We start from the raw sequence: 57671 nt of genomic DNA on the forward strand, positions 1-57671 counted from the left end.
AGGTCGGGACGCTTCTCGGTTATCGTTCGCGCAACCAGCTCGACGATCTTCTTCGTGCGTACACCATAGTTTCCGTCGGCGATCTTTCCCTCGAAGTCCTGACGCGTCGCACGCTTGATGGCCTGCGACGAAATGCGCATACGCTGGACTCCACCGAAAGTCGCACTCTTGGGCGCGCCGGTGTCGTCCCTATTCGGGTTCGAGGGAGGGAGGGTCTGCAGGACGTGGATATCAACGAAGACGGACATTGTCTTTCCTTTCACAAATGAAGCGATTGATTGTGGTGTCCGACGTCAGTCGTCGGAATCGGTTTCGGTGTGGATGGTTTCAGCGGGGCGAGCGAACTGACGCCCCCAGTTGCGCATGACGGACGTGCGGTCACGCGGATCCTGCCACGTGAAGAGGTCGGCTGCCAGCTGCGCGTAATCACAGGGAATTTCGGCGGCTTCGAGCTGAGAGATGAGCGAACGCAGATGCACAAGAAGTCCCTCGAACGTCGGCGCTTGAACGGCCGCTGAAAAACGCCGATAAATCGGAGTCTCCTCAGCCCGCTTGTCGCCGCTCTGTCCCTCGGCCACAACTCGGACTGCGGACGCGAAGCTGCGCGGACGGTCCGACGTGTCGTGCATGGGTCTCGAATTTGAGCCCTGATGGAGGGCCCAGAGAGTGAGAGCTCCGTGAACGGCCTTCTCGCCTCTGGTCGGCTCATCGCCCAGATAACCAGGGCGGTCATCGAGCGTCAGGTCCCATAGCTCGGGCACTGATCCCGCTTCCTGTGAAAGCGCTCCCCTCAGCTGCGCGCGAAGGGCACGGGCCGAAGGAGTCTTGTTCCAGAGCCGAGTCACAATCAGCCCACCGACGCGTCCGTACACTGCACGCCGTGTTGACAAACCTTTCGCACCGCCATCCGGAGGGGTCTCCGGAGCAGCATCATTGCTGGTCATTTCGTTCCTTCCTGATTGGTGTTCTGTACCGGGAGACGCTTGTTGAGCGCCGACCGGAAGTAGTTCTCGGCAATACCGACGTTCATGTATCCCCTGCCGGTATCCCGACCGACAATTGCCGACGATGACGCACTCCTGACGAGTTCGGTCTGGATTCCCAAAGCGTGCTGCCTCAAGGTACACTCCCACCGACACCCAACATCCCGTGCGCTTTCGTGCCCATCGACCTGGGTCAGCCATGCCCTAAAATCGTTGTCGACAGCGGAGAAGAAGAGTTCCTTAGCACGGTCTCGAGCCCCATCACCGGCACCGTCACCGCTCTCGCCTGCGGCACGCGCGAGGTTCGCCGCAAGAGTTCCCACATCCCTGGCAACCTCTTCTGTCAGACGAACCTCCCGGTCGATCTGGGCAGACAGGTCCTCGCGTTCGACTCGCATGACGGCAACCGACAACGTCAGCTCGTCCGAGTAGATATCCTCGAACGTCGCTTCCTGCGGACCGTACGTAACACCAACAGCCTGAATCCTCATCACCTTGGGATAGCTGGTCTGGATCGAGGAATTGTCGAGCTGGTAGTGAAAGGACAGCGTCGCGGAGGGGAGGAACTCACGCTTGGGCTGCTTATCCACACCCTGCACGGTTGTCACGGTGGGCAGGGTGCCGGGAAGGTTACGCCACAGCGCGCGGCCCGCCTCGAATTTACGAGGCATGTAGACGTCGGTCTTAAACTTCTTCGATTGCGGGGTTGAGTACCTCCACAGGCTCTGAGGCTCATAGAGTCGCATCTCCTGGGGGGCGAGTTTATCACCCTGTGCCAAAACAACGCCCGTCACGCCGGACGAGTCGCCAACCAACCTGATGCGGCGAGAGTGCCAGGTGAGAAGTCGAGGGATGCTCAGCTCCTTCGGAGTACCCGCGGGGTCGAGGAGGGAGTAGTCACCGCGAACGGAGGTTTCCGGTTCGGGATCCTCCCAGCTGCATGCTCCCCAGTCGGTCGAGCTGTCGACGCCACGCAACTCCGCGGTGGTCGCAGGGATCAGGTTGAGGACGAGCGTCTCGTCGAGGTCCTTTCCTTTGAGCCACACGAGTCCGAGGTGTCCGCACCACGCTGGGCCAATGGGATAGCCTTTCCCTCCCTTAACCTGGGAATCACCGACTGCTCCCGAACGGATGCCCGAGGGGTCATACGCCTGCGCGTGAACTAACCAGCGCGCAGCTTCGGAGGCTGGTATGCACGCCAGCGCGCGACCGTGACGGGTCGTGAAAAACTGCTCACCGTTAGGAACATCGGCAATCAGCTTCTCCAGTCCAGACACAGCATCCTTCGCTGTGCGCAGATTAGCCACCTGCATGAACGGGAAGCGGCCGCCGAAGAGGTAGAAACGATCCCTCCATCGTTCGAGGTACTCGATCATCTGCTCCGTGGGCGCACCCTCGTCCCACTGCCTGACCCAGTCACGCGTATCGCGCGGAGTGGCGACGCGATACATGATTGCCAGGATCAGTCGCTGAATCGCGATGCTCTGCGTGGGTAGCTCGCACGCTAGGTCCGCGATGTCGGTTGTGCGCCGGAGTAGCTCCAGCAGGCCGACATCGGTGATGGTCCCATCGACGAGCCGCACGGGTATCCACGGCTCATCGAGTAGGTTGTACTCAGGGTTCTTCATTGGCCCTGCACCTCCATTCCTCTTTCGAGAGAGTATGTGAATGTGTGTCCGCACAGGTCGCGCGTGAGGCGCTCCCCGTCGGGAGTTTTGTACATCGCGAGGATCAGTTCCCCCGCCAGGAACGGATGCTCGCGACACGACCATTCCGTCGTGATGGGATCATCCCAGATAGCACCTGCAACTGCGTCCACCGCCTCGTCGATGCTCTGCCCGCGAGCGCGCAATGCCCACGGCGGCAGTGAGATACTCCACGAGCAGATGTCGGCGATACGCCCTCGTGCGTTGTATTCACCGACTGCGAGAGGCGTGTCGCCTTCTGGCGCCCCGCTGATGGGAGGAGCCATTGGTACGTTGCCCAGCTCGGGGTCGAGGGCGACAACGAGGACGGGGATCTGGTCTTCTCCATCGCGCACGGCAGCGCGGGCAGCTGCGACTCCTGGCCCCTTTGATTCGTCACCGGTCGCGGCATTGCCGAGGAATTTTTCTTCGAGTTCGGGGGCTTGCCACGAGGGCGTATTTGCTTCACCGAGGCACCAGGTTGTCGCTTTCGCTTGTGCTTGGGCGCGTGCTTTATTGCGTTCTTCCAACGCGGCGTCGAGGGCCTCGTGCCACTGCGCGGGACCGACCGGTACATCATCGGCATACGCCTGAGTCGTCAATTCCTCGTACTCCAAGGGTTCACGGACGAGTATTTCTTCGCGATCAGCAATGATCGCCAGGGTCCGCAGGACGGCGTAGCGCGCGTACACGTAGTCGGTGCCGCGAGAGTATGTCCAGGGAGAGGAAGTCGTATCATCGATGATCACAAGGCACCTTGCGTCATGAAGACCGCTCGGCCGCCCGTCTCTCTCGTGCCGATGGAGCCGCCCGATACGCTGCAGCACGAGGTCCATGGGCGCGGGGTCTGTGAGCATGAGGTCGAAGTCGACGTCGAGGCTTTGCTCGATCACCTGCGTTGCCACGACGACGTGCCTGAAGGGACGCTGCTGACTATCTTTTCCGAAAAGTTCAAGCATCCGGCGATCGCGGGCGGCACGTTCGACGGCCAGGAAACGCGAGTGCAACAGTGTCGACTGCTCACGACCAAACACTGACCTCACGGCCTCGTATGTTTCCTGGGCATCGCGAACCGTATTGCGGATGACGACAGCGCACCCACCGTCGGCGAGCTCACGGTCCAGGAGCTCCGCGATTTCCTGCGGGGAGCCGAGCGATGTCGGGATGATCCGCTTGGGGACCTCAGCCTCACCGACAACTTCATGAACGCGCACGCCTGCGGCGGAGACCGTTGAAATAGCCGGATAGCCGATCATGACATCGACCGACTCAGCGCTCACGCCCGACGAACCACAGCCGCGGCGATACGCGTTCAGGAGAGCAAGACGCCGCGCGGGCGGCAGGGTAGCCGACAGCAGCACGACGGGGATCCCGTACATACCGAGCCATGTGAGGGCGGCTTCCAGGTACGTCTCCATGTATTCGTCGGCGGCGTGCACCTCGTCGATGACGACGACCTTGCCCATGAGCCCGATGTGACGCACCAGCACGTGGCGCGACTTCAGGGCTGCGAGCAACACCTGGTCGATCGTGCCAACCACAACCGGCGACAGCGTCGAGCGCCACCGCTGACCCATCCATCGGCTCGCATATAGACCGAGGTCTTCCTCATCATCATGCACCTCGAGGGGGCTCTTGCCGCGCGCGAGGAGCTTCACGAACGACTCATTGAGGCTGTTTCTTCCGTGCGCGAGCTGGATGCCAAGCTTCTGCGGTTCATCGCCCAGAATGCTCGTCAGCCAGGCGGTGACGCGCTCAAACATCGCGTTCGTCGTGGCCTGCGTGGGCAGCGCAACAAACACCCCCTGCAGCCCCCGAGCACGCATCAGAACCTCAGCGGCAGCGAAGGCCAGCTCAGTCTTCCCGGACCCCGGCGGCGCCTCGACGATCATGAGATCCGGGTCCTCGCCTGTTGCAATCTCAATGGCCGCACGCTGTGCCTCAGTCGGCCTGTACGTATCCGGCCACCCGAAACGGTGACGGTAGAAGTCTGTGACCTCATCGCTCGGCGTTGTAGAAATACGCAGAGGGGTTGGGAAGGCCGCTCGCTTCCATGCGCGCCGGACACGATCGCGCTGCTGATCCGCGGTGAGCTCGGGGTACCCATCGATCGACAGCTTTCCAGCCTCATCGACCGGTCGAGGCCGAAGCGGGAAGTAATCCTCGTTGGATGCAAGCCAGTCTGCAATCACGAGGGCCGAGGCGTAGGCGGATGCCACTGCGATGGGCAGCTCCGGCAGGGCAGTTCCGGGTGCAACGAGCGGGAAACCGCTGCGCGCAGCCATCCATCGAAGAATCTCCGAGCGAACCTGACCCCAACGGGGATCATCCTCACGCGAACCTTCTTGCGTCTTGTACTGCTGTCGTGCGACATACACGGCACCTGCGTCCGGGTATCGACCGTGGTGCACCCCAACGAGGATCGCCCATTGGAGAGCCCGGGATCCATCACCGCCACCCGCAGCGATTTCCTCCTGAAGCGCAAACTGACTGACGAGGCCATGGGGAAGGAAGGAACGTTCAGCGTAGTCGGCTTTGCGCATGACGACCAGCCCCTCGCTGCGGATCAGCTGAGCCAGATCTTGGCGCTGGCATGCGAACTGGGGACTCACTTTGCCCGCATCGTGCACCCCTGCGAGGAACACAAACGAGGCCCGAGCCTTGGCGCGATCTCCTCCCCATACTGAGGCCATCAGCCTGCGATGATGCTCGCTCAGGTAGTCGTCGAAGAGGAGCCCCGCAACGTCAGCGGCATCCATCAGGTGCTGGACGACGGACAGCCAGCTGCCGGAGTCTCCACTCTTCGCCCAGAAACTCCTGGCCATTTCGGAGAGATCAGCAGCGCCGAGGCCAGGCTGGGCGGCAGGGAAAACTGGGGGTTCCGCAGTTGCTGGCGTCGATAACGAAACTCTCTGCTTGTCTTTTCGGGCCATTTCCTCTTCCTTGAGTCGAAACCATCCTCTGAGCACGGCATGCGCACTAGCATGAGCTCATGCGGTTACTCTGAAAATGTTGAGCCCGACAGCACCAGCGGAGCTGTCACCACCCCCTCGGAGGTGATGGAGTAACCATAACAGAAGAAATTCTATTATGCAATACACGTTCTCGATATTGCAGACAGGATTTCATTCACCCGTCTTCAAATAGAAAAATCCCCGCTTTCGCGGGGAATACGTCCTTCCAAGACTCTTCCTAATGCACTACACGGGATCATCCCCTGCCGGGGAACACCGCGACCGCGGTCGCGTCGAGTACTAGCAGGACCTCACAAACGTATCACCCCACCCACTTCCGCGCGCCATTACGACACAATCGACACGATCCTGAAACAATGGGGGCATGTCGAATGACCCGCGTGAAAACCTGCATGGCTCGGACAGCCAGGAGCTGGCCGACGTGACGGCCGACGCCGCGCGCGCCGGCGCCGAGCGAGCCGCCTCGACCCCCGCCTACACCTCCGACGAGGCACCCGCCCCGCGCAGCGCCCTCTCGTCGTTCGAGGAGATCCTCAGCGGCACCACCCACGAGGTCGACGCCCCCACCACTGACACCGCAGAAACGCTCGCCGACGACGGCGCGCAGGACCTGCAGGAGACCCTCGTGTCCTCCACTCCCCTCGTCACAACCGACGAGGCCGAGGCCTCCCCCGCCACGCTCACGACCGACGCGGCGGCGGTAGCACAGACCACAGCGGAGACCGCCAGCGACATCGCGCCCGAGACCGCGACCCCGCAGGCCGCGCCGCAGCAGCCCGCCCAGGAGCTCACGCCCGCCAACAGCACCAGCACCACGGGCAACAGCGCGGCAACGAACGCCAACAACGCCGTCGCCGCCCCCGTGCACCTGCCGCCCGCCGAGCCTCGCCCCTGGTACCGCTCGCGTCGTTCTTTCTCCGCGAAGGGCCGCGGCGGCCGCGTCCAGGTCGCCGGCCTGGGCCTGACCTACACGGACCACGTGACCGGCGCGGTCCTCCTCGCCAACATCGACCTGGGCTTCCGCGCCCGCTCGCTGAGCGCGATCCTGGACCCGACGGGCCGCCGCGCCCGCGCCCTTTTCCTGATCCTCGCGGGCCTCGAGGAGCCGCAGGCCGGCCGCATCGTGGCCGCCCCCTCGCGCTCGCTAGCCGCGCGCCTCGCGGGCCGCATCGGCTCGGTCGCGCTGATCCGCGCGGACTCCCCGCTCGACGAGTCCCTGACGATCCGCCAGAACATCCTCGCGCCCCTATCCGCGACGGGCTCCGTCGCCGACTGGGATAACCTCGTGGGCGCCCTGCAGATCACGGGCCTCGCCCAGCGCGTCGACCTGCTCCCCTCTGAGCTCTCCGAATGGGAGCGCTTCAAGGCCCTCATCGCCCGCGCGATCGTGTCCGGCGCCGAGGTCTTCCTCATCGAAGACCCGGTCTCCCTACCCGCCGCTGCGCGCGAAGAACTCGGCCCCCTCCTGCGTTCCCTCGCGGACGCGGGCTGCGCGGTCGTTATCGCGACCCCGAACGCCGCGGTCGCGGCTGCCTCCGACCGCGCGATCCTCCTGACGAACGGCCGGGTCGCCCTCGACGCACCCACCCCCTCGGCCTCGATCATCGCCGCCTCCCTGGAGGCCAACCCCGAGGACCCGAAGGCCCTCCTCGGCCCGATCCCCTCGGCCCTGCCCGCCTCCTTCGACGAGGTCGTCTCCCCCACCGGGTCCGCCTCGGCCCCCGCGTGGCACCCGCTCGACACCTCCGACGAGGCCGGGGCACAGACCTCGGACGCTCAGCAGGCCTCCGAACCCGAGGAACCCGACCCGGCCGAGGCCGCCCTGGACGCTGCGACCACCCGCGTGGCGGCCGCCCCCGCCCAAGCAACCCAGTCGACCGAGGTCCCCCAGGCCTCGCCCGAGCCCCGCACCGAGACCGCGATGCGCGGCATCCCCGTCGTCGAAGCTGAGGACCCGGCCCTGGCCGAGCCCGAGGTCTCCGACCTGGTCGTGCGCGCCCGCAAGATCCTCTCCGACCTGCCCGGCTCGATCGCCCCGCAGGAGTAACGTAACGGTCACTGCGAGCCGCCATTCTTCGTGAGACACTAGGCGTATCAGGCGAGGCATCGCCTCGTTCACCCGTACGCGCAGGAGCATCCATGACTCAGCCCACCCCTCAGCCCGGGCAGTACCCGCCCGCTGCCCCCGCACCCGCCGCCGGCGAGGCGCGTCCCAGCATCGGCGCCCTCTTCGCGTCGGTCACCGGCCAGATCTCCAGCATCATCCGCGACGAGGTCGAGCTGAACAAGGCGAAGCTGCGCGCCTTCGCGTCCAAGAGCGGTAAGGGCATCGGCCTTCTCGTGGCCGCCGCGGTCTTCGCGCTCTACCTGCTGGGCTGGGTCTTCCACACGATCGAGGTCGCCCTCGAACTCGTCGTCCCCGCGTGGGCGGCGTCGCTGATCATCGTCGGCATCCTCCTCCTGATCGTGCTGATCCTGGCGCTCGTGGGCGTCAGCTCCCTGAAGAGCGCGCAGGCCCACCGCCCCGACCCGGCCGCGTCGGTCGCCGCCACCAAGGAAGCCATCGAGAAGGGACTGGGCAAGTGAGCACCAACCTCGATACTCGTAACGTGACCGTCGGCGAGGCTGCCCCCGCCGAGCCGCGCACAGAAGCCCAGATCACCGCCGACCTCGAGCGTCAGCGCGCCGAACTGGCCGCCACGATCGACCAGCTGTACGCGCGCGTGCAGCCCGCAGCCCTCGCCCAGGAGGCGAAGGAAGAGGCCAGCGCCCGCTTCGCGTCCTTCAAGAAGTCCGCGTCGCTGACCCTGCAGGACGCCGCCGACGGTAACGCCGAGGCCCTCAAGAAGGTCGGCGTCGTCGCCCTCTCCGCAGTCGGCGCTATCGGCGTGATCGTCCTGCTGGCGACCCGCTCATCGCGTCGTTCCCGTCGCGAGGCCCGTCGCGCTGCCCGTGAGGCCGCCGTGCAGACGCTTCAGGCTCTCAAGTCCGACGTGACCGAGGCCCTGTAAGCACCAACTGACGCGAACCGGCGTAACTCCGGCCACACTGGCCGAGGGTTACGCCGGTTCTATTTCCCCAGTTTCGTGGGCATCCGCGCCCCTTCACCCGCTCCGCTGAGCGCGCAAAACCCAATCCAAGGTGAGGTCAAGGCCCGTCATTAGCTATGATGGTCCCACGAAACATTTTGAACACCCAGGGAACCGCTTCACGCGGACCCGAACGACGCGGAGGGGGTCGACGCCATGGGGCGCGGCCGTCAAAAGGCTAAGCAGATGAAAGTCGCTCGGAAGCTGAAGTATTTCAGCCCCGACACCGACCTAAACGCACTTCAGCGCGAGCTGGCGGATGAGGACTCGTACCTGGCACACGTGCCGGCGGACGAGCCCGAAGAGGACGATGCGATCGACGACGACCTCTACTCGAAATACGCCGACTTCGCCGAGATGCCCGCGGAAGAAGACGACATCGATCCGGAACAGCTCGATGAGTCCTTCTGGACGGGTGGATCCTCCACTAAGTAACGGCTCAGCCACACGGCGGACCGAGAACCGGTCCGCCGCTTTGGCGTACCCGAAACACTATTTCTGACGCACGCGTACGCTCGGGCCCGCACGCGCCACCCAGCACACCCGCACCCACTCGCACGCCCGCACAAGGGCACCCGCACGACAAGGGGCCGAGGCCCGCAGGCCTCGACCCCTCTCACGCACTCAGAGCAGGCGCACCGCTCAGCGAAGCTCAGCTCAGCTCAGGCCACGTAACGCTCAGCCGACGCGGTACTCGCCGTGCAGTAGCACGGCGCCCGCCTGGACGCCCTTCGTACCGGAGATGAGGCGCACGCCGGAGGAATCCGCGCCGAGGTCCGAAACCGACCCGAAGCCAGCCACGGTTCCGTCGGCGCCGGCCGACGTGACGGAGCCCAGGACCCACGCGGCCACCCCGGCCTCATTGATCGCGGAGAGGACCTCGGAGGCCACGGAGGCCGAGACGACGGCGACCATGCCGACGCCCAGATTCAGGGAGTCCTCCATTCCGACCCAGGTGACATCGCCGCCGCGGCGCACCCAGTCGAACACGGCGGGGATGGTCCACGTGGAGCGGTCGACGGTGGCGATGGCGCCCTGGGGCAGGACGCGCGACAGGTTCGCGGCCAGGCCGCCGCCGGTCACGTGCGAGTAGGCGTGGATACCGCCGACGCCGAAGCGCTCGACCAGGTCGAGGCACAGGCGCGTGTACAGGCGCGTGGGCTCGAGGAGCTCCTCGCCGAGGGTGCGGCCGAACTCGGCCACGTGGGACTCCAGCGAGGCGCCGACGCGGGAGACGACGGAGCGCACCAGCGAGTAGCCGTTGGAGTGCAGGCCGGAGGAGGCCATGGCGAGGACGACGTCGCCATCGGCCACGCGCTCGGGGCCCAGCAGCTTGGAGGCGTCCACGACGCCGGTCGCGGCGCCCGCGATGTCGTAGTCGTCGGGTTCCATGACGCCCGGGTGCTCGGCGGTCTCACCGCCGATGAGGGGCGTGCCCGTGGCCTCGCAGGCGCGCGCGATGCCGGTGACGATGGAGGCGATGCGCTCGGGGACGACGTGCCCGCAGGCGATGTAGTCGGTCATGAGGACGGGGCGCGCGCCGATCACGACGATGTCGTCGACGACCATGCCGACCAGGTCCTGGCCGATCGTGTCGTGCACGTCCATGGCCTGCGCGATCGCTATCTTCGTGCCCACGCCGTCCGTGGAGGTCGCGAGCAGCGGCTTCTCCATGCCCAGCAGCGCCGACGCGTCAACCATGCCGGCAAATCCGCCGGTCGCGCCCAGGACGGTGGAGTCGTGGGTGGCGGCGACGGCGCTCTTCATCAGCTCGACGGCACGGTCGCCCGCAGCGGTGTCGACGCCAGCGGTCGCGTAGTCCAGGGGGATGTCGGTCATGGGTGGTGCCTTTCGCGGATGGCGCTCGACGAGGCCGTGTCTGGGTGGTCGGGTTGAGAACAACGCCCGCGGCGCCGGGTGGCGTCGCGGGCGTGGAGGTTAGCAGGGGGTGGCATCGGGGGTTCCGGGCACGGGGGTCCCGGCGGGGATCGTCTCAGGGTATTCGCCGGTGAAGCAGCCGATGCACAGGGACGTGCCCTGTCCGGTGGCACCAACCATGCCGTAGATCGACAGGTAGGCCAGCGAGTCGGCGCCGATGGATTCGCGGACCTGTTCGACGCTCATGGACGAGGCGATGAGCTCGGCGCGCGTCGGGAAATCGATACCGAAGAAGCACGGCCACAGCACCGGCGGGGACGAGATGCGGATGTGCACCTCGGCGGCCCCGGCCTCGCGCAGCATCTTGACGAGCGCGCGCTGCGTGTTGCCGCGAACGATCGAGTCGTCGATGACGACCAGGCGCTTGCCTTCGATGACCTCACGCAGGGGGTTGAGCTTGAGGCGGATGCCCAGCTGGCGCAGGGACTGCGTGGGCTGGATGAAAGTTCGGCCCACGTACGCGTTCTTCACGAGACCCTGGGCGAAGGGAATCCCGGACTCCTGCGCGTAGCCGATCGCGGCCGGCGTACCCGAGTCGGGCGTGGGGATCACCAGATCCGCCTCAATGGGGTTTTCGCGCGCCAGCGCGGCACCCATCTCGTGGCGCGCGGCGACGATCCGGCGCCCGCCGATCGTCGTGTCGGGGCGGGCCAGGTACACATACTCGAAGACGCAGGTGTTGGAGCGGCGCACGGCGAAGCGGCGCGAGTGCACGCCCGACGCGTCGATCGAGATGAGCTCGCCGGGCTCGACCTCGCGCACGAAGGTCGCGCCACACAGGTCCAGGGCAGCAGTCTCGGAGGCGACGACCCAGCCGGAGGCCAGGCGGCCCAGCACGAGCGGGCGGTAGCCGTGCGGGTCGCGCGCGGCGTACAGCGTGTTCTCGTCCATGAAGACCAGGGAGAACGCGCCCTTGATGCGCGGCAGGACCTTCAGGGCGGCGCCGACGAGGGGCGCGGGCTCAAGGTTGTCAGCAAGCGACGAGGCCGGGGCGGCCTCGTCCCCATCGGTCTCGGACGGAGTCACGGACGGGGACGCGATGAAGGGGGTCGGCCCCGGGATACGGTCGGCCATACCCAGCAGCGCGGTCACGAGAGAGGTGTCGGTGGAGGCGCCGCGTTCGAAGTCCTCGCCGTCATCGGCGATCTCAGAGGCCAGCTCGCGCAGCTCGACCGTATTGGTGAGGTTGCCGTTGTGGGCCAGGGCGAGCGTGCCCGTGGGGGTGGGGCCCAGCGTCGGCTGGGCGTTGCGCCACACGTCCGCGCCGGTCGTCGCGTAGCGGACGTGTCCCAGGGCGATGTGGCCGCGCAGGCCCTGGAGGGACTGCTCGGAGAACACCTGCGAGACGAGGCCCTGATCCTTGTACACGAGGATCTGCTTGCCATTCGACGTCGCAATACCCGCGCTCTGTTGGCCGCGGTGTTGCAATGCGTAGAGGGAGAAGTAGGTCAGGCGGGAAACGTCCTCGCCCGGGGCCCATACTCCGAAGACCCCGCAGTGATCGTGCGGGTGATCGTCTCCGAAGAGTTCCTGGTCGGACAGTGTCATGTCTGGCTGCGAGACGGGAAGCACGCTCTCACTCTCGCACATTTTTTTGCACTTCGTTGCACGTATCCACGTTATGGCGCGCACACGCATCGCCCGACGGACACGGCGCTCAGCGCGTAATTGCGCACGCTTTGCGGGGCAGAATCGGTCTCTCCAGTGTCGAGATGACACAATGGAGTGCAGCAATAATGAGGAGGAAACGTGGCCAATCCGACGCTGAGCGCCGTCATGTGGGGACTCGCCCTGCTGGTGAGCGCTGTGGCCGTCCTGTCATTCGCGCGAGGCCTAACGCACATGTGGCGCACGGTCTCGGCGGGCACGCCCGACCCGGGGCGCCTGACCCCCGTGGGCAAGCGCCTCTGGGGCGTCATCTCTGCAGCCCTCACGCACCGCGAATTCAAGGGCCGCCCCTGGATCAAGGCCGCCCACTGGCTCGTCATGGTGTCCTTCCCGATCCTCTTCCTCACCCTGGTGACGGGCTACGCCCAGCTGCGCGTCCAGACCTTCACGCTGCCCCTCCTCGGCAACTTCGCGCCGTGGGAGTGGCTCACCGAGGTCTTCGCCTGGGGCGGCCTGGCAGGCATCATCGCCCTGATGGTCGTGCGCCAGCGCGCCGGGCACGGCACGGCCGCCGAGGCGGCCCTCTCGAACGACGACCCCGACGCCGCTGCTGCCGCAGCCGACCCGGAAGGCACCCCGCCCTCGTCCCTGGCCAAGCCCCACCCGCGAGACTCCTCCCCGCGCGGCCTGGCCTCCCGATTCCTGGGCTCGACCCGCTGGCAGGCGCTCTTCGTCGAGTGGGTCATCCTCATCGTGTGCGCGTGCGTCGTGGCCCTGCGCGGCCTCGAATACGCGCTGTTCAGCGCCACCCCGGGCCTCGAGGCCCACGCGAGCGCCCTGCACTTCCCCCTCACCGGCTGGCTCGGCGCGCTCTTCGCGGCCGCTGCCTCCTCCTCGGCCGCCTCGCTGGCGAACGCGATCGTGCTGGTCAGCGCCCTCAAAGTCATCACCTCCATGACCTGGCTGATGGTTGTCGGCATCCAGACGGGCATGGGCGTCGCCTGGCACCGCTTCGTCGCGATCCTCAACCTGTACACGCGTCGCAACGCGGACGGCACGAAGTCCCTGGGACCAGCCGACCACATGCTCATTGACGGCAAGCCCGTCACCAGCGAGGACGACTTCGACGACCTGCCCGAGGACACGGTCCTCGGCGTGGGCACGATCGACGACTTCTCGTGGAAGGCCCGCCTGGACCTGTACTCGTGCACCGAGTGCGGCCGCTGCCAGGAGCTGTGCCCCGCGTGGAACACGCAGAAGCCTCTCTCCCCGAAGCTGCTCATCATGGGCCTGCGCGACCACATGGAGTCCGCCTCTAACGTGCAGATCGTCGAGCAGGAGGAGGGCCACCAGAAGCTCGAGGATGGGGAGGTCCTCCTCGACAAGGGCGTGCCGGCCTCGCCGCACTCTTTCGACCTGGTGTCCGCTCTGTCCCTGTCGGGCGCGACCGGTCCCGAGGGCGTCTCCGCGGTCACCGCTCCCCTGGTCCCCGAGGTCGTCTCCGAAGAGGTCCTGTGGGACTGCACGAACTGCGGCGCCTGCGTCGAGCAGTGCCCCGTCGACATCGAGCACATCGACCACATCCTTGACCTGCGCCGCCACCAGGTCCTCATGGAGGGCGCGTTCCCCCGCGAGCTGGGCCGCGCGTTCCGCGGCATGGAATCCAAGGCGAACCCCTACAACCAGCCGGCCCGCAAGCGCATGGACTGGGCGAAGAAGCTGGACTTCGACATCCCCGTCGTCGGCGAGGACATCAAGGACGCCTCCGAGGTTGACTACCTGTTCTGGGTGGGCTGCGCGGGCGCCTACGATGACACGGCGAAGAAGACCAGCGCGGCCGTCGCCGAGCTGCTGCACACGGCGGGCGTGTCCTTCGCGGTCCTCGGATCGGGCGAGTCCTGCACGGGCGACCCGGCCCGCCGCGCCGGAAACGAGGCGCTCTTCCAGATGCTGGCCGCCCAGGCGATCGACACGCTCAAGGAAGCCAAGCCCCAGAAGATCGTCGTGTCCTGCGCCCACTGCTTCAACACGATCGCCGGCGAGTACCCGGAGCTGGGCGGCTCCTTCGACGTCGTCCACCACACGCAGCTCCTCAACCGCCTGGTGCGCGACGGCCTCCTCACGCCGGTGGCGCCCACCGCCTCACCTGCCTCCGCGGGCACGGACTCCACGGACGAGGCCGGGGCACAGTCCGCGGACAGCGCTCCCTCGGTCGGCGCGCCCCTGAAGGTCACCTACCACGACGCGTGCTTCCTGGGACGCCACAACCGCGTCTATGAGCCGCCGCGCGAGCTCGTGGGCTCCCTGCCGAACGTGGAGCTCGTCGAGATGCCGCGCAACCGCGACCGCGCGATGTGCTGCGGCGCGGGCGGCGCGCACGCCTGGTTCGAGGAGACGCGCGGGATCCGGATCGCGGACGCCCGCATCGTCGAGGCCGCCTCCACGGGCGCTGACGTCGTCGCGACAGCCTGCCCCTTCTGCTCCCAGATGCTCGGCTCCGCCTCGGGCACGTCCGCCGGCTTCGTCTCCTCCGACGCCGACCAGGGCGGCGCGAACAACGACGCCGCCACGGCCTCGTCGGGTGGGAAGCTCCCAGAGGTGCGGGACGTGGCCGTCATGCTGCTTGACTCCGTCAAGCGCGGCCAGTAACGCACGCACACAGACGAGAGGGTGGCCCCGCAGGAAAACCTGCGGGGCCACTCTTTAACGAAAGAAAATCAGTCCTCGACGCCGACGATGACGTTGGAGGCCTTGATGACAGCGACAGCCTTGGAGCCGACGGTCAGGCCAAGATCTTCGATGGCGGCGTTCGTGATCGACGAAGAGATGACCAGGCCGGGGGCGACCTCGATCTTGACGATGCCGTTCACGGCGCCCTGAGAGACCTCAACGACGGTGCCGGGGAGCTGGTTGCGTGCAGAGAGCTTCATGGCATGTCCTTTCCTTCGTGTGGATATGAAAACACATTCACCTTAGCGGGTGACACCCCCACCGTCTACAGGTGGCCTATTCCCCGTCCTCAGGGGAGATTTCCTCGAGGCCGACGAGGAAGCCGTCCTCGTCGATGACGTTGCCGCCCACCAGGGTCGCGATCATGCCGGCGGCCTTCTCCACGTCCTGGGTCGAGCGCAGGCGCTCGAGGCGAGCGGTGCGGCTCATCGCGCCAACGCCGGGCGTCGGCGCGGAGGTGGGCAGCCAGCGGACCTGGTATTCGATGATGGCTCCGGCCGTCCACGGCTCCCAGCGCAAGACGCGCGGCGGCGTGGGCACGGCGTGGACCTCGATCATCATGTCCGAGCGGTGGCCGATCGGACTCATGAGGGCGTAGCCGTCGACGACCTGCGGCTTGTCGCGCTGTGCCTCGTGCTCCTCGCGGGCCTTGGCGATCTTGGAGGCGATGTCCTTGCGCACCGGGCCCAGCTCGGCCTTCAGCTTCTCGATCTGGGCGATCTGCGCGGGGGTCAGCGGGACGGGCTTGGGGGCCTCGGGCGTGATGTCGCGCGCGTCCTTCATCTGCTCGAAACCGGCGCGCTCACGCATCGCGGAGAGCAGATCCTCGGGGTTGATCCAGCGCGGCGAGTACACCGTCAGGTTCACTGCCGAGTCGGCGTCGGGGACCATGACGTAGCCGCTGCCCGCGATGCGCAGTCCGCCCGCGAGGCGGCGGGCCATGCGGCGCAGCGCCTCGAGCACGCGGTACTCCAGGCCCGTGGGCAGGCCGTCGGGGAACGCCTTGTCCCACTCGCCCATGACGCCGTTGTTTTGCTGGCGGGCGGGCGCCTGCGGGCAGCGCAGGACCCACGCGTTGGACAGCGAGGCCGGGGTGCCCAGCGCCGCGCGCGTCGGCTGGTCGAGGGTCCACGGGCCTTCCAGCTCGGCGTCGGAGGAGAGGCGCAGGCGTCCCGGGGCGATCCATCCGGCCTCGTCCCACATGGAAATCGCGAGGGCCTCGAGCTCGGCTGGATCAACCGCGTCGGAGACGAGGAACAGGTGATGCTCGCGCGCAACGTCCAAGTCGAGGACGCCGGCGGGTTCGCTCACCTCGATGGCGGCGGCGATCGGGATGGTGGCCTCAGCGCTCGTGACTTCACCGTCGGCCGCGATCTGGAAGGCAGCGTCCGTCGAGGTCATCGTCGTCAAGCCGACGTTCGTCTGGGTGAGCGGGCTGTCCGTCACGCTCATCGGCGTCGGGTCCGCGAACGAATGGGAGGCCGAGGCCATGCGCTCTTTGAGGGAACGCCTCACCGGCGCGGCTTGAGGGGCCTCGTCCCTGTTGGTGACCTGCTCGCGCGGCGTCATACCGGGCAGTGCAACGCCCTGAATGACGCCCGTGCGCGTCTGACTGGGAGCCACCGGGGGGATGCCGGCCTCGGCCTCGTGACCGGCGCTTCGCTGCGGCGCGATCTGCACCTGAGGAACACCCATGACGGGCGTCGGTTCGGGCGGCTCCGGCGGGGGCGGTGCCTGCAGGTCAGCCGGCTCGGGAGCGGGAGGCTCCGGCAGGTCGGCGGAATCCGGTGCTGGCGGATAGCTCGCCTCGCGGGCCGCACGCTCGGCACGCTCGGCGCGCATGCGTTCAAGCCGGGAGGGCGGTGGAGGAGGAAGAGCCGACATCGGGTATCACCGTTCGATGCGGGTGCGCGTAAAGCGCTCGTGGGTGCGCGAGGGAGTCGGCCCGCGCTGGCCCTGGTAATGAGAGCCGAGGCCGCTGGAACCGTAGGGGTGCTCAGCTGGGGAGGACAGGTCGAAGAAGCACAGCTGCCCGATCTTCATGCCGGGGTAGAGCAGGATCGGCATCGTCGCCGTGTTCGACAGCTCCAGAGTCACGTGGCCCGAGAAGCCGGGGTCAATGAAGCCCGCCGTCGAGTGGGTGAGCAGGCCGAGGCGGCCCAAGGAGGACTTGCCCTCGAGGCGCGCGGCAATGTCGTTGCCGAGGGTCACCAGCTCGTAGGTGGCGCCCAGGACGAACTCGCCGGGGTGCAGCACGAAGGGCTGATCGGGGCCCACGTCGACCTGGTGGGTGAGGTCCGACTGGTCCGCCGCCGGGTCGATCACCGGGTAGCGGTGGTTATCGAAGAGTCGGAACAGGCGATCCAGGCGCACGTCGATACTGGCCGGCTGGACCAGGTCCCGGTCGAGCGGGTCGAGCTGGATACGTCCAGAATCCAGAGAGGCCTTGATGTCGCGGTCACTGAGCAGCATGACTCGATTGTCGCATACTCGGCGCCGCGACAACAGCCTCAGGGGATCACTGCAGGGGCTGGCCCTGAGCGTCGTATGCGTACGAGCCCGAGCGAGCGATGATCATGATGAACTCAATGAACGCCCAGATGGCGGCGATAGGCGCACCAATCATGGTGATCGTCAGAATCAGCTGAATGATGCCCTTGGTGGTGTAACCAAGATAGAAGTTGTGGATACCCAGGGCACCCAGGAAGAGCGCCAGGAGCAGAGCGACGATCCACTGCTTGGGGGCGGTGCCGAAGACAGGCTGACCGTAAGCAGGCTGCGCGTAAGCCTGCTGACCGTAGGCCTGCTGACCGTAGGCCTGCTGGCCTGCAGCGTAGGCGGCCTGCTCGTAGCCGGGCTGACCGTAGGCATCCGCACCGTAAGCGCCCTGCGCGTTCGCGTCGGGGCCGGGGACGCCGTAGCCCTGCTCCGGCTGGGCGTAGGGGCTGGCCGCGGGGGCGTCATACGCAGTGCCGTAGGTCGTCGAGCCGGGCGTCGCCGTGGCCTCGTCGTAGACGGGGGCCGAGGCCTGGGGGAAGGCCGGGACCTCGGGGGCGTCCTCGGGCTGGAAGGGGGTGGCCTGCGGATCGGGCGTCGTCATGGGAAAGCCTTTCGATAATAGACGTGGGGGCCGAAATGGCCGTACCGGTACAGGGTAGCGTGGGGTCGGCACTTGGCGATACCCAGTCCATCCCCGATACCCCCCTGATCAATCCCGGAGAACACCACCCGGTCGGAGAAAAGGCGCGGGGCCCGGCGCAATGCCGGGCCCCGCGCTCGAGGTTACTCACGCGCACCCACTGTGCGCATGAACACAGCTCAGACGGTAGGAACGCCGCTGGCGTCCTTCTCGTAGATCCACTTGCCCATGAAGGTCAGGACGGCCATGGCGAGCAGAGCGACCCACCACACGTAGTTGAGCAGGCCGATAAGGGTCGAGATGAAGCCGAGATCCAGGAAGCCCAGCACGGTGAACGCGATGGAGATGACGAGCTTGTAGATGCCGTACTGGGTGTAGCCGAGGAAGAACTCACCGGCGCCGAGGGCGCCGAGGAACAGGTTGAGCAGGCCGGCGACGACACGGGACTTGCCCTGCGCAGGCTGATTGAAGACGGGCTGCTGAGGAGCGGACATAGTGCCTCCTATGTGTTGATGGGAGCCCATAAGGGCATTTTTGAAAACACGGTAAGATTAGCGGAACCTTCTGATTTTGTACAATACCCATCCGTTATTATGGAGCAGATCACAGCATAGTTCCTTTCGTTCATCACGATGAAGTTTTGTTCCATAGACTGACTGAGTGTTCATCAATCCATCGGCGGAGGCCACACGAGCACTCCACTGCGACCTGCCCCATTGGTTCGCGACGCACAAGCGCGACCTACCAATGCGCGCAGCCGACGTCTCTGACTGGGGGACCCTCGTCTTTGAGATCATGAGCCAGCAGACGCCCATCGCGCGCGTCCAGCCGATCTGGCTCGAATGGATGGAACGCTGGCCCACGCCGGCGGACGTGGCGGCCGCTTCCTCCGCCGACATCATCGTTGCCTGGGCAAACCTCGGATACCCTTCCCGCGCCCTGCGTGTCAAGGCCTGCGCGGCCGCGATCGTCGAGAAGCACGACGGAGAGGTCCCCCTCTCCCTCAAAGAGCTGACGCTCCTGCCGGGCGTCGGTACCTACACCGCATCCGCGCTGCTCGCGTTCCGCCACGGAATCCGCGTGCCGGTCCTAGACACGAACGTGCGTCGCGTGCTGGTCAGATTTCTGGACGGCCGGGAGTTTCCTCCCCACACCACCCCCTCGAAAGCGGAAACGATGCGGGCCGACGCAATTTTGCCCGAAGACGGGCACCACGCGGCCGAGGTCAGTTTGTCTCTCATGGAATTCGGGGCCTTGGTCTGCACGCAGCTCAACCCTTCCTGCGACGAGTGCACGATCCACGACAACTGCGCGTGGGCCGCCGCCGGATTCCCCAAGGACGAGAAGCGTCCCACGCCCCAGCCCTACGCGGGTACCGACCGCCAGGCGCGCGGACGCATCATGAAGGCACTGCGCACCGCCCACTTCGAGGGCACCGACGGCCTCACCAAACGCAAAGTCCTCGACGCCGCCCGCATCGATGGGGGCGACCGCTACCAGCCCACCCGCGTCTATCGGGCGCTCCTGAAGGACGGCATGATCGTCTACAACGAGGACACCAAGCGGGTCTCGCTCCCCCGCTAACACTCATAGGACGAGGCCGGGGCACCCCATGCCCGCCGCGCGCGGACCCGGGAGGCACCCACGGCCTCGTCAGTGAATCAGTAGCGGATCGCGTCGATCGGCTTGATGCGCACGGCCGCGAGTGCCGGGATGATGCCGCACAGGGCGCCAATGCTCGTGGAGATGGCGACGCCGGCGATGGCGGCACCGGCGGGGAAGGCCGGGGTGTCGCTCAGGGTGATGTTGAGCGCCTCCAGGGGCAGGAATCGGACGACGACGACCGCGATGCCCACACCGATGACGCCAGCGACGAAGGTTGCGACGACCGACTCCATGAAGACGGCGAAGAAGACACGCGCCGCGGAGGCACCGACGGCGCGGCGGATGCCGATCTCGCGCACGCGCTGGCGCACGGTCACGATCGCGACGTTGAGCAGGCCCAGGGCACCCAGGAACACAATGATGCCGCCGATCACCATGATGACGTTGGAGATCGTGCCGAGCTGCTCCTCGCCAATATCCTCGTGCTCGCCACCCGAGACGGACACCCGCCAGCCCTCACCGAGGATGGAGGCCAGTGCACGCGGCAGGTTCTCACGGGCCTGGTCGGCGTTCTCGGTGCCCACCCACGCGATCATGGCCTGGGAGGTCATCTGTGGGAAGGACACGCGCGCCGCGTCGTAGTGCGCGAACACGGTCGGCATGTCGTAGGAGCTCTTCGACTTGGTGACGCCGACGACGCGCATCGCCGTGCCCTCGCTCGTGTGCAGGACGATCGGCACCTGGTCGATGGGGGCGCGCCCCAGCTGATCCCAGAGGGACTGCGAGATGACGACGGGAATCAGGCGCTGGTCGGCATCACTGCTCTCGACCCAGCGTCCCGCGAGCATGCGGGTGCGGTAGATGACCGCATAGGAGGGGTCCACGCCCTGGAACGCGACGCCGTCAACCATGTCGGCGATCTTCGTCAGGGGGTATCCGCGGAATTGTCCGCTGGAGCGGGCCTGTCGCGTTTCGACGATATCCCCGCCGCCGCTGGAAAAGCGCGACCAGTAGTGAATGTCCGTGCGCTCGGCCAGGGTCCCCATGGCCTCACCGATCGTGTCCTTCTCGTCGGGGCGCTTCGCCGTCTGCGCGGCGGTGGCCGCGGCGGGATCGGACGCCTCCTGGTAGGGCCCGCCAGTCGCCGGTCCTTCCGAGGCGTTCGAGGAGCTTTCGGGGGTTAGGCGCAGGGTAACGGAGCGACCCTCGTACAGTTCCGCCAACTCGCGCGAGGACTGCAGGAGCAGGTCACCGAGCGCGATAACGATCGTCATGGCGGCCACAGCCGCGACCACACCCACGAGGGAGAGGACGACGCGCGCCTTCTGTACTTTGACCTCGCCCCAGGCCTCGATGAGAGCGCCCAGGATCTGACTGACAGCGTTCACTGCTCACCCTCCTGCCCAGCCACAGCCTCGTCACCCGAGTGCCCGGCCTCCGCGCGTTGGGTGAGCGCGGAGGGATCCTCGACCTCGTGCAGCGTGCCGTCGTAGAGCTCGTAGGCGCGCTGCGCCCGCGCTGCCACGGCCATGTCGTGCGTGATAACGATGAGGGCAGCGTTGGACTCGCGGGCGACCTCCTCGAGGAGGGCCATGACGACGCCGCCTGTGTCCGGGTCGAGGGCACCCGTCGGCTCGTCGGCGAGGATGACGCGCGGGCGGCGCACGAGGGCGCGCGCGATCGCGATGCGCTGCTGCTCGCCGCCACTCATCTCTCCCGGGTAGGAGTCTGCGCGCTCACCCAGGCCCACGCGCTCGAGCATGTCGACGGCGATCGAACGCCGACGCAGCAGCTGCGGGCCGGGCGCGTACAGGAGGGGAACCTCGACGTTTTCGGCGGCCGTGCGCGCCGAAAAGATGTTGAACTGCTGGAACACGAAGCCGAAGTCTTCCCCGCGCATGCGCGCACGACGCCCCTCGCCCAGGCGCGTCGTATCCACGCCGTCCAGCTCGTACGTGCCCGAAGTGGGGGCGTCCAGGAGACCGATGATGTTCAGCATCGTGGACTTCCCCGTGCCCGAGCGGCCCACGATGGAGACGTGCTCCCCCTGCGCAACGTCCAGGTTGACGCCGCGTAGAATGTGCAGATCCTCCCCATCGGGCAGGGTCACCGTGCGGCTGACATCCCGCAGGCATACGAGACTCATGGCGTGCCCGCCGAGTCGCCCGATCCCCCGGCCATGCCGGAGTCCATGCCACCGTAGGGGCCGGTCTGGCCGTCCTGATTGTCCTTGTTCGAGGTCGGGGTGAACTCGAGGATCTCCTCGCCCTCCGTGAGGCCCTCCTTGACCTCGACCATCTTGCCGTCCGTGATGCCCAGGGTAACGGCACGCTTCTCGGGCTTGGTCGGGTCGGAGGTCGGCAGGTAGACGGAGCCGGACTGGTAGCGGCCCTCGACCGCGGAGATCGGCACCGCGAGGACGCTCGTCGCCGATCCCGCCGTCATTTCAAGGGTCACCTGCAGGCCGGCGAACACCGTCTGGTCGGAGGGGATCGCGCAGCGGGCCTTCAGGTCCGTCGAGGACGAGGCGCCGTTGTCGGAGCCGGCGTTCGCCTTGGGGTCCTGGGCTTTGCCGGTCGGGCTCACCAACTTGACACCCGTGCACTCGAAGGGAGCAGGCCCGTTCTTAATGGTGACGGTCGCGGTCGACGGTGCGTCCTGCAGGCGGTACATCTGGTCCGCGCTGAGGGAGGCGACCGCAGAGAAGGTCGCGGGGGCGACGGTCGCAACCGTGTCGCCAATAGCGAACTGCTGGCCGACCAGCACGCCCGTCGAGACCGTGCCATCGCCGGGGGACACGATGGTTTCGTACTTGTAGGTCGGCTCGGAGGTCTCGACGCTCACGTTGCCTTCCTCGTCGGTGACCTGGCGGGTCTCGCCGGGGAACTCCTTGCGGATCTGGACGATGGCGTCACCCTTGGCAATCTTGTCGCCGTCGTTGACGAATGTGCGCACGACGTTGCCGTCCAAGGTCGCGCGCGCCACTACCGGCTCGTCGGCCTGGATCGTCCCCGTCACGCTCACTGTATTCGTGATGTCCGCGCGGCCAACCTCGATCGTCATCTGCCCGAAGTTACCGCCCGGGTCCATCCCGTCGCTGCCCTCATCCTCTTGAACGGCGGGGAAGAAGGCGAACTTCACCAAAGCCACCGCGATGACTACCCAGGCAAGGACCTTGACAATATCGAGCACCTGGGCGGTGCGGGTCTTGTGTGCCACGTGCGTCTCCTTCGATGAACGGCGTTGCCCAATTGTAAGGTGCGCCTCATTCACGCAGCAACGCTATCCCCGTCTTTTCAGGGATTTCTCAGGGACCGTCCCGCCGGCTGGGCGTCCCACATCCTCGCCCCTACGATGGGTGATGAACCGACGAAAGGCAGCCATGATCCGCCGCGCCACCCCCGCAGACGCCGAGGCGCTCTCCACCCTCTCGCGCACCTGCTTCACGCAGACCTTCGGGCACCTCTACGATCCCGGTGACCTGGAGGCCTTCCTCGACGAGGCCTACGCTCCCGACGTCCTGCGCGGCGAACTCGCGGACCCGGAACGGGCAACATGGCTCCTCTTCGAGGACGTGGCCTGCGAGGCCGAGGCAGCGTCCGGGACGCCCTCCCCCGACGACCACCCGCGCGCGCCAGAACCGGGTGACGAGGCCCCGGCCTCGTCGACATCCCAGGCCCCAATCGGTTACGTGACCGCATGCCCCGCGCACCTGCCCCACCCCGACGTCGCACCCGACGATGGGGAAATCCAGCGCCTCTACATCCTGCAGGGCCACCAAGGTGGCGGCCGCGGGACCGCTCTGCTCACTACGGCGCTCGACTGGCTCGAGCGCGACGGACCCCGCACCCTGTGGATCGGCGTCTGGAGCGAAAACTACGGGGCGCAACGCTTCTACGCGCGCCACGGCTTCGAAATCGTCGGCGACTACTCGTTCATGGTGGGCGACCACGCCGACTACGAACTCATCACCCGCCGGTCGGCGCGGCTGCCGAGCGAGTGACCCGCCACCACATACGAAAGGCCCCGAGGCAACGCGCCTCGGGGCCTTGTCACGAGCTCATCACTCGGCAGATTCCTTCGCCTCCATCTCGGCGATCTGCTTGCGCACCTCATCCATGTCGAGGTTCTGGACCTGAGAGATCAGATCCTCGAGAGCGGACAGCGGCAGCGCACCGGACTGACGGAACACGACGATGCCGTCGCGGAAGACCATGAGGGTCGGGATCGAGGTGATCTGAGCGGCCATCGCCAGCTGCTGCTGGTCGTCCGTGTCGATCTTGCCGAACACGATGTCCGGGTACTTCTCGGAGGCCTCTTCAAAGATGGGGCCGAACTGACGGCACGGGCCGCACCAGGTCGCCCAGAAATCCACCAGGACGATTCCGCCGGCGGACACGGTCTGCTCGAAGTTCTCCTGCGTGAGGGTAACGGTAGCCATGTTTCTCCTATTATCGCCGGCTCATCCGACGGTCGTTGGGGCGGGCCCGTGGGGCCTCGCGTGAACTGTCTTATTCAACGGGCACGATGCGCCCTCTATTCCCCCGAAGCGACAGAGGAAGCGGTGACCTGGCGCACATTCTCCTCTGAAGCGCCCAAGCCTCGCAAGATGAAGGTCTCCACCAGGGCGAGCGCCGACTCCCGATGCTCTGGATTCTTGGGGAGGCGCTGGCCCTGCAGGGTTGCGTGGATCAAGTGAACCGCGCCGAGGGTATTCTGCTCGGCGATCAGCCCGCGTTCCATGGCCTCGTCAAGGATGCCAATCAGGACCTCACCCACAAGGCCCGCATGATCATGCAGATGCGAGGCACCCTGGCCGGACATCTGGCGGCGCAGGCCCATGCCGGCCTTCACGTGGTAGCGGCCAATCATCTGCAGGTGGGAGCGAATATAGATGCGCAGGCGCATGAGCGGGTCCGGCTCGGCTTCAAGGCGCTGCGTCAGGACACGCGCAAACTCGCTGGTCACCTCGCGCATGTAGGCGAGCAGAAGCACCTCTTTGTCCGCGAAGTGGTTGTAGACCGCCGTGCGTCCGACCCCCGCGCGTTCGGCGATCTGACTCATGGTGATCGACTCGAAGGACTGCTCCCCCATCAGCGACCCCAGCGCCTCAAACAGGCGCGCACGGGTCAGCTCGCGATGAGAGGCGAGGGACTCCCCAATGATCTTCGGCATGCGCTTATTCTGACATCTTGCCCCTATGTGTCGTCAAATGGGGCAGTGTTCAGACGTCAGCGAGTGGCGCGGGTGACCACGGCCTCGACAATCGGCAGGTCAGCGGCAATCCACGGAAGCGCAGCGAGGTCCGCGAGGGGCACCCACTTGGCCTCAAGGTGCGACGCGCCTGCGCGCGGCTCTTGCGAGTTCGATGCAACCTCGGCGAGCCATACGCCCATGACGCGCCCGCCCAGGATCGGCCACCACTGACCACCCTCGGGGCACACGCGTTCGCCGATCGTCAGGCGGGCGCCAAGCTCCTCGGCGATCTCGCGCGTGAGGGCGGCTGTTGGGTCCTCACCTTCCTCAATCTTGCCGCCGGGCAGCTCGAACTGGCCGCGCAGCTCCTGCGGGTAGGCGCGTGAGCAGGCGAGCAGCATCGTGGGGTCGCTCAGGGAATCAACGATCGCGGCCGCCACCACGGGACGAGGCATGGGAACTCCAATCAGTCAGGCAAGCCCAGTGTATCGGGCCTGGTAGCGTGCGGATGGGACAGAGGCTGAGTGCCGGGCGACGCCGCCACCCACACCCTCCCGACGCCGCCACCACGACTCGTCATCGCACCCTCCGCCCAGCACTCCCACACCATGCCCAAGCAACGCAGGTTGCACTGTTATCCGGCGTGACGATATGATCGACAGGTCGATTCCTTCGGGACGATGAGTTGCGGGCGTAGTTCATCGGTAGAATGGAAGCTTCCCAAGCTTCAGAGGCGGGTTCGATTCCCGTCGCCCGCTCCACCCCGCCCAGCCGCGCGCCGGGCGGTTTTGTTATGCCTGTGCTGGGGATTTGCACTACATGAGGGTCCGACACTGGCCTGGTCTGGTTTTGTGGGCCGGGTGTTTTGAGGGTTGTTGGTTGTTATTGGTGGTGTTGTGCCCATTGGTGCACGTATTGGTTGGGTGAGAGCCAGCCCAGCGCACTGTGGGGGTGTTCTTCATTGTAGCGGTGGGACCAGGCGCCGATGAGGGCGCGCGCGTGGTTGAGGTCTTCGAACATGTTGTCTTCCAGGAGTTCATCGCGCATGCGGTTGTGTAAGGACTCTACGAACCCGTTATGCCACGGCTGGCCCGGTGGGATGAATGCTTGGAGCGTGTCGTGCTCGCTGGCCCAGCGCCCCATGGCTGCGGCGATGAATTCAGGCCCGTTATCGGCGCGCAGCACCTGGGGTGCTCCATGGGTTAGGGCAGCCAGGTCAAGCATTTCGATCACGTCGGCCGCTCCCATGCGCCGCTCGACGCGGAAAGCCAGGTGCTGGCGCGTGAACTCATCGATGAGGTTACAGACCTTGAACACGCGTCCCTTCCAGTCCGAATCGAACTGGAAATCAATGGCCCACACCTGCCCAGGGGCGCTGGCCTTGACCAGGCGCTGTAGGCGCGGCGCAGTGCGGGGCTTGTGGGCTTTGCGCGGGCGCACGCGCAGCCCTTCGGCGCGCCACAAGCGCCGGAACGTATCACGCCCCACGATGATGCCCTCGCTCTTGGCCCGCGCCCAGGCGCGTTTATAGCCCCAGCGTCGATGCGTGGTGGCAAAATCGTTCATCCACTGGCGCACAGGCCCATGATCACGCAGCGTTTTCGCCCCGCCCGCCGCGCGGGTCCGGCAATACGCTGACCGCGACAGCCCGGCAACGCGGCATGCAAGACGCTGAGAAAACCCCTGACCAACCAGGTGGCTGACAGCGTCGTGCCTGCGCGCCGGGCTTAGAAGTTTCCCTCCGCCAACTCTCGCAGTGCTGCCTTCTCCAGCTCTGCTTGGCCCAGCAACTGTTTGAGGCGCGCGTTTTGCTCGCGCAACTCACGCAGTTCCTTGGCCTCACTACGATTCATTGACCCATAACGCTGGCGCCACCGGCACAACGTCGCCTCGCTGATACCCAGCACGCGGCAGGCCTGGGCCGTACTCATGCCCTCACCTCGCAATGCTTCGGCCTTCTCCAGCTTCACGACAATCTGCTCAGGCGTGTGCTTCGAGAACTTCCTCATGGTCATCCATTCTGCCCGGCCACAAGCAGCCGGGACTACTCAGAACAACCCTCTCAAAACAAACGGTCCGAAAAACCCAGACCCCTCCAACACACCGTGCGACGGCTTCGTGTTGTGCCCCCCTGCCGGCATGAAGGGCGCACGTCACCTACAAAACCTGGACGCGCCGGTTGGCGCGAAAAACTTCGCGCACAGGACGTACAAACATGGCGAGATTGAAACCAACAACACCACTGCTCGCTTCCCCGAGCTCACCAATGAAACCGCCAGCACCTTTGCAAGCCCTCAACACCCGGAAAACCAGCATTTTCCCCACACAAAGGCGTCACCGGTTTCAAGCCAGCGCTCACACAAGGTCGCAAAGGCGTCACCAGTTTCACCACAGCGAAGCGATGCACTAGATACAGAACCAATGCACCAGATAGCGCAGCAGTGCACTGGCAACTAAGCAGTGCATCGCCCGCGCATGTAGTGCAATACCCCTGAGCAACAAGCTCAACCACGGAAAAGAGACCTCCCCAATTCCGCATGCAATTCCAATAATCAAGCCTCACACTATGAAACACCCGTGAAGGAATTGCATGCGAACTTACTGGGGCGGCGGGGCCAGACCCCCAGATAGTCGCACGTAATTCGATTGCCTGAGCTTTCAACAAAGCACCGAAACATTGGAATTCCAACAACATGAATTCATAGTTTGAAACAGTCGCAGGCAAATTACGTGCGAAATCAATGAGGCCGCGCCGGGGCCTGGCCGGGCGCGGGCGCATGTTCAGGCCTGTGAGGCCCAGGCGGCGCATCGACTGGGCGACCGCCCGCACACCCACATCCACACCGCCGCGCATGAGAGCATGGCGGATGCGAGGAGCCCCATACGTGCCACCCGACACCTCGTGTTCCCAGGCCACCGCCTCATCCACACGCCTGCGCACCAGCGCACGCTCACCCCGTGTGGGACGCTCGGTATTTCCACGCGTCATAGCCTGCGCGCGTGCCCCCTCAAACCTGAGCCATCACAGCGATCGAGGAGGAAGCCTTCTGCAAGTTCAGCAGTTCAAACCGCTGGTGTTGTGGTGATGCGAAGAAGGCGCTGGCTTTCCCACAAACTCATTCTCCTTCTCCAGCTCGCGCACCCGCCAACGCACAGCAGTGATCTCAGCTTCCATCTCGCGTGGATCAGGACGGCCCTCACGCACAGCCTGGCGCCGCACGCGTTCGAGTGTGACCCACCGGCCCACCACCGACTCACCCAGTCCTCAATCCCGAGCCACAGACGCAATCTGTAGACCCCGTATCCACCACCACAGCCGGGGCATCGCGACGATACTCCGGCGTCAAACGACGACGAGTTCCCATAACAGGCACCCCACTGGCCGCAGACACACACCCGCTTCACGAAGAGTCAACAACGCCAGCCTAAGCCCAGCCCGAGGTCCTTGAAGACAGTGGGGGTACAAGTCCGCTCATCATCAAGGACCTCGACCTCAACCCCCGACCAACACCCACTCACCCACACTCAACTCAGAAGAGCCAGTTTTCTGGCTCCTCATAATTGAGGGTGTAGTTCGGGTTTGAATCCGCCGACACAACGTCGCCTCGCTGATACCCAGCACGCGGCAGGCCTGGGCCATACTCATGCCCTCACCTCCCAACGCCTCGGCCTTCTCCAGCTTCACGACAATCTACTCAGGCGTGTGCTTCGAGAACTTCCTCATGGTCATCCATTCTGCCCGGCAACAAGCAGCCGGGACTACTCAGAACAACCCTCTCACAACAAACGGACCAAAAAACCCAGACCCCTCCACCGAGATGGGCGTGTACTTCATGCCCTCTTCCAGGACAGCGATTTTGTTGCCGTTCCTCGCCCCACCGAAAGTCTGGGTCCATGATTCGCGTACTCTGGCTGGGTCACTGATGACACCTGGGGGCTCCAAGACGCCTCCGGGTGCTGCACCGTTGGCGAAGAAGCTGCCCCCGTAGTCTTCGCAGGCTTGGGCCATGCTGATCGCGTTTGTCGCCATCGCAATCGGTGAGTACCCGACCAGTCCGTCGAAGCCGAGGCCTGGGATGTGCAGGACCTCAGACGATGACAGGACCACTCGCTCGTATTGGGCGTTGGGTGGTTCGTCTGTGGTGCGCTGATACTCGCAATACAGCCGGCCCGCGCTGTCGCGCCCCACGGCCATGCGGTTTGGCATGAGCGGATACAAGCCAATGACCTCGCCGCGCCCGTTGCGGATGACCTGGGCGTAGGCGTTGCCCCACAGCAGCAGGTAGGTCATGAGCGTTTCCCGGAACACGAAGCTCGTCATCTCCGGGTTGGGTTCGTCGTGCAGGAGCCGGTAGAGCGGATGGTCGGGAGCTTTCTCTTTTCCACCATCTGCGCGCACCCGGTACACGTGCAACGGCAGGCCCCCGATCGCCTCGGCCAGAATCCGCACACACGAGTACACCGCGGTCATCTGCATAGCGGAGCGCTCGGTCACCGCACGGCCGCTACTCGCGGGCCCGATAAGGAAGCTGTAGGATGAGCCCAGGGTCTGGTCGGTGGCCTTGTGCGTAGCATTGTTTCGTATCCATGTATTCAGGCCCATAGGGTGCTCCTCGGAGAAATAAGCAGCAGTTAGCGAGGTACGACATGTCAGGCAGCACTGAATTCGAGGAAGTTCGTGTTGAAATCGAACGAGACGGAAAGCCTGTTGTCGTTGCCTTCCAAGGGCGCCGCTTGAGTCGCGTCGCATACGTGCGTGACGGTCGAGAAACCGTCTACCGTGCCTACGCCACCCCGAAAGACAAGATCGCGGTCACCAAGCGCTCCGCGGTGGCGTGGCAGGCAAGCGCTCACCTGAACGAAGAAACCTGGGCCGACATCGCGAACGGCAATGAGTGGTGGCAGCCCACCTACGCACTCTTCGTCGCTGACACGTGGGAAGAACTCCGCACGCAGCTCGATGCCGAGATCGTAGCCAAGCTACAGGGCAAAGCCGAGCCCGTCCCAGTCGAACACCTCGACCTCTAGCCCGCTTACAGCACCAACATGCCGCGCGAGTCGTAGACGGATTCGTTGTGTTGTCCGCCGTTTCGGTTAGCTCGGTCGAGGGCCATGATGGTGGCGACGACTCCGTCGATTGTCTCGGTGGATTTGGCTCTATCGGGTTTGATGTTTCCGGCAGGGCCCAGCAGCGGTGGCGGCAGGACCAGGCCAGGCTTCGAGACGGCGCACCGGGCCACACGCCAGCACGCCAGGTGCCGCCGGTGTGGAGGGCGCCGGAGGGACCTGCCGCAGTGCCGGTGGGCGGCGGCGGGGCCTGGCCGGACAACGAGCCGACGCGCCGAGCGAAGCTCGCAGCGCGGACGGCTCGCGGGCGGGCCGCCGCCCACCGGCACACACAGCGGCCGGCTCTCCGGCACCCGGAACAGCAGCGACGCAACACGCAACGCAAACGCGCGGCAGCCCGCCGGGCCGCCGCGCGTTCACGCAACTGTACACGCACTCAGCGCAGTCGCGCAGCCACCACCTCGGCGACCTGGACCGCATTCAGGGCAGCGCCCTTGCGCAGGTTGTCACCGGAGACAACCAGGACGAGGCCACGGTTGCCGTCGACGGCCTGGTCATGACGGATGCGGCCGACGAGGACCTCGTCGCGGCCGGCCGCCTCGAGCGGGGTCGGGACGTCGACGACGCGCACGCCGGGGGCCTGCGCCAGCAGAGCACGCGCCTGGTCGGGCGTGATGTCGCCGGCGAACTCCGCGTGGATGGTGAGGGTGTGGCCGGTGTAGACGGGGACGCGCACGCAGGTGCCGGACACGGCGAGGTCCGGGGCGTGCAGGATGCGGCGCGACTCGTTGCGCAGCTTCTGCTCCTCGTCGGTTTCCTCGGAGCCGTCGTCGACGATGGAGCCAGCGAGCGGCACGACGTCGAAGGCGATGGGCGCGACGTACACGCCGGGCTCGGGCAGGGTGACAGCGCGGCCGTCGAGGGCCAGGCCCGCGAGGTCCTGCTTGACGCCGGCCTCGATCTGGCTGGTCAGCTCGGCGACGCCGGCGCGGCCCGAGCCGGAGACGGCCTGGTAGGAGGACACGAAGAGGCGCTTGATGCCGCCGGCCGCCTCGACGAGGGGCTTGAGGACGGGCATCGCGGCCATGGTGGTGCAGTTGGGGTTCGCGATGATGCCCTTGGGGCGGTTGTCGACGTCGTCGGGGTTGACCTCGGACACGACGAGCGGAACCTCGGGGTCCTTGCGCCACGCGGAGGAGTTGTCGACGACGACCGCGCCGGCGGCCGCGAACTTGGGGGCGTACTCGCGCGAGGCGGTGGCGCCCGCGGAGAACACGGCAATGTCGATGCCGGAGTAGTCGGCCGTCGCGACGTCCTCGACGACGATGTCCTGGCCCGTGAAGGTCAGGGTCTGGCCCGCGGAGCGCGCGGACGAGAAGAATCGAATCGTCTCGACCGGGAAACCCCGCTCCTCCAGCAGGGTGCGCATGACTCGGCCGACCTGGCCGGTAGCGCCGACGACGGCGACATTGAATCCACTCATGGTGTTCTCCTTGTGTTGGTGCGCGCGCCCATACGACGGGGCGAACGCTGGGTGAAATCTATGGGGACGAGGCCGGGGCGCACTCTCGGGAGCGCCGGAACGGTGCGGATGAGCAGAACCCGGCCCTGGCCTCGTCGATGAACGATCAGCGGCCGGTGCCGCCGTAGACGACGGCCTCGGTTTCGGAGGCGTCGAGGCCGAAGGCGGTATGGACGGCCTGGACGGCGCGATCGAGGTCGTCGAGGCGGGTGACGACGGAGATGCGGATCTCGGAGGTGGAGATCAGGTCGATGTTGATGCCCGCGTCGGACAGGGCGCTGAAGAGGCGCGCGGACACGCCGGGGTTGGTGCGCATGCCGACGCCGACGAGGCTGAGCTTGCCGATGTTGGGGTTGTAGCGCAGCTCGTTGAAGCCGATCTCGTCGCGGTGGGCTTCGAGAGCGTCGAGGGCCTTCTGCGCGTCACCTTCGGGCAGGGTGAAGGTGATGTTGGCCTTCGTGGGGTCGGAGATCGGCAGGTTCTGGACGATCATGTCGATGTTAGCGCCGACCTCGGCGACGACGGCGAAGACGCGGGCGGCGACGCCGGGGCTATTCGGCACGTCGGTGACGGTGATCTTGTCCTGGGAGCGGTCGTGAGCGATACCGGAGATGACGGGCTTTTCCATGGCGTTTTCCTCGGGAGACTTCAGGGCTGCGTCGGGCACGAGGCCCTTGAGTTCAGGGTTTGCGGGGGAGTCGGAGATCCAGGTGCCGTTCTTCTCGGAGAACGAGGAGCGCACGTGCAGGGGGACCCCGTAGCGGCGCGCGAATTCGACGGCGCGCAGGTGGAGGATCTTGGCGCCGTGCGCGGCCATTTCCAGGGTTTCTTCCTGGGTGAGGGTGCGCAGGCGGTGGGCCTTGGGGACGATGCGCGGGTCGGCGGAGAAGAGGCCGTCGACGTCCGTGTAGATTTCGCACACGTCGGCGTGGAGGGCCGCGGCGAGGGCGACGGCGGTCGTGTCGGAACCTCCGCGGCCCAGCGTCGTCACGTCGTCGTCTTTGGAGATGCCCTGGAAGCCGGCGACGATGGCGACCTGGCCGTCCTTGATGGCGCGGGCGACGCGCTCGGGGACCATGCCGACGATCTGTGCGGCACCGAAATGGCTGTCCGTTTTGATGCCGGCCTGCGCGCCGGTGTAGGCGCGGGCTTCGACGCCGAGTTCGTTGACAGCCATCGCGAGGAGGGCCATCGAGATGCGCTCGCCGGCCGACAGGAGGATGTCCATTTCGCGCTCGGGCGGGGCGTCCGTGAGGGCTGCGGCCGAGTCGAGCAGGTCGTCGGTCGTGTCACCCATCGCCGATACGACGACAACGACGCGGTGTCCCGCGTTGTGTGTGTCCACGATGCGCTGGGCGACGCGCTTCATGGCTTCGGTATCAGCGACGGAAGAACCGCCGTACTTTTGCACGATCAGTGCCACTAGAGCCTCATTTCTATCTGTACGTGCCGATTCGCACGCCTTCGGGTGGCGCACACCACCACAACAATCCTACGGCCCGCCAGGCATCGCGCCTCGAAAGACCGGCATGTGGGCGCAGGTGACATGGGACGCGCCGGGGCGACCCAGGCCACACGTACCTTTTATGCCCGGAATTGCAACGATCCTGATCAGCGTACGGACCCGCCGTCCGCGCAGGCGCGCTCAGGCGGCGGGCAATGTCACGTCGATGACGGTCCCCTTCTCGGAGTCGACCAGCCGCACGGACCCGCCCATCGCGCGGGCGAGCGACTCGACGATCGACATTCCCAGGCCCGAGGAGCCGTGACCGTCGCGCGTACGCGAGGAGTCGCCGCGCACGAAACGGTCGAAGACGCGGTCGCGGATCTCGGCCGGGATGCCGGGACCGTCGTCCGCGACGCGCAGGGTCACCATCGACGAGGCCGGGGCACCCTTCGCGGGTTCCGCCCCCTGGGGTACGCGGGTCAGCGAGACGGTCACGCATGTGCCAGCGGGCGTGTGCACGCGAGCGTTCGCGAGGAGGTTCGTGAGGATCTGGCGCAGTGCAGCCTCGTCGCCGAGGACTTGCACGTCGACTGCCTCGCCGAGCGCCCACGCATGGTCGGGAGCGACCACGTGGGCATCTGACAGAGCGTCCAGTATCAGCGGGATAACGTCGACATTCTCCCGTTTGAGAGCGCGGTCTCCGTCCAGGCGGGCCAGCGTCAGCATCTCCTCCACGAGGGACGCCATCCGCGCCCCCTCCGAGGAGATGCGCTCGAGCGCCTGGGTCCGTGAGGCCTCGTCAATGTCGCGGCGCGCGAGCTGCGCGTAGCCCTGCACGGAGGCCAGCGGCGTGCGCAACTCGTGCGAGGCGTCGGCGACGAACTGGCGCAGCTTCGCCTCGCTGCGGGCGCGACGTTCCATGCCGTCTTCGACCGCGTCGATCATCGAGTTCAGGGCCCCCGCAACGTCCGCGACCTCGACGGGGCCGGAGGTGGCCTCCTCGCCGACGCGGGTCAGCTCCTCGGCATCGTCAGCCAGGTCGCGGCTCGCGATATCCGCGGCCGCCGCGCGCACGACACCGAGGGGACGCAGCTCGCGGCGCACCCACGCGCGACCAGCGAAACCCGCCGCGATAGCGACGACGAGGGACAGGCCCACCTCAACCGCAACAAGCATGAAGATGACGTCGTCGACGCTGTCCATCTGCACGCCCACGAGAACAGTCTTGCCATCGACGACCTGGGAGGTCGCTCGGAACGTGCCCAGCCCCTTCAGGCGCACGGTGTGCGGGGCGCCATCCGTCGGCACATCGGCAAGGATCGCCAGCGCACGCTCATCCAGGTACTTCACCGAGAAGTTGGAGATGACCGCGCCGGCTGCCTCCCCATCCTCGCTCACATACTGGAGTGTGCCCTCGGAAATGCCAGACCCGCCGAAGCCGGGTCCCGTGGGCCCACCGGGAATGACCGGCCCGCCAGGACGTGGCCCACGGCCGCCAGACTGGGACATCGTTCGTGTGCCGTCGTCGCCGTCAGCGCTCGCGTCCGCGTCGCCCCCCTCCACTTTCGGGTCCGGCGCATCATCAACATCCAGATGCTCTCCCGCGCGCTGGGCAAGGCGATGCAACTCGGAGTCCATGTTCCCGAGCATCCAGGAGCGCATCACCAGGGTGGACGCGGCCACCATGACAATGAGCGCGAGAGCCACGCACACGGCCAACGCTCGCGACAGGCGCCCGGCGAGGGACCGACGCCGCGTCACTGGGGCTCCCGCATGATGTAACCGGCGCCGCGCACCGTGCGAATGAGGGCCGGGCGATCCGCGTCGATCTTCTTACGCAGGTAGGAGATGTACAGCTCAACGACGTTGACCTGGCCGCCGAAGTCGTAGCTCCACACGGCGTCCAGAATCTTCTGCTTGGACAGCACGATTCCAGCGTTTTCCATGAGATACCGGAGCAATTCGAACTCAGTGTTCGTTAACGTGATTTCTTCCCCGCCACGGCGAACATCGTGAGAATCCACATCGAGAGTCAGATCGGCGACCTGCAGCACCGTCGACGCCGCCTGCTGGGTGCGCCCCGCCCGGCGCAGCAGCCCCTCCACGCGGGCCGCCACTTCGTCTAGGTCGAAGGGCTTCGTCACGTAGTCATCCGCGCCCGCGCGCAATCCCTGCACGCGATCCGCGACCGCATCGCGGGCGGTGAGGAAAAGGACCGGCAGCTCCGGGTCGCGAGCGCGCAGGCGCTCCAGCGTCTCCAGACCATCCATGCGCGGCATCTGCACGTCGAGGATCACGACGTCCGGGTGGAAGCTCGTCGCCTTCGCTAGGGCGTCCAGGCCGTCCTTCGCCGTTGCCGTCTCCCAGCCCTCGTGGCGCAAGGCCTGCGACAGCAGGTCCGCCAGCATCGCCTCGTCGTCAACAACCAGTACTCGGGGCGCGTCTGACCTCGCCTGGGTCGCCATCATGGCCTCCTCACGTGTCGGAGCGTTACCCTCCGATTGTGTCACACGTGCGTCACCGACAGGGGGACGCGCGGCCCCCAGCGCGACAAACTCTGCGGGTCGCGGGCAGGACGGGTGCCGCGGCGCCTGGGGTGCCCGCTCGAACACAACGCGAGGCCGTACCCGCCCGCGCGTTGAGAGCGCGAGGCAGCCACGGCCTCGTCGATGAGAGCCTAGAGGCGGCGGCGCCCCTCGAGCGCGCGGCCCAGCGTCACCGAGTCCGCGTACTCCAGGTCGCCGCCCATGGGCAGGCCCATCGCCAAGCGCGAGGTCTCGACACCCATCGTGGAGAGCATGCGCGCGAGGTAGGCGGCCGTCGCCTCGCCCTCGACGTTCGGGTTGGTCGCCAGGATGACCTCGACGACGGTGCCGTCCGCGAGGCGGCTCATGAGCGAGGCGATGTTCAGCTGGTCGGGCCCCACCCCGTGAATCGGATCGATGACGCCGCCGAGGACGTGGTAGCGACCGCGGAACACGCGCGCGCCCTCGATCGCCTGGATGTCCTTGGGCTCCTGGACGACGCAGATCACGCTGGGGTCGCGGCGCACGTCGCGGCAGATGGAGCACTCGTCCTCTTCCGTGAGATTGCCGCAGATGTCGCAGTGACGCACACGCCCGCGCACGGCGTTGATCGCGTCGACGAGGCGCGCGACGTCCTCGGGCTCCGCGTCCAGGACGTGCATGGCCATGCGCTGCGCGGACTTCGGGCCGATGCCGGGCAGCTGCCCAAACTGGTCGATGAGGTCGGCCAGGGCGCCGTCGTACATGTCAGTATCCTCCCTCGGTCATCTTTTCTTCGATGACGCGTCCGCCGAGGATCTCCAGGACCGCTGCCAGGCCGATTATCTGCGAGTTTTCGATATCTTCGTCGTCGATGCTGGCGCTATCGTCGTCGGCTGCGTGAGTGCGGGTCGAGTCGACGGCAGCCTCACGCTGAGCCTTCTCGCGCAGGGCGGCCTCGGCGGCGGCGCGTCCGGTCAGCGGCCCGTCGGGCGCAGCTGTGGCGTTGCGCTGGGGTTCCGGGGCGCCGAATCCGGGTGCGGGATCCGACGTCGGCTCAGGGGCTGCCGCCAGCCAGGCGGGGGCCTGCGCGGGAGCGCTCGGGGCCGCACTGATCGGAGTCACATCGGCCGGGGCTGTGGACTCCGGCGGGGCCCACGAGTCGGCACCGTCATCGAAGTTCACGGACGCACCCCCGGAGATGACGACCGGGTCTCCCCATCCCGTCGGGGTCGACGGCGTGTGCGCGGCGGGCTCGATGGGCGCATCATCGAAGACAGGGGACGAGGCCGGGGCCGGCTCGGGCTGCACGGGTGCGTCCGCCGGATCGTCGGCGGGCTCCGGGTCGCCCGGGTAGCGGAAGACCGTGAAGGAACGCTTGCGCGGGGCCGCGTCACCGTTCGGGGACGAGGCCTGGGCGGCCTCGGGCGTATCGGCGGGAGCCTGTGCGAGGGCACGGGCAGCTCGCTCGGGTAGCGCGGGGCGCTCGACGGGCTGCGGGTCTGGGGCGCGGGTAATCGGTGCCGGTGCGGGCGCGACGGGTTCATCGCGTCGGATCGGCGTCACCGTCGCAGGCTCGGGCCAGGCGGATTCCACCGGCTCCGGCTCGAGAGCGGGTTCGGGGGCGCGAGCGGTTGTGGGCCAACCGGATTGTGCGGGCTCCGGCGGGAGCACGGGCTCGGGCCAACCGGTGTCAGCCGACTCGAGGTCGCCCTGGGGTGCCGCCTGCGCGGCGGCCTCATCAAAAGGGGGCGGCTCCGAAACCCAGCTGCCAGGCTGAAAGTGTTGCGCGGCAGGGCCGGGGTGCGATGCCTGCGCCGACGGGCCGGTCGTCGCGGCTCCGCCCGAGGCCTGCCCGACCTGCGCGGATACGCTCACGGTCAGACCGGTGACCTCGTTGATGGCCTTTTCGACGTCGGCCGCGCGGGGGCCCCGCGAGAAGGCGTTGACCATGGCCTCGACGGGGAAGAGGAGGACCACCTGGGAGCCGTCAACGGCACCGAGCTGGGCGTTGCCACCGACCATCGACCACGTGACGCGGCTGATGGAGGACAGGCGCTCGACGACCTCGTTCCAGCGGCCACGGAGCATGTCGGCGTTGCGGCCCCAAGCCGGGGCCTCTGCGCGGGCGGGCGTCTCCGAGCGCTGCGGCGCGCTGGATTCGTGGCGCTGCTGCGGAGGCGCGGCGGGGCGCGGCTCGGCTTGGGCGGGCGTGGCCTCGCGGGCGGGTGCCGTTTCGTGGGCGGCCTCGTGGCGCGGGGCCTCCTGTCGCGCGGCCTGTGCCGGAGCGGAGCTCGGCTCCGGGGCCACAGGCTTCTGAGCGGACCAGTCGGGGCCGCTCCCCCACGCGGGCATGCCCTGGGGAGCAGGCGCGGCAGACGATGCGGGCGCCTGAGCGGCCGGGGCCGAAACCTCGGCGCGCTCCTGCTTCTTGCGAGCCAGGGCCTCGCGGGCCTCGCGGGCGCCGAAACGACCCGAGGAGGCCTTGGACGACGATGGCGCGGAAGCCTCTCGCGGCGCTCCCCCACCGGTCATGCCAACCGTGCCCTGCACGGGGGCCTGGGCGGGGCCGGGGGAAGGCACGAGGATGCGGCCGACGAGGAGCTCGAGCTGCAGGCGAGGCGAGGTCGCACCCGTCATGGCGCGCAGGGCCTCGTCGGTCAGGTCGGCGGCACGGGATAGGCCGTGCGGCCCCCAGTTCTGCGCCTGGCGCTGCATGCGCTCGAACTGGTCGTGCGGGGTGTCCGCCAGGACGTCGCGCGCGCCGTCGCCGGCGACCGCGATGATGAGGAGGTCGCGCAGACGTTGCAGGAGGTCCTCGACGAAGCGGCGCGGGTCGTGGCCGGACTCGACCATGCGCTCGACGACGCGGAAGGCCGCGGCGCCGTCGCCACCCGCAAGAGCGTCGACGGATTCATCCAGCAGCGCGGAGTCCGTGTAGCCGAGCAGCGCGACGGCCGTCTGATAGGTGACCTGGCCATCAATCGCGCCGGCCATCAGCTGGTCGAGCACCGACAGGGTGTCGCGCACCGAGCCGCCGCCCGCGCGCATCACGAGGGTCAGGACGCCCTCGCCCACGCCGATGTGCTCCTCGGAGCACAGGCCCGTCAGGTAGGGGCCGAGGACATCCGGCGGCACCAGGCGGAACGGGTAGTGGTGGGTACGCGAACGGATCGTGCCGATGACGCGCTCGGGTTCGGTCGTCGCGAAGACGAACTTGACGTGCTCGGGCGGCTCCTCGACGAGCTTGAGCAGCGCGTTAAAGCCCTGGTTCGTGACCATGTGGGCCTCGTCGATGATGAAGATCTTGTAGCGGTCGCGCACCGGCGCGAAGGTGGCGCGCTCGCGCAGGTCGCGCGCGTCGTCGACGCCGCCGTGCGAGGCCGCGTCGATCTCAACGACGTCGAGCGAACCGGGGCCGCCGGTGGCCAGCTCACGACACGATTCGCACTGGCCGCACGGGGTGTCCGTGGGGCCCTGCGCGCAGTTCAGGCAGCGCGCCAGGATGCGCGCCGAGGTGGTCTTGCCGCATCCGCGCGGCCCGGAGAACAGGTACGCGTGCGTCACGCGATTCGCGCGGAGCGCCGCCTTGAGCGGCTCCGTCACGTGTTCCTGGCCGATCACCTGATCAAAGGTGTCGGGGCGATACCGGCGATACAGAGCTGTGGTCACCCCTCCAGGGTAGTGGGTGACGTCGTCGTTTGCGTATCACCGCCCCCTCACGCTCACATGCGGTCCACGGATTCAGTCGTCCTTACCCGTCGCCACCGACGTCACCAGCGTAACGCCGGGCAAGAAAAGATGACACCAACGACGGCACCCAAACGCCCTCCTCGCAAACCCCCGACGCTTACCATTGATTCATCACAGTGAAGAATTGGTCATCACACGTGAATGAGGTGCAATCATGAGAAACATCAGTGTCCGCCTCCTACGATGCATCGACGCATCGGCGGCCACGATCGCTTGCATCGGCCTATTTCCGCTGGCCGCAACAGCCTCGGGCGCGAAGGATATCCCGTCGGTCGATGCCTCCTCGCCTTTCGCGGCGGCCAGTCCCGACGTCGGCTCCGAGGCAACCGATCCAAGCGGCCACGAGGATTCATCCCCCGCGGCCGATGCTTCCGGGCCGACCTCGGAACGCCAAGCGACCTCCCAGGCCGACGCGGCCACCGATTCAGTGGAAACCCCCTCCTTAGATCACGATTCCGCCTCGGCTGACACAGAGAGAGAACCGACGAGTCCGGAGGCAACCTCCGGCCATTGGGTTCGCCACGAGGCCGGCTGGCGCTACGAGCTAGTGGACGGGACGTGGATGAAGGACGGCATCTTCGACGTGGAGGGACGCCGCTACGCGTTCGACGCTCGGGGCTACGTCCCCGTCGGATGGTACAAGGACCCAAGTGGCGCATGGTATGCGTCGACCGAGAACGGCGTGCGCACAGGCTGGTACCACGAGGGAGGTTCGTGGTACCACCTCGGTGACGGCGGCACAATGACGACCGGCTGGCTTTCCTCGGGCGGTTCCTGGTACTACCTGTCGGCAGGCGGACAGATGGTCACCGGCTGGTCCCACATTGACGGCTCCTGGTACCACTTCGATGCATCCGGGGCGATGAACGCCTCGAAATGGGTGCGTTCGGGTTCGTGGTACTACCTGGGGAACAGCGGTGCGATGGCAACCGGTTGGTTCATCGCCGGAGGCAGGTGGTACTACGCGGAATCGAACGGAGCGATGACCACCGGGTGGGTTCTCTCCGACGGCTCCTGGTACCACCTGGATTCCTCTGGCGCGCTCTCCACCGGCTGGCTGCGCGACGGGGGCGGGAGCTGGTACTACCTGGATTCAGCCCGAGGCGGCGCGATGGCCACCGGGTGGTCCCAGGTCGGCGGAACGTGGAACTACTTCGACCGTTGGAAGGGCTTCTGGGTGAGCGATCGGGCGGGGTTCGAGGCCGACTGGAACTACGCCAAGAGCCTGTACAGCCCCACGAACTACCTGGTCGTGGTGGACACCAACGCCCCCCACTGCATGACCTTCTACTGGGCTGACGGATCGTGGCAGCCGCTTACCGACATGCCGTGCTCCGTAGGCAAACCCTCAACGCCGACGATCACAGGAACGTTCACCATCAAGAACCGAGGTCGCTCCTTCGGGCACGGCTACACCGCCTACTGGTGGACGCAATTCTCGGGAGACTACCTTTTCCACTCGGTCCTCTACTACGAGGGCACCTACACCATCATGGATGGAACCCTGGGTGGACACGTCTCGCACGGGTGCGTGCGCTTGCGCTACGAGGATGCCAAGTGGCTCCACGACACGATCCCCTCGGGGACTTACGTGACGATCTACTGACTCCTCCACGCTCGTGAGGCAACCCGCGTCGATGCTGACACTGCCCGCATCTGGCCGCGCGCCCCGCACGTGTGAGGGCCCGAGACTCACGCCTCGGGCCCTCACACGTCACTCACTTCCTGCGCCGTCTGGCGTGCACGGCGGTGACACCCGCCATGGCGAGCAACGCGGCCCAACCAACCACCGTGTCTGCACCGGTGCGCGCCAACGCTCCCGCCGCAGAGGGAAGAATCGGATTCGAGGGGATAACGATGGGGGCCAACGGGAAGTCCACATCGTCCTTGACCTCACCCTCAGACAAGGTCACTTCGAGGGTCGTCGTAGCTACTGCCTCGTACCCGGTAGGTACCTCAATGGCGACGGTGTAGGTGCCGGGAAGCAGCCCGTCAAAGCGGTATGAACCGTTGGCATCGCTGGTTTGACGGGCAATCTCCGTCCCGGATCCGTCACTCAGGATAACGACGACTCCGCTCAGGCTATCCTCGCCGGGGTCCTGCGTCCCGTTACGGTTGGCGTCAATCCAGACGCGGTCTCCGACGGAGGCCGGGGACACGAAACCAAAGTCAACGCCTTCAACGGAGCCAGTCTCGGCAGACACACTCACCTGCGCGACAACGGTCTTATCGTTGATCTGTCCGCGACCCTTGTAGGCCTGCGTGGGCACGAGGCCAGCCAGGTCACCCGAATCGGTGCCAACGACACTGACGCGGTAGGTCCCCAGAGCGATTCCGACGAACTGGTAGCGCCCGTCCTGATCGGTCGTGGCAGTCAGAGGCTGGCCATCCTGTCCGTTCACCGGTTGTCCATCCGCGTCCAGCAGGGCCACCGTGACTCCCGCGAAGGGGGTTTCCTGGTCGCTCTTCGAGTACGAGGCATTGGAGTCTCGGTAGACGAGCCCACCCAGGTTGTATCCACCCTTGAAGTCGGCCGATGCCCGGTTGTTGGTCGTGTCGTCACCCGACTGATCCTGATGGGTTATCTGAGCGACATTCGACACGAGAGTTCCGGCACTATCAGACTCGATGCGAACAGTGATCACCAGGGTCCGCGACTCTCCCGAGGCAATGACCTGATCGGACAGATCCCACGCCCCCGAGGCCTGGTCGAAGGTGCCGTCGCCGGTTGCTGACACGAAGGACACCCCCGCGGGCAGCGGGTCCGAGGCGGTCACGCCGGTGGCGGGTCCGGGACCGTTGTTGGTGACGGTCAGCGTGTAGCTGATCTGCTTGCCCGGCGTGAACTGGAAGTCCTTCTGTTCGTCAGCGCTGGGGCTGGTGATCACCTTCGCGATGGCGGTGTCGGCCGAGATGGAGAATGCCCAATCCTGATCAGTGCGGGTCATGTGGTCGCCGGTCAGTGTGAACTCGTTGGTGAGGGTCCACTCATTCCCAGGTGTGCGATCGGTGTCGCCGCCTGGCGCGCGTGTCTGCACGTTCAGCAGGGCCTCGGCCTTCGTCAACGAATCGCGGTCGACCTCGATTGTGTAGTCTCCGGGCAACAGGTCGCTGAAGCGGTAGGAACCCTGTGCGTCCGTCACCGCTTCGTAGGTTGCCGTAGCACCCTCCGGGCCGCGCCAGGTGAGCTTCACGGTGACACCGGCCAACGGGCGATCTCCCTGATCGGGCTCAGCTCCACCGCTGTGGTTGACGTCGACGAAGATGCGGTCACCGACCACTCCGGTGCCGACGGCGCCGAAGTCGATGGTGTCCTCGCTGCTGCCCTGCTCGAGCGTCACGTCAGCGTTGTCACCGTTCGAGTCTGCCTTCGGGTCACTGCCCGCACTCACCTGAGTCGGGGTGTATCCGGCCGGCGCCTGGAAGGACACCTTGTAGGTGCCCGGCAAGAGGTTCTCGAAGGTGTAATGCCCCTGCTCATCGGTCACGGCATCGGCCACGTCGCGGCCGTCAGCATCGGTGACGGGGCCGCCGTTGACGGCTGTGAGCCTCACGCGGACACCGGGAAGTTTCGGTTCGTCGGCACCTTGCAGGCCATCACGGTTCACGTCGATCCAGGTGGTGTCGCCGATCGAAGCGGGCTTGACTCGACCGAAGTTGACGTCAACGACCGAGCCCGTGGCCTTGGCAATCGACACGTCCGCGGTGTTCTTGTAGCGGCTGTTGTATGCCTCCGTGGGCTTTGTTCCCTGCAGCGGACCACCATCGGGATCCACGATGCTCACCCGGTAGTCGCCCAGGGGCAGTCGCGTGAAGGCGTATGTTCCATCCGCCTTCGTCTCAGCCGTCACCGGTTGAGAGTCGCTGCCCAGGACCGGCGTCCCATCCGGATGCGTCAGTGCCAGGCGCACTCCCGCGTACGGAGTCTCATTGTTGCCAGCGCTGAACGAGGCGTCGGCATCGTTGTACACCTTGCCGGAGAGCACGTATCCGGCGCTCAGGTCAGCGGACGCGGTGTTATCCGATGCATCGTCGCCAATCTGGTCTTGCCGGGCCACCGTCACGGTGTTGGTGACGACGCGTCCGGCCGCCTCGGGCGTGACTCGTACGGTGATGGTCACCGAACGGGTCGCGTCCTTGTCAATCACCTGATCGGACAGATCCCACAGTCCTGTGTCGGCAGAATACGTCCCGTCTCCGGCCGACCTGACGAACTCAACGCCGGCGGGCAATGGATCGTTGGCACTCCACCCGGTGACCGGGCTGGGTCCGCGGTTCGTCATCGTCAGCGTGTAGGTCACTTCGGCACCGGGTTCGAAGCCACCGTCAGGCTCTGTCGCAGGGCTGGTGATTGCCTTTTCGACCGATGTATTCGCCGGTCCGGTGAACGCAAAGTCCTGCGATCCAACCATCATGTGTGTCGGCACCAGGCTGACTTTCGATGTCAGGGATAGCTGCTGCCCCACAGAAGCAACCATGTCACCCGAAGGCGCGTGCGTCTGAGCCGTGCACTCGGGGCAGATGCGCGCCAACGAGTCCCTATCAACGGTCACCGTGTAGTCTCCGGGAGCCAGGTCCGTGAAGGAATAGTGTCCATCGGCGTCCGTCTGTGTTTCGATGGTTGTGTCCGTCCCGCCATCTCGGCGTGTCAGTGTCACTGTCACGCCGGCGAGGGGACGATCCACGGAGGTCGGAACAGCTCCACCCTGGTTGTTGATATCCCAGATCAGCGTTCCCTCAACGCGGCCGTCAGCGACCAGCCCCAGGTCAAAGGTGTCATCCACCTGGCTCTGCTTCAGCGAGAACAAGCTATTGTCCCCATTGGAGTCGATAGCACGATCCTCACCCACCTGGCTGGTTGTCGCCGAATACCCTTCGGGAAGGAAAAACAGGAGTCGATACTGGACGTCCGAGTTTTTCGGAGTCGGGAGCAAGTTGTCGAAATGATACTCGCCATTCTCATCGGTAAAGACCTGCTGCACCGGATTTCCGGACGCATCGAGCGCTCCCAGATCATCCGAATACATGACGTACACGCCTACGTGTGGGACTCCTCGTTCTCCCTCATCCTGGAGTCCGTTCTTATTCGCGTCAAACCACACGCGATTACCGATTTTTGCCGGCTTCGTGAAACCAAAGTCCACGTTCGAGGCATCGGGAGATTGTTGCGTCAAGGCGATCGGCGACGTGGTCGAGGAATCAACGCCAGCGTACGAGCGGTCCGGCGAACGGCCCCACGCATAGGTCGCGGTGTAGTCATCCATAGACACCTGCGCGCCATCCACTGTAGCGGTTCCTCGAGTGATCCTGACGGAGTAGGTTCCCATGGGCAGCCCCGGGAAGCTGTATGCTCCGTGAGCGTCGGTCGTCGTTGTAACTTCAGCTCCGCTGCCGTCCAAGACAGGCCGGCCATTGCTGTCGAGCAGGGTCAGCGTCACTCCCTCAAACGGCGGCTCGCCATCATCCGCACGATTCCAGTCTGCGTCGGCATCGTTATAGACGAGGCCCGAAATAGTGCCGCCAACGGAGATATCAGCGGACGCCTCGTTGTTGGACGGGTCGCGATCGATCTGATCGTATTGACCTATTTCCGCACGATTCGTGATGGTGCGTCCCTTGGTTGTGTCGCTGATCTTGGCGAGGATGTAAAGAGTTGAGCTGGCCCACACGGGCAAGTTGGTACCCGCCTGCTCCGAGGGCATCACCTGCCACGTGCTCGAGGCGGGGTCATAGTTTCCGTTCTCCACCGTCCCGGCGCAGGGGACGACGGGTTGCTGATCGCCACCCGGGGGGCATAGGCGCGTGTAGGACGCCACGTACTCAACCCCTTCGGGCAGTGCGTCGCTCACAGTAATGCCCGAAGCCGCAGCCGGACCGTTGTTCACGACGCTAATCCTGTAGAGAACGTAGTCGCCAGCGCTCAGCAGCTGTCGTGGTGTGGCGGTCTGCGGCAATCCGTCCCCGTCCAGCACCGGCTGGCCGCTGTCCACGACGGCCTTGACGGCATCCTTGCTCAGCGCCAGGTCGGTGACAACTTCAATACCAACCTTCGGCGCTTCAGAGGGCAAGAGGTAGAGGGTCTTGCCATTTTGATCGTAGCCACCGGAAAGCGCAGCAGAGTTCCACGCCGTGTAGTTCGCGTCTGCCGGTGAGGTTATAGGCGCAACAAAGCGAATCTTCTCTCCCGGCGCGATATCGCGGTTCATGACCAGTCGGAAACCGGTAACGTCGGCAAGGTTTGCCGGAGCGTCACCCCATGCGTTGGGGGTACATCCGGCGGGCGCCTGATTCATGGCGCCACCAGCGCTGAGCACCTCTCCGCGACACGGATTCAGTGCAGTCGTGTACTGCACAGTGATGTCGGAGGCCGGAACTGCAGAGACTGTTGCCTCCTGACCCGGCGTTACGGTGACGGACTCAAAAGTCCACTGAGTCGAGTTAATCTGCGGCTTCCACTTCGATCCTCGCTCCTGGGAGGCTGCTGGACCGACCCCGGTGTCGCCGAGGTGAGGCAACAGGTCGTAGGCCACTGCCTGCTTCAGAGCCACATTACCGGTGTTGGAAATCGTAAAGCGATATGCACCGTCTGATCCGGGGTCAATCTGAGCAATCTTGGGGGAGGAGACGAAGTCGGCGTCGCGGTTGCCACGCACCTCCTTTTCGATGGTCATGCCCGGGGAAACAGCGACGACAAAGGACGAGGGGGTCTCGCACATGTAGTCGGTGGTGCCTCCGCTCCCGTTAAGATCGAGAGTATCTTGCGCGACAACTGCTCGGGGGCAATACTCCCTCAGGCGGAAGGATGAGGTTCTGGTGTAGGGCTCGACCTCGGAGTCGATGAACTTCGCCTGCACCCGATTCTCGACCTTGCCCGCGCTGAGGCGCGAGTCAGTCTTCGTCTCCAGAATCACGCGCAGCAGGTTGTAGGAGGGGGTGGGCACAGTCAGGCGAATCAGCGTTCTCCCTGTCCCCTCATAGTTTTTGATGATCTCACGCTTGATCTGGGAGACGTCGTAGGGGGAGCCATCAGGGTTCTTCAGAGCGGTTTCTCTAAACGCCGAATCAGGGATCTCGTCCATATCCACGCCGAGCGGCAGCAGATCCGTCACCACAAACGGTGCAGCAAGGCCATTATCTTCAGGATTCCTGATGGAAACGCTCAGTGTGAGGGGGAGGCGATCGCCCGACTTTACCAAACCGCGTGGGGCGTCCACCGACGGGTGCAGCGACGGGAAGTCCGTTTTGACACGATTCCACGAACACAGGTTGTCGTTGGAGGCTAGAACCCGTCCGCTTGCTACGTCTGTCAACGTCGCAGAGGCGCAGTTCTGCACGCGAACGTATTCGTCGGACTTCACGTAGTTGAAGTAGGATTCAGGCTTGGATGCGGGGTTGTACCGTGAGTCAAAATCAGACGGTTCCTCGCGCGGAAAGTCTTCCGGAACATGTCCGCGGAACCACACTGTGGCACCGTTACCCGGGGCGATATCCGATTCAATACGGATGCGCGTAATGTACTGCCCCTCCGGGAGTTCCACACGTTTCGTTTCCGTCTGGTTGTTGAGCACCACGTGCTCGCCCGTGTTGGTCCAGTACTCCCAGTTCCACCCGTCTTCGGATCCGTTAGGACGGAAGATATAGAAGTCGTAGGGCCCGACGAGGGAAGGTTTGTCACAGTTACCTGCTGCCGCATCCTGCGTGCTCCAGGTGCACGGCAAGGTATCGTCCCACACCTGGTGCAGGGTTGTATTGCCTGAGTTGTTGACGGCGAAACGCCACTGGTACGTACCCTTGCGGAACGCCCCGTTATAGTCATCTCCCTGCTTAGAGATGTTGCCACGAGGATTCGACGGAGCGAATCCGTGGGTTGCCTGAGACGACTTACTGTAGGTGACGGCGGGGTTGTTCTTTTGCTCAGCGGTGATCGTCGCCGTGTTGGTCACCTGATCGCTAATGTCGTAGCTTCCCTGCGGGTATCTCAGGACAACCGTGTTTTGGATGGGGTTTTGCCAACTCCACGAATCGTAGCTCCACGTCACCGTACGCGTTACCGAGTCATAGACGCCGCCACCGGTCGCAGAAACAAACTCCGCACCTTCAGGCAACGGGTCGACAACCTTGATGTTTTGCAGCTCAACGAAACCAATGCCGTTTTGGTTGCCGTTGTATGCCGAGCCGTTCCAGCGAATACCGACATAGTTGGAATCGGTGTTATCAATCTGTTGGTATCCGTAGCGCAGCTGGTAGGAGGCCGTCGACCCGAAAGCAGGGGGTGCACCCAACTTCTTTTTCTCGATGGCAACATCCGACGATGCCGTCAATGTGGTGGTTGCACGCGCATCAACAGATTCAGCGTTCTTCGCGCTGAAGGAGGCAGTCACATCGACCGTGGACCCGTCGGGGGCATCATTGTTCGGGTACCACCAGTTGATCTGCAACCGGTCGGAAGTGCCCGCAGCCAGGGGCTCTTTCATGTAGAAGGTGAGGCGGTACAGACCGGATCCGGCGAAGGGGTAGGAGGGGACCAGACGCTGCACGTTATTCCCCGACACCACGCTCGCAGCCATCCGGGTCGTCAGGACCTGCCCGTCGGGTGTTGTGGGAGCTGGGATATCCACGGTGATGACGCCGCCGCGACACGGCACGTTGACCGATGAGCACGCGAAGTTAACAGTGGTGATCTGCGTGTCGCGAACCTTGACTCGATCGGCATCATTGGCGATTGTCATCGTCAGATTCGCCGTATCCTGTGCCTCGTCTATTGAACGACGTGACCTGGCGCGCGGCTGATCGGACCCATCAGTCTGACCATCACTCTCGTCCCCGGCCGGGAGCCCACCCGCTTGTTCCTCAGGCGTTGCTGTCGACGCCGGGGGGATCGGCCCGTCGGAGTCTCCAGAGACGGTTCCTTCAGGTGCATCGGCGCCATCGGAGGCGACCTGAGCAGCGTCGGCTTCCTGCGTCGCTTCATGCTGCGCCGCAAAAGCCGGTGTCGTCAGGGGAGTCAGGAAGCCAGCCAAGAATGACAGGACGATCACTGCGTACAGCATGGCATAGCGAGCAGCTCTGTTGGAGTGCCGCGAGTGCAGGGGGCGTAGGCGTTGCATATTATCCTCTTTGTTCGTCTGAGCCCTTTGCGCATCACACCAGAGACGTTGCAGGCAAAGCTGTGAACAGCCAGCGACGCGCACCACACACTAGGATACTGACTAACGTTATCCATGTAATTTCTTAATAACAATGATCGATGTGATCTTTACCATCTGACCCATGCGGCCTGCGAGAACACTTTTATAAACTACTTTCAGGCTTGACACTTATCATCTCGGTCAGAATTAGAAGCACCCCTGTGAATAATCGCCGGCACTCTGATTTTAATTGGCCTAAATTCCAACAGTAGTCACTCCACCCTCACCTGAAGCTGCACGCACAATGACCATCGGGGCAAGACAGGCGCATGCCTCGACACAACGATCTGTTACTTGCTGGAACAATGAACTACCAACGCAACACTCGCCCCACACACAACGGCGCACTGTCCATCAGTTCACAACGAGGGTGCCTCAATGTTGACCAAGCCCTCTTCAGATCCTTCTCAACACCCACTCATCGGCGCACAGCACCTACCCTGTCCCACCGGAGCGCCCTGTCGCACCCAAGCGCCCCATCATCGAGTCACGGGACTTCGGTGGGCTCCACACGACGGGAAGACCACATAGTGACGCAGCTCCACGCCCCCATGAGGCGACGAGTACCAGCGTCACAAGTCGCCCAACAGTCCCGCTATTCGTGCCACCCCTGACGCTTAATGACGGCCGTGACAATCACTCTACAAGCAACGAAATCCCCCGGGATTCCGATGGAATCCCGGGGGATACGCGCGGAGACGGCGGGATTTGAACCCGCGAGGGGCTATGCACCCCTACCTCCTTAGCAGGGAGGCGCACTCGACCGGACTATGCGACGTCTCCAGTGCCGACTACTTTAGGGCATTTTCGCCGCGAGCGCGAACGTGCGCCCGCCGCAATGCCCATGGGCGGCCGGCTCGGCGGAGGGCGAGGGATTCGAACCCCCGGTGCCATCGCTGACACAACGGTTTTCAAGACCGTCTCTTTCGGCCACTCAGACAGCCCTCCTAACTCCATTTATCCTACAGGACGAGGCCCGGGGATGCGACCCTCGCATCCCCGGGCCCGAGCCCATCAGAGATCCGATGCGTCAGCCGCGCAGGCCGAAGAAGTTCCAGGACTTCTTGTCGGGGGCCGGTTCCTCGGGGCGGTCGAGGAGGCCGCGCGAGAGCGCGGGGGCCGTCGGGGGCCACAGCGGCAGGCGGATCGCGAGCGTCGCCTGGACGGCATGGTAGACGTCCCAGCGCGACGACTTCGCAGGCTGCACGTTCTCGTTACAGGGGCCGAGGCGACGCACCCACCGACCGGGCTGGCTGATGAGGTAGTCGTGGATGTAGTCGACGAAGGAGCGGTAGCAGTGCTCGAAGTGCTCGACGTCGGAGATACGCGCGCCGTCGTCCAGCATGGCGCGGCGCACGGCGACGGTGGCACACACGCCCTCGCAGACGACCCACTGCTGATGTTCGTCCTCGCCGGGTACGGGGTCGCCCTCGTCGTTGACGCCTGTGGAGAAGCCGGGATTGCCGTCGGTGCGACGCCAGCCGTCGACGCGGGCACGCTCGAAGAGCTCGGTTCCCATCTCGAGGAGGTAGTCGGGTACGGTCCACCCCATTGAGCGCAGGCCGGCACGCACCTGCAGCGCGAAGCGCGCAAGCTGCATGGAGTGGCCAGTGACGTAGCCCTCGTAGTAGCGGCGCCCATCGTTCAGAAGCTTGCCGGCCTCGGGGCTGGGTTGCCAGTTCTCGTCAAAATACTCGGGGATGCGCCAGCCATTCTTGGAGGCGATCTTGTAGGCGAAGGCCGTCATCTTCTCGGCGCGGTCGAGCCATTCGGGCTCGGTTGTCGCCTCGGCCGCGGCCATGTAGGCCTCGATCGTGTGGATGAGGGTGCCGAGGGTGTGGACGGGGACGGGCTCGTTGAAGGCCTCGTCATACTGATCCCACACGAGGCCGAAGTCGTCGGTCCAGAGCTCCTTCTGCTCCTCAAGCATGCGGTTGAGCAACTCGTGGGCTCCGGGGCGGTTTGCGACCGTCGCAGCGGCGACGCCCAGTAGCGCGTACACCGTGTGGTACTGCGACTTGACGCGCGCATCCTCGTCCCACGGTACGCCGTGACCGTCGGCATCAGGCTCGGGCTTGATCGCGAACCACATGCCGCCGTTGACGGGGTCCGTGAAGTAGTTGGTGAGTGCCTTGACGGCGTGGTCGGCGTAGCGACGAGTGCCGGGCAGCCCCATGAGCGCGCCCAGCGAGAACACGTAGGCCATGCGACCAGTGACGGCCAGGTCAATCGATCGGGTCGGATCGGGCTTTCCATCAGCATCGAGGTGCGCGAAACCAGTCGCAACGATCGCGCCTTCTGCCTCTTCAATGAGTGCCTGCATGTGGCCGCTCAGCCAACGGTTATGTTCGATAGAATCAAACCATCCCACGATGTTCCTCCTGACAACACAGTCACGGTCTGCGGTGACCGACATCTCATAGGATAGTCGCTCGGCGCCGATTTTGGGAAAACGTGCATATCCCTATTTCTTCCCCGGGGACGAGGCCGGGGCCGCCCCCGCTCTCACCTGGCCTTTTTCACCTTCCCAGCCACGGCCTCGAACAAGAGAAAACAAGGAAAAGTCCACGCCGTGGGACGGTGCTACACACAAAGGGACGTAACGTGCAACACTGTCCCTATGCATGAACGAGCTGGCACACGTGCCCTACCTGAAGACCTCATCAACGTCGACGATGTCATCTCCGCTTACTACGACATCGTGCCCGACCCGACCGACGTGGGACAGCGCGTCGCGTTCGGCACCTCGGGTCACCGCGGATCCTCGCTGGACGCCAAGTTCAACGAGGCGCACATCATCGCCATCACCGCTGCGATCATCGAGTACCGCGCCTCCCAGGGCTTCAACGGTCCTCTGTTTATCGGCCGCGACACCCACGCCCTGAGCGAGCCCGCGTGGCGCACCGCCCTGGAGGTCCTCGCGGCCGCCGGCATCGACACGCGCATCGACTCGCGCGGCTCCTACACGCCCACCCCCGCCGTGTCCGTCGCCATCCTCGGCGCGAACGGCGCCCCGGGTAACCTGCGCACCGAGGGCGACGGCCTGGCCGACGGCATCGTCGTCACCCCCAGCCACAACCCCCCGCGCGACGGCGGCTTCAAGTACAACCCACCTCACGGCGGCCCCGCCGACACCGACGCAACCGGCTGGATCGCTGCGCGCGCGAATGAGTTCCTCGACTCGGGTGAATGGAAGAACGTTCCCCGCGTCACCGGCTCCGATCTGCTGCACGACCCGAATATCAAGCCCTTTGACTACCTGGACTACTACGTCTCGCAGCTCGACCAGGTCATCGACATCGAGGCCATCCGTAACGCGGGCGTGCGCATCGGCGCCGACCCGCTCGGCGGCGCGTCCATCGACTACTGGGCGGCCATCGGTGAGCACTACGGCCTCGACCTGACCGTCGTGAACCCCGAGGTCGATCCGGCGTGGCCGTTCATGACCCTGGACTGGGACGGCAAGATCCGCATGGACTGCTCCTCGCCCTACGCGATGGCTTCCCTGCGCGAGGCCATGACCCCCGACGCCGAGGGCAACACCCCCTACGACATCGCGACCGGCAACGACGCGGACTCGGACCGCCACGGCATCGTCACCCCCGACGGCCTCATGAACCCGAACCACTTCCTGGCCGTCGCCATCGAGTACCTGTTCACGCACCGCCCCGGCTGGAACGCCGACGCAGCCGTGGGCAAGACCCTCGTGTCCTCCGCGCTCATCGACCGCGTCGTCGCCACCATGGGCCGCGACCTCATCGAGGTGCCCGTGGGCTTCAAGTACTTCGTCCCCGGCCTGCTGTCCGGCACCGTCGGTTTCGGCGGCGAGGAGAGCGCGGGAGCCTCGTTCCTGCGCAAGGACGGCACCGTGTGGTCGACCGACAAGGACGGCATCATCCTGGCGCTGCTCGCCTCGGAGATCCTGGCCGTGACCGGCAAGACCCCCTCCCAGCTGCACGAGGAGCAGGTCGAGCGCTTCGGCGCCTCCGCCTACGCCCGCATCGACGCGGCTGCTTCTCGCGAGGAGAAGGCGAAGCTGGCGGCCCTGTCCGCGGACGACGTGACCGCGACCGAGCTGGCCGGCGACCCGATCGTCGCGAAGTTGGTGCGCGCGCCCGGCAACGACGCGCCCATCGGCGGCCTGAAGGTGACGACCGAGTCCGCGTGGTTCGCGGCTCGCCCGTCCGGCACCGAGGACGTCTACAAGATCTACGGCGAGTCCTTCAAGGGTGCCGAGCACCTGGCGCAGGTCCAGGAGGCCGCCAAACAGGTCGTGTCCGACGCCCTGAACGGCTGACGCTCTGACGCTGCCCGCTCACGCGGGTTGCGAAGGGGGGCGGCGCTCGATTGAGCGCCGCCCCCCTTCGTCATCTAGCAGGTTGCTGAGTTGGATCTCGTCACGACTGCGTGCCTGCGGCAACGTCGGCGAACCAGTCCGGCACGCGTCCGGGGATATCCGCCAGCTCCTGAGGATTAGCGGACGTTCCATCGCTGCGCAGGTATCCCGTGTAATAGTTGACCGACGTCAACCAACTCTCCGAAACCATGACATCAACAGTCGTTCCATAGCGTTCACTCGTCCACGCCAAGACGGTGTCTGTCGTTCCGCCATCGCCCGCATCGGTACTGCGACGCAGGTCAAAACCGAGGGGCTTAAGCTCGGTATCAAATGCCTCTCGCACACGCTCCGGATCGTGCTCATCAAAGTCGTACGAGCGCGAAATCAATCGGTACAGCGTCTGGTCACCAACGCCATACTGCGAAATGTAGTCTGTCCCGTAGTAACTACGGTAGTTGTCACGCGTCATGACCTTGTTGCGTGCCCGGATAATCGCTGGTTCCACGTCTCGCTTGAACGCCTCAATGGATTCAAGAGACGCGGCTCGCTCCAGGTCTTTCTTTTGTTCCGGGTTCATTCCTTTTCCTCCTCCGAACGGTACGCACGCGGCGCACGCCACTGCTAGAACAACCGCGAGGACCCCAAAGAGCGGACGCCTCACTTCTTACCCCGCCCCGCGATGACCTTCGAGATATCGTCGAGCGCCTTGCTTCCCTCGTTGAAGTATCCACCGTGCTTCTGGAACGCGTAGGGCTGCGACTCATCGATCTTGTCGCCAACATCGCCGGACAGGTGGTTGTAGCCCGGCATCTTGGCGGGATCTTTTCCAAATCGTAAATCGTCGCCCATGCCCTGCACCCGGTCTTGTTCGATGTCCGTGGCGCTCACCCAGGCGTGTCCCTTCTCGAGCTTGAACTCGGAGACGTCCTGAACACCCGCGCCCGGAGAGCCGAACTGGATGAGGTCGTCCACGACGCCGGGATTGACCTTGGTGAGCGCGATGCCGGCGGTCGTCGACCCGAAGGAGTGGCCGGCAACGCTAATGTGGGCATCGCCCGCCGGTCCGGCTTCGCGCGAGGCATCCAGGCCGTTGAGGAATCCAGCCAGCTTGTCCGCGCCCTTCTGCGCGTAGCCGATATCCGCAACCTCTGCAATATTCTGGGGCGCCTCGTATCCCAGGTAGGAAATCATCGCAACGCTCTCGCCATTGCTATGCTTCCTCACGTTCGCACCCATGACCTTAGCATCGTCGTCGTACTTGCCCAAGTTGGTCGCCACGTTGGAGTAGAGGCCAGGAACGATCACACCCACGTGATCAGCCGTGTCGACGTTGCCCTGGGCGACAGCTGCGGTGACGTGCTTGCCCGAGGTGTCCAGACTGAGAAGCTGGCGTTGTATTCCGTCTCCATCCGGCCAGGGCTCCTCGCGATCGATCGTGTCCTTGACATTATGGAGCGCCTTCACACGCTCTTCGACGAGCTCCAGCTCCTGGCGCTCGCGGCGCGAGGGATGCAAGCCGTAGCGCTTCTTGAGACGCTCAAGCTTCTTCTCTTCCCGCTTGGTGGCGTCCTCCAGGTAAATACGATTCGCCTTGTTACGCGACGTTCCGTCGATACCGTTCAGGTTGCCGATCTCCTGGGGGTGAGCCTTGATCATCTGCTCTTTTTCGGCGTCGCTGAGCGACGACCACCACTTGGCCACTTCCTTCTCGGAGGCGCCCTTAGGCGGCAGCTTCAGATCCTTCTTCGGGACGCGCGTTCCCGTGGTCGCCCCATTCGCGTAGGAGCCTGCTCCACCACCCAGGGCCGCGAGCTTGCTCTGCGCGTTCTGGACAACACTTCTCGCCTTCTGGACAATCGCGCTCACCTGGTCGGAGACGATCTTCATGTTCTTCTTGATCGTCACCGTATCTGCTGGAGACACGTTGTGCGGTCCCACGTACTGAACGGATCCATCCGCCCCGATATGGATGGAGTGGTTCGCGGCGGTGCCGTCGAGCTTCCTGGCAGCCGTACCGACGGTTTCAGCACCCTCCGAGGCCTCGCTGAGGATACTCGCGATGGCCTCCATCTTGACCGCCTGCTCTTCGATTTCCACGCGAAGCTTCAACAGCGCACGACGGGCAGCATTGACCGTGTTCCCCTGACCGGTCAGGGAGCTCAGGTTGGCATCAAGGCTCTCAGAGGCACTCTTGAGGGACTCCACGTTTTTGTCATAGACCTGCGCTTGCTGGCTGAGGGACGAACCCTCCCACTGCAGGAGATCAGACCACTTCATTGTTACGACTACCCTCCGAGTTCTGCGCTAAAGCGATTGAATCCCAGATTCCGCGGCTCGATTGGATCCACCATCGGGGTCGGATTTCCCATCGTGGGCCGCGGGATGGGAGGCACCTTGGGAAGCTCAATGGCAGGTTTCGGAAGGGGGTGAGGCCCCCTCGGCCCCGTGACAATGGGAGAAATGGGCATGACGGGGTCAAAGGGCATGGGCTCGACCTTCGGCCGACCGGTGCCAGGGTTCGGTCGGCGGTGGCCACGAGTCCCCTCGCCCGGGTGGTGACCACCCCTCTGCTTGCCCGGGTCACCGGGAAGACGCGGGCCGCGCTGAGGCGGATTGCCGCCGCTGATCGGCGAGGGAAGAGGAACCAGTCGCGGGTTCTTACGACTGTCTCCGCCGCCGCCCGGACCGGAGTGGCCGCAGTCGTCGCCATTGATGATCGAGCCGATGAGCTGGCCGTTCTCTTCCTCCGCGGCGATGAAGTCTCGTTCGGCGGCCTCGAGGGCGTCAGCGTGTTCCTCCAGCTTCATACTGGTCTTCACGCACTGGTCGGCAACTTTCTCTTCAACTGCCTGCATGGGTGAGGCAAGGTTAGCGCCGGGCATCGCCGAAGCGAACGCGCTCGCCCCTCCTTCCGGGCGTGCAGACCGGACAGCGTCCGCGGTTTCACGCGAGGTCGCGGCAAGCTTCGGGAACTCACCCGCAACGAAGGACAGATCGCTCATCATTGACTCCATTGAATACTGACCGGTGACACAGGCAATATTACTGGATGAATATCTTCGTCGCACCGACTCACCACAACTGCGCGGCAGATAGTTCTTCCACATCACCAACCAGTTTCACCGCTTTTATCCCTAGAAAATTGCGAGCAAGGTCGCTACCTTGGCACTGTCCCCAGATGGGAACACCGGCAACGCCCACCTACTCCAGGAGCCCACATGAGCGAGGCATCCCGCCCACCCGCACGCAACGCGGGACCGGATGCGCCAGCCCAGGCCTCGTCGATAGCGACGACGAGGCCTCCCATCCCCCGGCTGCCCGCCGGCCGCCTCGCGTTCCTGCTCCTCGCGGGCGTCGCGCTCCTCGCGGGCCTTGACGCATCCCTCGTGCGCCTGGGGGCGCTCGCACCCGTGGCCGCGACGAGCCTGGGGACCGTGCACGGACTCCTCATGATCTACGGGTTCCTGGGCACCGCGATCTGCCTCGAGCGCGCGGTCGCCCTGCAGTCCGACGGGCGGCGCGCGTGGGCGTACGCCGCTCCCCTACTCACCGGGGCCGGCGGAATCAGCGCGGTCATCATCTCCCTGAACGAGGGGGTGCGCGAGGTGCTCACGAACCTCCCGGTCCCCCGCTTCCTGGCCGCCCACCTGCCCGGATTCACGCCCGAGCGGATGATGCCCGGTTTCCTCGTCACCCTCGGCATGGCGCTGCTGACGGCGATCTACTGCTACGTGTGGGCGCGCCGTCAGGCCACCCACGCGGTCCTCATCCAGCTGATGGGCGCTCTCATTGGCCTGGGAGGCATCCTCCTGTGGTGGCGAGGCCTCGAGACTGCGCGCGCGGTGCCGTGGTGGCTCGCGTTCCTGATCGTCACGATCATCGGCGAGCGCGTCGAACTCGCGCGCCTCGCCTTCGCGTCCGGCTCGACCGAGCGGCGCATCACAGCCGAGAGCGCCGCGCTCATGGTAGGCCTGACCGTCGCGCTCTACTCCCCGACGATCGGTTACCCCCTGATCGGCCTGAGCCTGGGTGTCCTCATGGCCGACACCGCGTGGCACGACGTCGCGCGCGGCACGGTGCGCATGAAGGGCCTGCCGCGCCTGGCGGCCGTGTGCATGCTGAGCGGCTACGCGTGGGCGCTCGTGCCCGCGCTGATGTGGATTATTGCGCCGCCCACCTTCGATGGCTACGGCTACGACGCCGGCGTCCACGCGATCACGATCGGCTTCGTCGTCTCGATGCTGCTCGCCCACGCGCCCGTTATCATCCCGGCAGTCGCCCGACGCGAGGTACCCTACCACGGCGCCATGTGGGTCCCCTTCGCGTTCCTGCAGGTCTCCCTCCTCCTGCGCCTCCTCGCGGGCGCGCGCGAGGCCGCCTACCCGTGGCGCCTGGGCGGCACCCTCGGGGTCGTCGGCATGCTCCTCTTCGTCGCCACGACGCTGACGGTGACGATACGCCGGGCGCGCGCGAACGCTCGGGAGGCACGATGAACAAGCCCCGCGTTCCCCGCACCGACCGCGCGACCACCGTCTGGATGTGCGCGGCAGCCGTCGCCGCGGCGATCACGATCGTCGCCCGAGGCCGCATCCCGCAGAACCTGTGGACGATGATCCACCTGGTGACCCTCGGCGTCCTGTCAAACGGGATTTTCCAGTGGTCCTGGTACTTCACGCGCGCGCTCGCACACCTGGCCCCGGACGATCGGCGGGCCGGGCGCGACAACACCGTGCGCATCACGGCGTTTAATCTCTCCCTGCTGCTCCTCATCGGTGGCATGTGGTCGGGCTTGTGGCACGCGACCGTCACGGGTGCGACCGTTGTTGGGTTGATCGCGGCCTGGCACGGGTGGGCGCTGCTCACCGCGTCCCGCGAGCGCCTGGCCTCGCGGTTCGCGGTCATC

General features: G+C 65.5%; 44 protein-coding genes, 3 tRNA genes and 2 pseudogenes (2 of these 49 running past the window's edge). 14 read left to right on the plus strand and 35 right to left on the minus strand.

Annotated features, from left to right (window positions below; genetic code table 11):
• The 4 genes in view from cas7e to ACTODO_RS02350 are tightly spaced (at most 45 nt apart) and all read right to left on the minus strand, a layout consistent with a single transcriptional unit that may run on beyond the window.
• Nucleotides 1-248, minus strand: the start of a protein-coding gene (gene cas7e, locus ACTODO_RS02335; protein WP_003790969.1) for a type I-E CRISPR-associated protein Cas7/Cse4/CasC. 877 nt of this gene lie to the left of the window's left edge; only the first 248 of its 1125 coding nucleotides appear in the window; the start codon lies at nucleotides 246-248; the stop codon falls past the left edge of the window.
• A gap of 45 nt (nucleotides 249-293) precedes the next feature.
• Nucleotides 294-944: a type I-E CRISPR-associated protein Cse2/CasB gene (gene casB / locus ACTODO_RS02340; protein ID WP_231126048.1), complete on the minus strand. Its 651-nt coding sequence runs from the start codon at nucleotides 942-944 to the stop codon at nucleotides 294-296.
• A complete protein-coding gene (casA, locus tag ACTODO_RS02345; protein WP_003790979.1) occupies nucleotides 941-2611 on the minus strand; it encodes a type I-E CRISPR-associated protein Cse1/CasA in 1671 nt (556 codons plus the stop codon). The genes casB and casA overlap by 4 nt, the downstream gene beginning before the upstream one ends.
• Nucleotides 2608-5493 (minus strand): CRISPR-associated helicase/endonuclease Cas3, encoded by a 2886-nt coding sequence (locus ACTODO_RS02350; protein WP_003790983.1) that lies wholly within the window; start codon nucleotides 5491-5493, stop codon nucleotides 2608-2610. The genes casA and ACTODO_RS02350 overlap by 4 nt, the downstream gene beginning before the upstream one ends.
• 514 nt (nucleotides 5494-6007) lie before the next feature.
• Between ACTODO_RS02350 and ACTODO_RS02355 the strand changes: the two genes are divergently transcribed.
• The 4 genes from ACTODO_RS02355 (at nucleotide 6008) to ACTODO_RS02370 (ending at nucleotide 9167) form a co-directional block, all read left to right on the plus strand.
• Nucleotides 6008-7690, plus strand: a complete 1683-nt coding sequence (locus tag ACTODO_RS02355) for an ATP-binding cassette domain-containing protein (protein ID WP_003790986.1) — start codon at nucleotides 6008-6010, stop codon at nucleotides 7688-7690.
• A gap of 92 nt (nucleotides 7691-7782) precedes the next feature.
• Nucleotides 7783-8229 carry a phage holin family protein gene (locus ACTODO_RS02360; protein WP_003790988.1) on the plus strand — a complete coding sequence of 149 codons (447 nt, stop codon included), beginning with the start codon at nucleotides 7783-7785 and terminating at the stop codon, nucleotides 8227-8229.
• Entirely contained in the window at nucleotides 8226-8654 is a 429-nt protein-coding gene (locus ACTODO_RS02365; protein WP_003790990.1) for a DUF3618 domain-containing protein, read from the plus strand. The genes ACTODO_RS02360 and ACTODO_RS02365 overlap by 4 nt, the downstream gene beginning before the upstream one ends.
• 234 nt (nucleotides 8655-8888) lie before the next feature.
• A complete protein-coding gene (locus tag ACTODO_RS02370; protein ID WP_003790993.1) occupies nucleotides 8889-9167 on the plus strand; it encodes a DUF3073 domain-containing protein in 279 nt (92 codons plus the stop codon).
• A gap of 243 nt (nucleotides 9168-9410) precedes the next feature.
• On the opposite strand, the gene purM is transcribed toward ACTODO_RS02370, so the two are convergent.
• Together purM and purF are read right to left on the minus strand one after the other, a co-directional pair.
• Complete coding sequence (purM, locus tag ACTODO_RS02375; protein ID WP_003790995.1) at nucleotides 9411-10571, minus strand: phosphoribosylformylglycinamidine cyclo-ligase; 1161 nt, start codon at nucleotides 10569-10571, stop codon at nucleotides 9411-9413.
• 99 nt (nucleotides 10572-10670) lie between these two features.
• Nucleotides 10671-12260 carry an amidophosphoribosyltransferase gene (gene purF, locus ACTODO_RS02380; protein WP_003790996.1) on the minus strand — a complete coding sequence of 530 codons (1590 nt, stop codon included), beginning with the start codon at nucleotides 12258-12260 and terminating at the stop codon, nucleotides 10671-10673.
• Between the two features lie 159 nt (nucleotides 12261-12419).
• Here purF and ACTODO_RS02385 point away from each other — a divergent pair, with 159 nt between their 5' ends.
• On the plus strand, nucleotides 12420-14927 hold the full coding sequence (locus ACTODO_RS02385) for a (Fe-S)-binding protein (RefSeq protein WP_034511859.1): 2508 nt from the start codon (nucleotides 12420-12422) through the stop codon (nucleotides 14925-14927).
• 68 nt (nucleotides 14928-14995) lie between these two features.
• Here the strand turns inward: ACTODO_RS02385 and ACTODO_RS02390 are convergent, their stop codons facing one another.
• The 5 genes from ACTODO_RS02390 to ACTODO_RS02410 all read right to left on the minus strand — a co-directional run bounded on the left by ACTODO_RS02390 (nucleotide 14996) and on the right by ACTODO_RS02410 (nucleotide 18641).
• The gene (locus tag ACTODO_RS02390) at nucleotides 14996-15208 is read right to left on the minus strand and encodes a TOBE domain-containing protein (protein WP_003791000.1); all 213 of its coding nucleotides are present in this window, start codon (nucleotides 15206-15208) and stop codon (nucleotides 14996-14998) included.
• Between the two features lie 76 nt (nucleotides 15209-15284).
• Complete coding sequence (locus tag ACTODO_RS02395) at nucleotides 15285-16850, minus strand: hypothetical protein (protein WP_003791002.1); 1566 nt, start codon at nucleotides 16848-16850, stop codon at nucleotides 15285-15287.
• A 48-nt stretch (nucleotides 16851-16898) separates the two neighbouring features.
• Complete coding sequence (gene dcd / locus ACTODO_RS02400; protein WP_003791007.1) at nucleotides 16899-17480, minus strand: dCTP deaminase; 582 nt, start codon at nucleotides 17478-17480, stop codon at nucleotides 16899-16901.
• 46 nt (nucleotides 17481-17526) lie between these two features.
• Nucleotides 17527-18108, minus strand: coding sequence for a TM2 domain-containing protein (locus ACTODO_RS02405; protein ID WP_003791008.1), 582 nt, complete (start codon nucleotides 18106-18108; stop codon nucleotides 17527-17529).
• Between the two features lie 218 nt (nucleotides 18109-18326).
• On the minus strand, nucleotides 18327-18641 hold the full coding sequence (locus ACTODO_RS02410) for an NINE protein (RefSeq protein WP_003791011.1): 315 nt from the start codon (nucleotides 18639-18641) through the stop codon (nucleotides 18327-18329).
• A gap of 253 nt (nucleotides 18642-18894) precedes the next feature.
• Here ACTODO_RS02410 and ACTODO_RS02415 point away from each other — a divergent pair, with 253 nt between their 5' ends.
• A complete protein-coding gene (locus tag ACTODO_RS02415) occupies nucleotides 18895-19731 on the plus strand; it encodes an HhH-GPD family protein (protein ID WP_003791014.1) in 837 nt (278 codons plus the stop codon).
• Between the two features lie 77 nt (nucleotides 19732-19808).
• Here the strand turns inward: ACTODO_RS02415 and ACTODO_RS02420 are convergent, their stop codons facing one another.
• Genes ACTODO_RS02420 through ACTODO_RS02430 form a run of 3 tightly spaced genes read right to left on the minus strand, consistent with a single transcriptional unit; the run spans nucleotide 19809 to nucleotide 22971 of the window.
• Nucleotides 19809-21140 carry an ABC transporter permease gene (locus ACTODO_RS02420; protein ID WP_003791016.1) on the minus strand — a complete coding sequence of 444 codons (1332 nt, stop codon included), beginning with the start codon at nucleotides 21138-21140 and terminating at the stop codon, nucleotides 19809-19811.
• Entirely contained in the window at nucleotides 21137-21898 is a 762-nt protein-coding gene (locus tag ACTODO_RS02425; RefSeq protein ID WP_003791017.1) for an ABC transporter ATP-binding protein, read from the minus strand. Before ACTODO_RS02425 ends, ACTODO_RS02420 begins: the two co-directional genes overlap by 4 nt.
• Entirely contained in the window at nucleotides 21895-22971 is a 1077-nt protein-coding gene (locus tag ACTODO_RS02430) for an efflux RND transporter periplasmic adaptor subunit (protein WP_003791019.1), read from the minus strand. The genes ACTODO_RS02425 and ACTODO_RS02430 overlap by 4 nt, the downstream gene beginning before the upstream one ends.
• Before the next feature lie 163 nt (nucleotides 22972-23134).
• On the opposite strand from ACTODO_RS02430, the gene ACTODO_RS02435 reads away from it, so the two are divergent.
• Entirely contained in the window at nucleotides 23135-23755 is a 621-nt protein-coding gene (locus tag ACTODO_RS02435; protein ID WP_003791021.1) for a GNAT family N-acetyltransferase, read from the plus strand.
• A gap of 60 nt (nucleotides 23756-23815) precedes the next feature.
• Here the strand turns inward: ACTODO_RS02435 and trxA are convergent, their stop codons facing one another.
• The 3 genes from trxA to ACTODO_RS02450 all read right to left on the minus strand — a co-directional run bounded on the left by trxA (nucleotide 23816) and on the right by ACTODO_RS02450 (nucleotide 25403).
• Nucleotides 23816-24193: a thioredoxin gene (gene trxA / locus ACTODO_RS02440; protein ID WP_003791022.1), complete on the minus strand. Its 378-nt coding sequence runs from the start codon at nucleotides 24191-24193 to the stop codon at nucleotides 23816-23818.
• Nucleotides 24194-24288: 95 nt separating this feature from the next.
• The gene (locus tag ACTODO_RS02445; RefSeq protein WP_003791023.1) at nucleotides 24289-24927 is read right to left on the minus strand and encodes a TetR/AcrR family transcriptional regulator; all 639 of its coding nucleotides are present in this window, start codon (nucleotides 24925-24927) and stop codon (nucleotides 24289-24291) included.
• A 56-nt stretch (nucleotides 24928-24983) separates the two neighbouring features.
• Nucleotides 24984-25403, minus strand: a complete 420-nt coding sequence (locus ACTODO_RS02450) for a (deoxy)nucleoside triphosphate pyrophosphohydrolase (protein ID WP_003791025.1) — start codon at nucleotides 25401-25403, stop codon at nucleotides 24984-24986.
• 232 nt (nucleotides 25404-25635) lie between these two features.
• On the opposite strand from ACTODO_RS02450, the gene ACTODO_RS02455 reads away from it, so the two are divergent.
• A tRNA-Gly gene (locus ACTODO_RS02455) sits at nucleotides 25636-25709 on the plus strand.
• A gap of 121 nt (nucleotides 25710-25830) precedes the next feature.
• Here the strand turns inward: ACTODO_RS02455 and ACTODO_RS10720 are convergent.
• Nucleotides 25831-26643, minus strand: coding sequence for an IS3 family transposase (locus ACTODO_RS10720; RefSeq protein ID WP_131332746.1), 813 nt, complete (start codon nucleotides 26641-26643; stop codon nucleotides 25831-25833).
• A gap of 32 nt (nucleotides 26644-26675) precedes the next feature.
• On the minus strand, nucleotides 26676-26957 hold the full coding sequence (locus tag ACTODO_RS02465) for a transposase (RefSeq protein ID WP_016460308.1): 282 nt from the start codon (nucleotides 26955-26957) through the stop codon (nucleotides 26676-26678).
• A gap of 130 nt (nucleotides 26958-27087) precedes the next feature.
• On the opposite strand from ACTODO_RS02465, the gene ACTODO_RS10960 reads away from it, so the two are divergent.
• Nucleotides 27088-27405, plus strand: a complete 318-nt coding sequence (locus ACTODO_RS10960) for a hypothetical protein (protein WP_244262498.1) — start codon at nucleotides 27088-27090, stop codon at nucleotides 27403-27405.
• Nucleotides 27406-27733: 328 nt separating this feature from the next.
• Here ACTODO_RS10960 and ACTODO_RS11090 read toward each other — a convergent pair.
• Nucleotides 27734-27937: pseudogene (locus ACTODO_RS11090) on the minus strand (helix-turn-helix domain-containing protein); the annotation flags it as partial.
• Between the two features lie 774 nt (nucleotides 27938-28711).
• Entirely contained in the window at nucleotides 28712-29551 is an 840-nt protein-coding gene (locus ACTODO_RS02475) for a phage portal protein (protein WP_003791029.1), read from the minus strand.
• 44 nt (nucleotides 29552-29595) lie between these two features.
• Between ACTODO_RS02475 and ACTODO_RS02480 the strand changes: the two genes are divergently transcribed.
• Entirely contained in the window at nucleotides 29596-29976 is a 381-nt protein-coding gene (locus ACTODO_RS02480) for an EXLDI protein (RefSeq protein ID WP_003791031.1), read from the plus strand.
• 5 nt (nucleotides 29977-29981) lie between these two features.
• Here ACTODO_RS02480 and ACTODO_RS11075 read toward each other — a convergent pair.
• From ACTODO_RS11075 to ACTODO_RS02510, 7 genes and pseudogenes are all read right to left on the minus strand, one after another.
• A pseudogene (locus ACTODO_RS11075) lies at nucleotides 29982-30131 on the minus strand (terminase); the annotation flags it as partial.
• Between the two features lie 320 nt (nucleotides 30132-30451).
• Nucleotides 30452-31498: an aspartate-semialdehyde dehydrogenase gene (locus tag ACTODO_RS02485; RefSeq protein ID WP_003791036.1), complete on the minus strand. Its 1047-nt coding sequence runs from the start codon at nucleotides 31496-31498 to the stop codon at nucleotides 30452-30454.
• A gap of 145 nt (nucleotides 31499-31643) precedes the next feature.
• Nucleotides 31644-32960: an aspartate kinase gene (locus ACTODO_RS02490; protein ID WP_003791039.1), complete on the minus strand. Its 1317-nt coding sequence runs from the start codon at nucleotides 32958-32960 to the stop codon at nucleotides 31644-31646.
• Nucleotides 32961-33182: 222 nt separating this feature from the next.
• Nucleotides 33183-34745 carry a sensor histidine kinase gene (locus ACTODO_RS02495; RefSeq protein ID WP_034511866.1) on the minus strand — a complete coding sequence of 521 codons (1563 nt, stop codon included), beginning with the start codon at nucleotides 34743-34745 and terminating at the stop codon, nucleotides 33183-33185.
• Entirely contained in the window at nucleotides 34742-35452 is a 711-nt protein-coding gene (locus ACTODO_RS02500) for a response regulator transcription factor (RefSeq protein WP_003791043.1), read from the minus strand. Before ACTODO_RS02500 ends, ACTODO_RS02495 begins: the two co-directional genes overlap by 4 nt.
• Nucleotides 35453-35661: 209 nt before the next feature.
• Nucleotides 35662-36255, minus strand: coding sequence for a recombination mediator RecR (gene recR / locus ACTODO_RS02505; RefSeq protein WP_003791045.1), 594 nt, complete (start codon nucleotides 36253-36255; stop codon nucleotides 35662-35664).
• Nucleotide 36256: 1 nt separating this feature from the next.
• Complete coding sequence (locus tag ACTODO_RS02510) at nucleotides 36257-39160, minus strand: DNA polymerase III subunit gamma and tau (RefSeq protein WP_003791047.1); 2904 nt, start codon at nucleotides 39158-39160, stop codon at nucleotides 36257-36259.
• 235 nt (nucleotides 39161-39395) lie between these two features.
• On the opposite strand from ACTODO_RS02510, the gene ACTODO_RS02515 reads away from it, so the two are divergent.
• On the plus strand, nucleotides 39396-40847 hold the full coding sequence (locus ACTODO_RS02515) for a L,D-transpeptidase family protein (RefSeq protein WP_003791048.1): 1452 nt from the start codon (nucleotides 39396-39398) through the stop codon (nucleotides 40845-40847).
• Between the two features lie 112 nt (nucleotides 40848-40959).
• Here ACTODO_RS02515 and ACTODO_RS02520 read toward each other — a convergent pair whose 3' ends face one another.
• From ACTODO_RS02520 to ACTODO_RS02535, 4 genes are all read right to left on the minus strand, one after another.
• On the minus strand, nucleotides 40960-48291 hold the full coding sequence (locus ACTODO_RS02520; RefSeq protein WP_003791050.1) for an SdrD B-like domain-containing protein: 7332 nt from the start codon (nucleotides 48289-48291) through the stop codon (nucleotides 40960-40962).
• A gap of 831 nt (nucleotides 48292-49122) precedes the next feature.
• Nucleotides 49123-49212, minus strand: a tRNA-Ser gene (locus tag ACTODO_RS02525).
• A 78-nt stretch (nucleotides 49213-49290) separates the two neighbouring features.
• Nucleotides 49291-49377: transfer RNA gene (locus ACTODO_RS02530), tRNA-Ser, on the minus strand.
• Between the two features lie 82 nt (nucleotides 49378-49459).
• The gene (locus ACTODO_RS02535) at nucleotides 49460-50800 is read right to left on the minus strand and encodes an AGE family epimerase/isomerase (protein ID WP_034511871.1); all 1341 of its coding nucleotides are present in this window, start codon (nucleotides 50798-50800) and stop codon (nucleotides 49460-49462) included.
• 249 nt (nucleotides 50801-51049) lie between these two features.
• On the opposite strand from ACTODO_RS02535, the gene pgm reads away from it, so the two are divergent.
• Nucleotides 51050-52726 (plus strand): phosphoglucomutase (alpha-D-glucose-1,6-bisphosphate-dependent), encoded by a 1677-nt coding sequence (gene pgm, locus ACTODO_RS02540; protein WP_003791056.1) that lies wholly within the window; start codon nucleotides 51050-51052, stop codon nucleotides 52724-52726.
• 100 nt (nucleotides 52727-52826) lie between these two features.
• On the opposite strand, the gene ACTODO_RS02545 is transcribed toward pgm, so the two are convergent.
• From ACTODO_RS02545 to ACTODO_RS10925, 3 genes are all read right to left on the minus strand, one after another.
• Nucleotides 52827-53345, minus strand: a complete 519-nt coding sequence (locus tag ACTODO_RS02545) for a DUF4853 domain-containing protein (protein ID WP_003791057.1) — start codon at nucleotides 53343-53345, stop codon at nucleotides 52827-52829.
• Between the two features lie 80 nt (nucleotides 53346-53425).
• Nucleotides 53426-55045 (minus strand): alpha/beta hydrolase, encoded by a 1620-nt coding sequence (locus ACTODO_RS02550; RefSeq protein WP_003791059.1) that lies wholly within the window; start codon nucleotides 55043-55045, stop codon nucleotides 53426-53428.
• A gap of 8 nt (nucleotides 55046-55053) precedes the next feature.
• Nucleotides 55054-55773, minus strand: coding sequence for a hypothetical protein (locus ACTODO_RS10925; protein ID WP_208853679.1), 720 nt, complete (start codon nucleotides 55771-55773; stop codon nucleotides 55054-55056).
• A 213-nt stretch (nucleotides 55774-55986) separates the two neighbouring features.
• On the opposite strand from ACTODO_RS10925, the gene ACTODO_RS02560 reads away from it, so the two are divergent.
• Both ACTODO_RS02560 and ACTODO_RS02565 read left to right on the plus strand, forming a co-directional pair.
• On the plus strand, nucleotides 55987-57261 hold the full coding sequence (locus ACTODO_RS02560; RefSeq protein WP_003791065.1) for a DUF8744 domain-containing protein: 1275 nt from the start codon (nucleotides 55987-55989) through the stop codon (nucleotides 57259-57261).
• Nucleotides 57258-57671 carry the start of a hypothetical protein gene (locus tag ACTODO_RS02565; protein WP_003791067.1) on the plus strand. It continues 885 nt past the right edge of the window, so only the first 414 of its 1299 coding nucleotides appear in the window; the start codon lies at nucleotides 57258-57260; its stop codon lies beyond the right edge, outside the window. Before ACTODO_RS02560 ends, ACTODO_RS02565 begins: the two co-directional genes overlap by 4 nt.

This window comes from Schaalia dentiphila ATCC 17982 (assembly GCF_000154225.1).
Classification (GTDB): Bacteria; Actinomycetota; Actinomycetes; order Actinomycetales; family Actinomycetaceae; genus Pauljensenia; species Pauljensenia dentiphila.

Excerpts from the sequence above, each read along its gene's own strand:
- casB (WP_231126048.1), bottom strand. The coding sequence starts at position 944 with ATGACCAGCAATGATGCTGCTCCGGAGACCCCTCCGGATGGCGGTGCG.
- casA (WP_003790979.1), bottom strand. The coding sequence starts at position 2,611 with ATGAAGAACCCTGAGTACAACCTACTCGATGAGCCGTGGATACCCGTG.
- ACTODO_RS02350 (WP_003790983.1), bottom strand. The coding sequence starts at position 5,493 with ATGGCCAGGAGTTTCTGGGCGAAGAGTGGAGACTCCGGCAGCTGGCTG.
- ACTODO_RS02355 (WP_003790986.1), top strand. The coding sequence starts at position 6,008 with ATGTCGAATGACCCGCGTGAAAACCTGCATGGCTCGGACAGCCAGGAG.
- ACTODO_RS02360 (WP_003790988.1), top strand. The coding sequence starts at position 7,783 with ATGACTCAGCCCACCCCTCAGCCCGGGCAGTACCCGCCCGCTGCCCCC.
- ACTODO_RS02370 (WP_003790993.1), top strand. The coding sequence starts at position 8,889 with ATGGGGCGCGGCCGTCAAAAGGCTAAGCAGATGAAAGTCGCTCGGAAG.
- purM (WP_003790995.1), bottom strand. The coding sequence starts at position 10,571 with ATGACCGACATCCCCCTGGACTACGCGACCGCTGGCGTCGACACCGCT.
- purF (WP_003790996.1), bottom strand. The coding sequence starts at position 12,260 with ATGTGCGAGAGTGAGAGCGTGCTTCCCGTCTCGCAGCCAGACATGACA.
- ACTODO_RS02390 (WP_003791000.1), bottom strand. The coding sequence starts at position 15,208 with ATGAAGCTCTCTGCACGCAACCAGCTCCCCGGCACCGTCGTTGAGGTC.
- ACTODO_RS02395 (WP_003791002.1), bottom strand. The coding sequence starts at position 16,850 with ATGCGCGCCGAGCGTGCCGAGCGTGCGGCCCGCGAGGCGAGCTATCCG.
- dcd (WP_003791007.1), bottom strand. The coding sequence starts at position 17,480 with ATGCTGCTCAGTGACCGCGACATCAAGGCCTCTCTGGATTCTGGACGT.
- ACTODO_RS02405 (WP_003791008.1), bottom strand. The coding sequence starts at position 18,108 with ATGACGACGCCCGATCCGCAGGCCACCCCCTTCCAGCCCGAGGACGCC.
- ACTODO_RS02410 (WP_003791011.1), bottom strand. The coding sequence starts at position 18,641 with ATGTCCGCTCCTCAGCAGCCCGTCTTCAATCAGCCTGCGCAGGGCAAG.
- ACTODO_RS02415 (WP_003791014.1), top strand. The coding sequence starts at position 18,895 with ATGCGCGCAGCCGACGTCTCTGACTGGGGGACCCTCGTCTTTGAGATC.
- ACTODO_RS02425 (WP_003791017.1), bottom strand. The coding sequence starts at position 21,898 with ATGAGTCTCGTATGCCTGCGGGATGTCAGCCGCACGGTGACCCTGCCC.
- ACTODO_RS02435 (WP_003791021.1), top strand. The coding sequence starts at position 23,135 with ATGATCCGCCGCGCCACCCCCGCAGACGCCGAGGCGCTCTCCACCCTC.
- trxA (WP_003791022.1), bottom strand. The coding sequence starts at position 24,193 with ATGGCTACCGTTACCCTCACGCAGGAGAACTTCGAGCAGACCGTGTCC.
- ACTODO_RS02445 (WP_003791023.1), bottom strand. The coding sequence starts at position 24,927 with ATGCCGAAGATCATTGGGGAGTCCCTCGCCTCTCATCGCGAGCTGACC.
- ACTODO_RS02450 (WP_003791025.1), bottom strand. The coding sequence starts at position 25,403 with ATGCCTCGTCCCGTGGTGGCGGCCGCGATCGTTGATTCCCTGAGCGAC.
- ACTODO_RS02465 (WP_016460308.1), bottom strand. The coding sequence starts at position 26,957 with ATGAGGAAGTTCTCGAAGCACACGCCTGAGCAGATTGTCGTGAAGCTG.
- ACTODO_RS10960 (WP_244262498.1), top strand. The coding sequence starts at position 27,088 with ATGAAGGGCGCACGTCACCTACAAAACCTGGACGCGCCGGTTGGCGCG.
- ACTODO_RS02475 (WP_003791029.1), bottom strand. The coding sequence starts at position 29,551 with ATGGGCCTGAATACATGGATACGAAACAATGCTACGCACAAGGCCACC.
- ACTODO_RS02480 (WP_003791031.1), top strand. The coding sequence starts at position 29,596 with ATGTCAGGCAGCACTGAATTCGAGGAAGTTCGTGTTGAAATCGAACGA.
- ACTODO_RS02485 (WP_003791036.1), bottom strand. The coding sequence starts at position 31,498 with ATGAGTGGATTCAATGTCGCCGTCGTCGGCGCTACCGGCCAGGTCGGC.
- ACTODO_RS02500 (WP_003791043.1), bottom strand. The coding sequence starts at position 35,452 with ATGATGGCGACCCAGGCGAGGTCAGACGCGCCCCGAGTACTGGTTGTT.
- recR (WP_003791045.1), bottom strand. The coding sequence starts at position 36,255 with ATGTACGACGGCGCCCTGGCCGACCTCATCGACCAGTTTGGGCAGCTG.
- ACTODO_RS02515 (WP_003791048.1), top strand. The coding sequence starts at position 39,396 with ATGAGAAACATCAGTGTCCGCCTCCTACGATGCATCGACGCATCGGCG.
- ACTODO_RS02520 (WP_003791050.1), bottom strand. The coding sequence starts at position 48,291 with ATGCTGTACGCAGTGATCGTCCTGTCATTCTTGGCTGGCTTCCTGACT.
- pgm (WP_003791056.1), top strand. The coding sequence starts at position 51,050 with ATGCATGAACGAGCTGGCACACGTGCCCTACCTGAAGACCTCATCAAC.
- ACTODO_RS02545 (WP_003791057.1), bottom strand. The coding sequence starts at position 53,345 with ATGAACCCGGAACAAAAGAAAGACCTGGAGCGAGCCGCGTCTCTTGAA.
- ACTODO_RS02550 (WP_003791059.1), bottom strand. The coding sequence starts at position 55,045 with ATGAAGTGGTCTGATCTCCTGCAGTGGGAGGGTTCGTCCCTCAGCCAG.
- ACTODO_RS10925 (WP_208853679.1), bottom strand. The coding sequence starts at position 55,773 with ATGATGAGCGATCTGTCCTTCGTTGCGGGTGAGTTCCCGAAGCTTGCC.
- ACTODO_RS02560 (WP_003791065.1), top strand. The coding sequence starts at position 55,987 with ATGAGCGAGGCATCCCGCCCACCCGCACGCAACGCGGGACCGGATGCG.